This is a genomic window from Methylophilus sp. Q8, from assembly GCF_000800115.1.
Lineage (GTDB): Bacteria > Pseudomonadota > Gammaproteobacteria > Burkholderiales > Methylophilaceae > Methylophilus.
This window is the reverse complement of sequence record NZ_JUHE01000001.1, coordinates 2704751-2760864: the sequence shown is the minus strand read 5'-3', so window position 1 is coordinate 2760864 and position 56114 is coordinate 2704751. Positions and strand designations below refer to the sequence as shown.

Here is a 56114-nt window from a genome sequence, read left to right as displayed (position 1 = left end):
ATCTAAAAATACATGACTAGAAAAAGTAGTTTCAGCAAAGAGGATTTGTTGGCGTGCGGCCGCGGCGAAATGTTCGGCGAAGGTAACGCACAATTGCCATTACCACCAATGCTGATGTTTGACCGTATCGTAAAGATTTCTGACGAGGGTGGGAAATACGGCCAGGGCGAAATTATTGCAGAGCTCGATATTCGTCCTGATTTGTGGTTTTTTGAATGCCATTTTACCGGTGACCCGGTGATGCCTGGCTGTTTGGGCCTGGATGCCATGTGGCAACTGGTTGGCTTCTTCCTGGGCTGGAAAGGCGGTCCTGGCCGCGGCCGTGCCCTGGGTTCTGGTGAAGTGAAGTTTACCGGCCAGGTATTGCCATCAGCCAAGCTGGTACGCTACCACATTGATTTAAAACGTGTGATCATGCGCAAGCTGGTGATGGGTATTGCCGATGCACGTATGGAAGTGGATGGCCGCGAGATTTATAATGCCAGTGATTTGCGTGTCGGTTTGTTTACCAGCACGGACAATTTCTAGTCGTCTTTACAGTTTTTGAAGTGAATGGGAGGCGCAATGCGTCGCGTAGTGATTACAGGATTTGGTATCGTATCAAGTCTTGGTAATAACAAACAGGAAGTACTGGATAGCCTCAAAGCAGGCCGTTCCGGTATTACTTATCAACCTGAATATGCCGAGCGCGGTTTGCGTTCGCATGTGGCAGGCTCGATCAAAAATCTGGATGTTGAAGCCTTGATTGATCGCAAGCTATTGCGTTTTATGGCCAAGGGTCATGCTTACGCCTGGCTGGCGATGCAGGAAGCGATTGCTGATGCAAACCTGCCGGAAGAGCTGGTTTCAAATGTACGTACCGGTCTGATCGTCGGTGCAGGTGGTACGTCTACTGAAAGTATGCTGGACGGCACCAATACGCTGGCAGAAAAAGGCATTCGTCGTGTTGGCCCTTATATGGTGACTAAAACCATGAGCAGCGGAATTGCCGCTTGCCTGGCGACGGGCGCTAAAATCAAGGGTGTGAATTACGGTATCAGTTCTGCCTGTTCAACCAGTGCGCACTGTATTGGCGCGGGTGTTGAGCAAATTCAACTGGGCAAACAGGATATCGTGTTTGCTGGCGGTGGTGAAGAAGAACACTGGACCATGAGCTATCTGTTTGATGCCATGGGTGCATTGTCGAGTAAATATAACGAAACGCCTGAAAAAGCATCGCGTACCTACGATGCCGATCGTGATGGTTTTGTGATTTCTGGCGGCGGCGGTATCGTTATACTGGAAGAGTATGAGCACGCCAAAGCACGTGGCGCACAGATCTATGCCGAAGTGATTGGTTATGGTGCAACCTCAGACGGTTACGATATGGTGGCACCAAGTGGTGAAGGCGCTGTGCGCTGCATGCAACAGGCATTGCAGGGCATTAATCCTGAAGAGATTGATTACATCAATACGCATGGCACCAGCACGCCGGTGGGCGACACCAAGGAGCTGGAAGCGATTCGTGCGGTGTTTGGTGATAACAGCAAGACAGCAATTGCCTCAACAAAATCCTTATCCGGCCACGCTTTAGGCGCAGCTGGCGTGAATGAGGCCATTTATACCTTGCTGATGATGCAACACGGTTTTATTGCGGCGTCTGCCAATATTGAAACGCTGGATCCGGCAGCAGAAGGCTTGAATATCGTGCGTAGCCCGATTGCTTCGGCGCGGATTCAAACTGCATTGTCTAACAGTTTTGGTTTTGGCGGCACCAATGCCACACTGACTTTATCGACCAAAAATCTGTAAAGTCTCTGCAAGCATTGAACAGGCAGTGTGTTGATAAAACACGCTGCCTTTCTTTTTGTAGGCTTGGTTCGTTAACAGCCAGTGCTGTCTATGGAGACACTTAGACCGGCCGTGTTGGCTGACCCTGTGGAAATAATGTATTCCAGTTTGCAGTGATTGCTATCCCTGGCGCCTTGCAGGGTGTAGGTGGCGCGATTGGTATCAGACAGCGCTGCTTGCACCGAGAATTTGCCAGCATCCACCAGTTGAGACAAGCTGCCAACGCCATCTTCATTGCCCAGCCAGCCGACCGGGTAGCCGTGACTAAAATAGATCGTATTGCCTGCGATGACGGCCGATGGTGTAGTCTGGTTGCCGTCACATTGCGGGTCTGACATGCACACACCCTTGGCCATCGTCGCGACCGACAGCACAGTGGCTTTGAACGATTGCAAGGCTGCCAGCCTGGCTTGTGTATCAATCTGCGAGATGCGTGCATAGGCAGTCACCGCTAGCGCTGATAGAATCAGCATGACGACGATCATTTCGATCAGCGTAAAACCAGATTGGGTGTGTGAAATTTTTTTCATTGCACGCGATCTTATCGTATGCAGTCTGCATGATTGTCAATTTTTGTCGAATGTTGCAAGTGTTAAATAAGGCTTACAAATGCGTCTTTTAAAAGGCTTCTGTAGTGTAGTTTTGCTAGGATTATTGCTGACTCACTGTGTGAGTATGGGCGATCGTACAGTGAAAATGAACACCGCCCAGTTACAGCAAAAACTCAATCACAAGCTGGCAAAGCCGCTGACTGTGATGAAGGTGTTTCATGTCCAGCTGTCTAATGCGCTGGTTTCACTGGATCCGGCATCGGGCAGAATTCATACCTTGATGGATGCCAGTGTGCAAAGTGATTTGTTATCCAGCGCCACCACCGGCAAACTGGGTGTATCGGGTTTGGTCAAGTTTGACCAGGCACGCAATGCGGTTGTGCTTGACCAGCCTGCCGTGGATTCCTTCAAGCTGGATGGCGCCAATAGCGAGTGGAATGGCCTGGTGCAGCAATTGGCGCAAAGCCTGAGTGGAAAGTGGCTGAACCAGCTGGTGTTATATGAAGTCAAGCCTGAGGATTTAAGCTACGCGGGGCGTCAATATCAGCCAACGGATTTGCAAGTGACGGCTGATGGTTTACAGGTGACGCTCAAGCCGCAGTAGTCAGGCGTTTATACGGATTCTGCCAGGTGGGATTCCAGTAGCAGGGCCGCAACTACCTTGCGGCCTTCAGCGGTCAGGATGTTGAAGGTGCGGCAGGCCGCAGCCGTGGTCATGCATTCTACGGCGATGTGCGCTGACAGGAATGCCTGTGTATGCCGAGGATGAATAAAACGCTGTTTATCGCCCGTACCTAGCAATACCACCTCCGGACTAAAATCCAGTATCGCCGCTAATTGCTGTGCATCCAGTGATTCCCATGCCCCCTGAAACCAATCTGTACTTAAGGCCTGTTCGCTGACAATCACTGGCTGCGCATAGCGCTGGCGATTAATGATCACCGCGTCGCTATCGACGCCATTAATTTGATATTGCTGTTCGCTGGTATGTAGGTGTAGTTTCATAAGCTGTAATCGTGACGCGCCTGCAAATTGCCCGTGATGAAAATTCCGTTTAAATCTACCGATTCAGAGTCTGGCAAAGGCCTAAGGTTCATTGATGTAGCAAGGGTTTGCAGGTAGAATGAAAGTTTTACTTTAAGAGCTTAACACACGCCAGATGTGTTTGTTAACCAGCGATGAAGCCAGTCAATAAATCCAGCAAACTCAGTAATGTCTGTTACGACATCCGCGGCCCGGTATTGCAACGCGCGCGCCAGATGGAAGAAGACGGACAGCGCATTATCAAGCTGAACATCGGTAACCCGATGCCATTCGGCTTTAATGCGCCAGAAGAAATCGTTCAGGACGTGATCCACAATATGGATCACGCCTCAGGCTATACGGATTCCAAAGGTTTGTTCGCGGCGCGCAAAGCCATCATGCATTACACCCAGCAAAAGAATATTGCGGGCGTGACCATAGACGACATCATCATCGGTAACGGTGTATCCGAGCTGATTGTGATGGCCATGCAGGGCCTGCTCAATAATGGCGACCAGATTCTGGTGCCTATGCCGGATTACCCTTTATGGACGGCAGCGGTGAACCTGGCGGGCGGCACGGCGCGGCATTATGTCTGTGACGAGCAATCCGGCTGGTTGCCTGACTTGGCTGATATTGAAAACAAGATCACGGCCAATACCAAAGGCATCGTGATTATCAACCCGAATAACCCGACTGGTGCCTTATACCCCAAGGAAACACTGGAAGGCATTATCGAGATCGCGCGTCACCATGGCCTGGTGATTTTTGCTGACGAAATTTATGACAAAGTGCTGTACGACGGCAATACACATACCTCTATCGCCTCACTGGCCGATGATGTGCTGTTTGTGACTTTTAACGGCTTGTCTAAAAACTATCGCGCCTGTGGCTATCGCTCAGGCTGGATGATTATCTCCGGCGATAAAAAAGATGCCAAAGATTATATCGAAGGCTTAAACATGTTGGCCTCCATGCGCTTGTGTGCCAATGTGCCGGGGCAGTTGGCCATTCAAACTGCGCTTGGTGGTTACCAGAGTATTAACGACCTGGTGGCACCTAGCGGTCGCTTGTGCAAGCAGCGTGATTTGGCCTATGACATGTTGACCGCCATGCCGGGTGTGACCTGTGTCAAACCGGCGGCGGCCATGTATCTGTTCCCCAAGCTGGATCCGGAGATGTATCCGATTGAAGATGACCAGCAGTTTATTCTCGATCTGTTGCTGGAAGAGAAAGTGTTGCTGGTGCAGGGCACCGGCTTTAACTGGAAAACACCTGATCATTTCAGGGTGGTTTTCTTACCCAATGTAGACGACTTGACTGAAGCGATGACGCGCATAGGCCGCTATCTGGATAGCTATCGCAAGAAGCATGCAAAATAAAGAAACATTCAAAATATAGGTAAGCGTGCGCGCAAGCCATTAATGGTGAGTATGAGTATGAAAGAATTAAAAGTAGGGTTGTTGGGCATAGGCACAGTGGGTGGCGGTACCTATACCGTGATCACGCGTAACCAGGCAGATATCGTACGCCGTCTTGGTGGCAATATCCGTATTGTGCAAGTGGCTGACCGCAATCTTGAGCTGGCAAAGCAAGTGACTGGCGGCCAGGTGGCCGTGACTGACGATGCCTTCGCGGTGGTGAATAACCCGGAAATCGATGTCGTCGTCGAGTTGATTGGCGGCTACACCGTGGCTAAAGAGTTGGTGTTAACCGCGATTGCCAATGGCAAGCACGTGGTGACCGCTAACAAGGCCTTGCTGGCTGTGCATGGCAACGAGATTTTTAAAGCCGCGGCTGACAAAGGCGTGATCGTCGCCTTTGAAGCGGCGGTAGCCGGTGGTATTCCTATCATCAAGGCTTTGCGTGAGGGCTTAAGTGCCAACAAAATCGAATGGGTGGCGGGCATTATCAATGGCACGACCAACTTTATCCTGACTGAAATGCGTGACAAAGGCCTGGCTTTTGCCGATGTGCTGAAAGAAGCGCAACGTCTGGGCTATGCCGAGGCAGATCCGACCTTTGACGTGGAAGGGATCGATGCCGCGCATAAGCTGACGATTATGGCCAGCATTGCTTTTGGCATGCCGATGCAGTTTGAGCATGCGTATACCGAAGGTATTACCAAGCTCACCATTAAAGATATCCAGTATGCGCAGGAATTGGGTTACCGCGTGAAATTGCTGGGCATCAGTAAAAAAGCTGAAGCCGGTGTTGAATTGCGCGTGCATCCGACGCTGATTCCTGAAAAGCGCCTGATTGCTAACGTAGATGGCGCAATGAACGCTGTTGTGGTTAAAGGCGATGCAGTTGGCCCAACGTTGTATTACGGTGCCGGTGCCGGGGCTGAGCCGACCGCTAGTGCGGTAGTGGCTGACCTGGTGGATATTGCGCGTTTGCAAGGCACCAAGGCTGAGCAGCGTGTGGCTTATTTGGGCTATCAGTTAGACCAGCAGCAAGTGTTGCCGATTTTGCCGATTGCCGAAGTGCATTCAGCCTACTACCTGCGCTTGCGTGCTTCTGACAAACCAGGCGTGATGGCAGATATCACCAAGGTGCTGGCGGATCTGCAAATCTCGATTGATGCCATGCTGCAAAAAGAGCCTGCCGAGGGCGAGTCAGAAGCGGATATCGTGATTCTGACGCACACCACGCAAGAGAAAATCATGGATACAGCGATTGCCAATATTGAGGCGCTGCCTGCCATCGCAGCTGGTGTGACGAAAATCCGCATGGAAGCACTGTCACGCTAACTGACATTTTTGATGCCATGTTTTATGCCATAGGTTAAATGCAATGAAATATATCAGTACCCGCGGGCAATCGCCTGCTTTAACATTTAGTGAAATTTTGCTGGGCGGCCTGGCACCAGACGGTGGTTTGTACCTGCCCGAGCAATATCCGCAGTTCAGTGATGCTGATCTGAACGCCATGCGCGGTATGAATTACCGTGAACTGGCCTTTGCCATCCTGTCGCGCCTGGTGGACGACAGCGATATTCCGCATACAGACCTGAACGCGATCATTGATAAAACCTATCGTGCCGAAGTCTATCAATACGCACGTGCCGGCCAAAACGCTGCAGACATTACGCCTACGCTCAAGCTGGAAGATAATCTCTACCTGTTAAGCCTGTCCAACGGCCCAACATTGGCGTTTAAAGACATGGCCATGCAGTTGCTGGGTAACCTGTTTGAATACGTGTTGGCTAAAACCGGCCAGACCACCAATATCCTGGGCGCGACTTCAGGTGATACTGGTTCCGCCGCTGAATACGCCATGCGTGGCAAACAAGGCGTGCGCGTCTTTATGTTGTCGCCATACCAGAAAATGAGCCGTTTCCAGACCGCGCAGATGTTCAGCCTGCAAGACGACAATATTTTCAATATTGCTGTGAAGGGCGTGTTCGATGATGCGCAGGATATGGTGAAAGCTGTGTCCAATGACCACGCGTTCAAGGCGCAATATAAAATCGGTGCCGTGAACTCTATCAACTGGGGCCGTATTGCGGCGCAGATTGTGTACTACTTCAAAGGCTATCTGGCTGTGACTACTAATAACAGCCAAAAGGTCAGCTTTACCGTGCCTAGCGGCAACTTCGGTAATATTTGCGCCGGACATATTGCGCGCATGATGGGGTTGCCAATTGACCAGTTAGTGGTGGCCACCAACGAAAATGATGTATTGGACGAGTTCTTTAATACCGGCGTTTATGCACCGCGTGGCTCAGCCAATACTTACCATACTTCCAGCCCGTCCATGGATATCAGCAAAGCCTCTAACTTCGAGCGTTTTGTCTATGATTTGGTCGGCCAGGATGGTGATAAAGTGCGCGAGTTATGGTCTGCGGTGGATGCTGGCGGCAAGTTTGATTTAAATGCGCAAGGTTATTTTGCCAAGGTGGCTGGTTTTGGTTTTGTATCTGGCCATAGCAATCACGCCAGTCGCATGCAAACCATACGCGCGACCAAGGAAAAGTATGGCGTGACCATTGATACGCACACGGCAGATGGCCTGAAAGTAGCGCTGGAGCATCGCAAAACAGATGTGCCTATGCTGGTACTGGAAACCGCGTTGCCGGCCAAGTTTGAAGATGCCATTGTCGAGGCTTTGGGCGAAGTGCCTGAGCGTCCTGCCAGCCTGGCGGGCCTGGAAGACTTGCCACAAACCTCAACGGTAATGGATGTCAGTGTCGATGCCATTAAAGCCTTTATCATCGCCAATACTTAACGCTTAGCGGGAGCCGGTCTATGCAGCAGTATCATGATTTATTGAACCACGTACTTGCGCATGGTCATGTGAAAACGGATCGTACGGGCACTGGCACCACTTCGGTATTCGGCTACCAAATGCGCTTTAACCTGGCTGAAGGCTTCCCGCTGCTGACAACCAAAAAAGTCCATTTGAAATCGATTATCCACGAACTGTTATGGTTCTTGCAGGGCAGCACCAATATTGCTTACCTCAAAGAGCATGGCGTTAAAATCTGGGATGAATGGGCAGACGAACAAGGCAACTTGGGTCCGGTGTATGGCTATCAATGGCGCAACTGGCCCAAGCCGGACGGCACGCACATTGATCAGATCACACAAGTGGTTAACCAGATCAAGAACACGCCTGATTCGCGCCGTTTAATCGTTTCCGCCTGGAACGTGGCGGACGTCGAGCGCATGAAGTTGCCACCTTGCCATGCATTTTTCCAATTCTATGTGGCGGATGGCAAACTGAGCTGCCAGTTGTATCAGCGCAGCGCAGATATTTTCCTGGGCGTGCCATTCAATATCGCGTCTTATGCCTTGTTGACCATGATGGTGGCGCAGGTATGTGACTTGCAGCTAGGCGATTTTGTGCATACCCTGGGCGATGCGCATATTTACAGCAACCATATGGAGCAGGTTAAAGAGCAATTGTCGCGTACGCCGCGCGCCTTGCCTAACATGCGCATTAACCCTGAGGTGAAAGATCTTTTCGCCTTCAAGTTTGAAGATTTCAGCTTGGAAAATTACGACCCGTATCCGGCCATTAAGGCGCCAGTCGCGGTGTAGGCCAGTGGGCTGCTTGCTTATTAAACGGCTGTTTGTAGCCATTTTGTTAACAAGGTGTAATATTTTAAAAAGCTTACTGCGTTTTTGATATCCTTTTCGCGTTATGAATTCACGAAGCATGCGTCCCTAGCGCGTGTTTCGCGTTTTTCATTCATGACTTTAAACAAGGAGATCATTATGCAAATGAAAGCGTCATTACTAGCAGCCGCGTTATGCGGTGTGTTATCCGGTCAAGCATTCGCCGACCACGAAACCATTAAACCAAAAGCTTACGACAGCCTGGGCAAGTGCGTAAAAGCGGCATTGTCCAAGCACGACGGTAAAATCGTTAAGCTTGAAGCCAAATCTGAGCGCAAGCACTTGGTGTACGAGTTTGACGTGCAATCCAACGATGGTAAAGCTTGGGACATCGAGTGCGATGCGAAAACAGGCAAAATCACTGAAGTAGAAGAAGAAGTGACTGCAGATGACGAAAGATTCAAGGCTTTGGCCAAAGTTTCTGAAGCAGATGCCAAAGCGACGGCATTGGCTGCACATCCAGGCAAAGTGGTTGAAGTTGAGTATGAGTTAGAGCCAGACGGCAAAGCTTCTTACGAATTTGACATCCTGGAAGCTGACAACGAAGAAGTTAAAGTAGAAGTGGATGCAACCACCGGCAAAATCGTGGAAACCAGCTACGAAGTGTATCAAATCGGCCAAGAGTAATCTCTGATTCCTCTGTTTGTTGCCAATGAAAAGGCACCGCAATTGCGGTGCCTTTTTTGCATGAGATCAATATGCAAGTGAGGGAGTGTCTACCCCGATACCAGCTGATATGCAGTCTGCTGGTATCGGTCCTAGTGATAGCTCACTCCCATTCACTGTTTAGCATTTAACGTGCCACGCCGCGAACAAAATTTAACTGAATGATTAAAAAGCCTATTTTTGATGTACATAGGAGTTTTTCCTGAGTTTTAGGTGGTTGATATAAGCCAGATTGGTTGTTATGTGAATGCTGTGAGCCGGCAATCTTTTTGCCCTCAGCTTAAGTTTGCTGTAAAAAGCGATGAATGGTCGTCAGCAACTTTTTATATTCTCCGCGTTTAATGAGTTCGCTTTGCGCCAGCATATTGAGTAGGGATGATTGCTGTTGCTGCACATTGAGTTCGTTAATAAAATCGCTTGAAAAACCAAGGTTACTGGCCAGGTAGCATAAGTTAAACATGTCACAACACTCTCCATACAAGCTGCCAAGCAATATGCTTTTGGCGTATCTGCTGGATAGCGGTTGATGTTGTTGCACAAACGGCAGTTGTGAGCGCTGATCGTCAATCAGCAGCAAGCGATAATCGGCCAGTTTTTGTGCAACCAGTGCCTGTACACTTTCTATGGTCTGCGCCTCGAAAAATGTCGATGTGTCGCACCATAATGCGGACACTGGATAGTTGATGCAATATTTTTCAACTTGCTCTATAAAACCGTGTGCCTGGCCGTCTGCGATGTCAGGCAGGCGCAGTACCTGTATGCCATGTTTTACCAGGCTTCTTTCCAGCTCTATGCTTGCGCGATGGTCTAATAACAGGCATCCGTCTGTCAGGCTCAGGTGATGCATCAGTGCTGTCTGCAATACCGGCCAGGTGCCACAGGTGATATGGTCAGGTGAAACCAGGTAGCGTCTTTCGTGTGCGAGCAGGTTGGCCAGCATATGCTTGAGATTGAATAAGCCAGTCACGTCGTAGTCGTGCGGGCGTAATTTGTGCATGTGCAAGGCCACCCGGCGAATATGGTGCACCGTGGTTTTTTGGATTAATTGATAAATACTGCTGGAGGCACTGTCGAGTTCTGGTCGCGCATGTATTAATGTGCGCGGACGCGGTGGGCCAGGTGTTTCAGAACGTGGTGTCTGCGAGACAAAGGTACCACGCTTGGGCTGGGTATAAATCAGCCCTTGTGCAGAAAGCTCTTCATACACCCGCGAAACCGTTTTCCGGTTGATGCCCAAACGTTGCGCGATGTCGCGTGAGCTGGGCAGGGCGCTGCCGCCTAGCCAGGCACCGCCTTCTATCATGGCGCGGAAATGTTCTATGAGTTGCTGGTGGATGGAATGCGGGGAAGCTTTGTCCAATACCAGTGAGTAATGCCAGGGTCTCAGCACAGTCAGTGTCTACCTTCATAATCAAGTAAGCAGGCGCCGCCATTCACATTGGGCGACACCATTACCTGAAGGGCACACTAGGACATGGCCTTCGATAGCAAAATGATACAAAAAAAAAGCAATTCTATAAAGTTTTCGGAAAAATTCCTTATCTGGCCCATGAATAAAACCCAAAACTGGCTGGCTGTTTCGGGGGGCTATTTATATTACAGTTACAAGCGCTTAATCAAGTGACATCTATCCTTCACGGGATAAGTAACAGCTCTGGAAATCCTAGTGCCAGCGGCAACTTTAAGCACAGCGCAATTTTTAATTGCAATTTGTGATGGATCCTTTTGGGATTTTTCTTCCGGAGATATAACTATGATCAAAATGAAAACTGCTTTTGGTATTGCAGCCAGCGTCGCGCTTGCCTTGCCAGCAATGGCTTATGCTGCTGCTGACCAGGAAGCTGCAATGAAAGACTCAAACAACTGGGCACATCCACGTGGTCAGCACAATAACCAGGGTTATAGCGCACTGGCACAAATCAACAAAGGCAATATCAAAAACCTGAAAATGGCCTGGACATTCGCAACCGGTGTTAACCGTGGTCACGAAGGTTCTCCAATTGTGGTTGGCAACATGATGTACATCGTGACTGCTTTCCCTAACAACGTATACGCGCTGGATCTGAACGACAATCAAAAAATCGTTTGGTCCTATTTCCCGAAACAAGACCCAAGCGTGCAAGCAGTGCTGTGCTGTGACAACGTGACACGTGGCCTGGGTTTCGGCGATGGCAAAATCTATCTGCAACAGAACGATGGCTTGCTGGTTGCTTTGGATGCCAAAGATGGTAAAAAAGTATGGGAAGTGAAAAACACTGATCCTAAAGTGGGTGCAACTAACACTAACGCGCCACACGTGATCAAAGACAAAGTATTGACCGGCTGCTCAGGTGCTGAGTTCGGCGTACGTTGCTTTATCGCTGCATACAATGCAAAAGATGGTTCTTTGGCATGGAAGGCCTATTCAACTGGCCCGGATGCTGAAACATTGCATGATGCTAACACCAACAAAGACAATCCTTTGTACAACGCTTTGTCCGTTTACCAAGACGTGAACGGTGGTAACAAAGAGGGTGGTTCTTTCAAACGCCTGTCTGCTGACCAGATCAAAGGTGGCGAAAAAGAGCTGGGTACACGTACTTGGTTGAAACCACAAGCGATCAAAGACGGCTGGCAACATGGTGGCGGTTCCGTATGGGGCTGGTGGCCATATGATGCACGTACAAATCTGGTTTACTACGGTGCAGGTAACCCATCTGTTTGGAACCCAGACGTACGTCCAGGCGACAACAAATGGTCTATGACCGTGACTGCACGTGATCTGGACACTGGTGTCGCTAAATGGGCGATGCAAATGACGCCACACGATGAGTGGGACTATGATGGCGTAAACGAAGTGATCCTGTTCGATAAGGCTGGTAAAACTTACGCATGGCACCATGACCGTAACGGTTTTGCATACACATGGAACGCAAACACTGGTTCATTGATCGCTGCTGAAAAAGTACATCCATTTGTTAACTGGGCCAATAACGTTGACCTGAAAACAGGCGTGCCTGACAAACTGGCTGCAGCCTCTACGCACCAGGACTACAACGCTAAAGGCATTTGCCCAGCGGCTTTGGGTACTAAAGACCAACAGCCTGCTGCTTACTCTCCAAAAACAGGTTTGATGTATTCTCCACTGAACCACGTATGTATGACATACGAGCCAGTTGAGTCCAAATACGTTGCTGGTCAACCATGGGTTGGTGCGACATTGACCATGTTTGCCGGTCCAGACGGTGTGATGGGCGGTTTTGCTGCTTATGACCCAATGACCAACAAAAAAGTCTGGTACAACAAAGAGAAGTTCTCTGCCTGGAGTGGTGCGCTGACGACAGCTTCTAACATTGTGTTCTATGGTACCTTGGATCGCTGGTTCAAAGCGGTTGACGCACAAACAGGTAAAGAACTGTGGAAATTCCAGGTTGGTTCTGGTGCGATTGGTAACGCCTTCACCTATGGCAACAAAGGTAAGCAATACGTCGGTATCTTGTCTGGTATCGGTGGTTGGGCTGGCGTTGCGATGAATTTGGGTATGACCACTGACACCGATGCACTGGGTGCTGCTGGTGGTTACAAAGAGTTGACTAAGTACAACGCTGCGCCTGGCGGCGGTGCACTGAACGTTTTCTCACTGTAATGCGACAGTAAGCTCACACGTAGCAATACGTGTACTCAAAAAACACCCTGCTTCGGCAGGGTGTTTTTTTTGTGCGCAAGCTGATAAAAAATAGCAGTGTGGCGTTTAGCCGTAGATTTGTACGGTGTTTTCAGCGCGGATTTGCTGGAAAATCTGCAAGCGTTCAGGCGCGATGTTGCCCGATGCTAGTGCTTGCAAAATAACGCACTCCGGCTCATGGGTGTGCGTACAATTATTGAATTTACAATGGCCAATCAATGGCCGGAATTCGACAAATGCATACTCCAGGTCAGCTTCATCGATATGGTAGAGGCCAAACTCCTGTAATCCGGGTGAGTCAATAATGGCACTTTCACTATCCAGATGATACAAATGCGTCGCCGTGGTGGTATGTTTGCCGCTATCGAGGGTGGCACTGATTTCCTGCGTTTTACTACGTGCCTCAGGTAAGAGGCTGTTAATGATGGTCGACTTGCCCATGCCAGACTGGCCGACCAGTACACTGGTGTGACCACTCAGTAAAGGTTTTAAGCTGTCTACAGACTCTTTGGCATTGAGTTGCAGGGTGTGATAACCCAGCGCTGCATATTGCGCCAGCTTTTGCATGGCTTGCGGATTAGGTAAATCACATTTGTTGAGGATAATCACCGCGCGTATGCCTGCGGCCTCAGCCGCGACCAGGCAACGATTCAGCAGGTCCTCATAGAAGCTGGGCTGGGTGGCCAATACAATCAGGATTTGCGTGACGTTAGCCGCCAGAATTTTGCTTTTGAAGGCGTTGCTGCGGTAGAGCAGGGTATTGCGTTCTGCGGTTTTTTCGATCACGCCTTCCTTATCAGCCGTTAAGGTCACTGTGACCCTGTCGCCTGCCGCGTTATCGACTTTTTTGCCGCGGGTGACGCAACTGAGAATGCGGCCATCTGGCAATTCAACGTTATAGCGCTTGCCATAGGCAGCGACAATGAGACCTTCTTGAGACATGCTAGAAATGATAGTAGGAGTGATTTAAGTACTGTACCACTTGCTGCTCTTCATCATCAAACCATTTCAGGTTAAGCATGGTATTACAGTTGGTGACTTGGGCTTTTAGGCCATTCAGTGAGCGCACTTTACGGTAATCGCGTGTGTAAATACCACTGCCATCTCCGCCATAACTGCTGGCGTGGCAACTGATACAATGTGCGTCTACCAGTTTTTTACCTGCTTGCAGCGGGCTATCCGCAGCGCTTGCGTTGAAACTGGCAAGCGCCGGGAGCAGGCTGATCAGCAGGATGTGTTTCATGCGTAAGTTTGCAGTTTGGCAATGCGCAGGCTGGCAGGTGGATGCGAGTCGTAGAACGCTGAGTGTAATGGATCAGGTGTCAGCGTAGAAGCATTGTCGCGATACAGTTTGACCAGTGCATCAATCAAAAATTGTGGTCGGGATTGTTGTGCCGCATAGTGGTCAGCCTCAAATTCGTTGGTGCGCGAATAAGCGGCTAACACCGGGCGCAAAATGAACATAAACACAGGCGAAACCAGCACAAACAACAGCAATGCCATATGGTTACTGGCCTCTGCCACGCCCAGGCCGGTAAAGAACCACTCTTGCTGGATCAGGTAACCCAGCAGCGCCAGGCCTAGCAGACTCAGGCCAAACATCATGATGATGCGTTTAATCACATGCTGATGCTTGAAGTGGCCCAATTCATGTGCAAGTACGGCTTCGATTTCGTCGGCGCTGAGTTTTTCCAGCAGCGTATCAAAAAACACCACGCGCTTGTTTTTGCCAAAGCCAGTGAAGTAGGCATTGCCGTGACCTGAACGTGTTGAGCCATCCATCACAAACAAGCCCTGGCTGGCAAAACCACATTTTTGCAACAAGGCTTCAATGCGCGCCTTCAGGGATTGATCTTGCATGGGCGTAAACTTGTTAAACAAGGGCGCGATCCAGATCGGGTAAACTGCCAGCATAAACAGGTTAAATGCGCTCCAGATCAGCCACAGATAGAGCCACCACCAGTCGCCAGCCCCTTGCATGAGCCACAGCGCAATAAAGAGGATAGGGCCACCAAGCAGCAGGCCAACAATGGTATGTTTTACCAGGTCACCAAAAAACATGCCGCGTGACATTTTATTAAAGCCGAATTTTTCATCTACGTTAAAGGTCTGGATGTAGTCGAATGGCAGAGTAGCTGCGCCAGAAATTAACATGGCGGAGCAAATGACCAATGCGCCGCGAATGATCTCGTGCGCTGGTAACCATTGTTGCCAGGCCTGGTCGAGCATCTGCAATACGCCGCCCAGTGTCAGGGCCAGTAAAATAACAGATTCCACCACTGTTTCATTCAAACGTAATTTGACCTTGGCTGTGGTGTAATCAGCTGCGCGCTGATGGGCCTCCAGGCTGATGGTTTGATCGAATGCTGCGGGCACTTGTTGACGATGTTGCTGAATGTGGCGGATATGGCGCAGCCCCAGCCAGACACGGATAGCAAGGCTAACGACAATCACAGCGACAAAAATTTGAGTAAAGAGTGCGGACATGGCAATGGGTGATTTGTGAGTGGTGACGGTTAGCTATTTTGATGGATTTATATCCACCTTGTTCACTGAACTGAATATAATGTTTCATTTTAATGGAAATCATGACGAGAGGCACACAATTGGCAAGTAATCAGGACAATTTAATCTGGCTGGATATGGAAATGAGTGGTTTGCTGCCTGACACAGACCGCATTCTCGAACTGGCCGCCGTCGTCACCGATGCGCAACTGAATGTGATTGCAGAGTCTCCGGTGCTGGTCGTCCATCAATCGGATGCTGTACTGGATGGCATGGATGCCTGGAACAAAGGCACACACGGCCGCAGTGGCTTGATTGATAAAGTCAAGGCGTCCACTTTGGATGAAGAGGCCGCAACCGATGCCATGTTGGCATTTTTAAAAGAGCATGTGCCTGCAGGAAAATCGCCGATGTGTGGTAATTCTATCTGTCAGGACAGGCGTTTTATGGCGCGTTATATGCCGCGTCTGGAAGCATTTTTTCACTATCGCAATCTAGATGTGAGTGTTTTCAAAGAGTTATCCCGCCGCTGGCGCCCGGATATCTATGCCGGGTTTAAAAAGGCCAGCCGTCATGAAGCATTGGCTGATATTTATGAGTCGATTGATGAGCTGAAGTATTACCGTGAACACTTTTTGAATATGACACCGCCAGCCAAGGCTGAGTAACGATTCAAAAAATCTGCATTCAGCAAAAAACACAGCGAAAAAAAAGACGCCTATTTGGCGTCTTGAGGGAGGAGAAGTTAGCTTTGGAGAAGCTTGATTAGTAATTAGCAGCTTCTGTGCCAACTTTTCTTCACCTTTTCGTCAATATCTGTAAGTAATTGTTTTTAAATATCTAACAAGTCCTGGTATAGCTCAAAGTAGTGTTTTGCACTCGTTTCCCAGCTGACATCCTGTCGCATTGCCTGTTTTTGCAGCTGTTGCCACTGACCAGAATTGGCATAAATATGTACGGCTTGCCTTAATGTGACCAAAAGTGTCGATGGATTATTTTCCGGCATTACCAATCCTGTCATCGTTTCAGGTAATGTGCCATCAGCCATGACGGCGCCGCCGTGCACAGAATCTGCCAGGCCGCCAGTATTGGCGACCAGCGGAATCGTGCCGTAACGCAAACCATACATCTGGTTCAATCCACAAGGTTCAAAGCGCGAAGGCATGACAAAAATATCTGTCCCGGCCATGATGCGATGTGACAGCGGTTCGTTGTAGCCGATGGTGACGACCACTTGCCCGGGATATTGTCGCATCAATGCCAGATATTGCTGCTCCAGCGCGGGCTCGCCGCTACCAAGCACTGCTAGCTGACAGCCGCTGGCTAGCAGCTCGTGCGCGATGTCGGCCAGCATATCCAGACCCTTCTGGTGCGTGAGTCGGCTGACGACACCAAGCAATGGGCCAGTGGCGTCCTGATGCAATCCTAGCTCTGCTTGCAAGGCCTGTTTAACCAGTTTTTTATTGGCTAAGGCGCTGCTGGTGTAATGCGCCGGTAAATAAGGATCGCTTGCGGGATCCCACACTTGGGTATCTATCCCATTCAGTATGCCGGTTAAATCGTCGGTTCTGTGCTGTAACAAACCCTGAAAACCAAAGCCAAACTGCTCGGTTTGGATTTCTTTGGCGTAGGTTGGGCTCACGGTGGCAAGCGCATCTGCATAATATAGTCCGGCTTTCATAAATGACAGATGTCCATAAAACTCATAACCTGCGGGCTGAAAGTCTTGCTCGCTGAGCATGAGTCTATGCCGCCAGTCAGCATGAAAATTACCTTGAAACGCCAGATTATGAATGCTAAACAACGATTTGGCCGGGCTGGCCAGTTGCTGCAAGTAGTAGGGCGTCAGTCCGCTTTGCCAGTCGTTGCAATGCACCAGGTCTGGTAGCCATGGCTGTAGCATATTGGGGACGGACAGCATGGCGGCCACCTTTGATAGCAAACCAAAACGCAAGGGGTTGTCTTGCCACTCGCCATGTTGCGGGTGGTGGTAAGGGCCGCCTTCTCGGTCATACAGTGCCGGGTAGTCAATTAATAGCAGCGGGATGTCAGTACCGGGCAGGGTGGTTTGGTAGAGCTCGCAGCGTATATCGTGAAAGGCCTGTAGTGAACCAAGCAAGCGCGGCGCATCACACTGTGCCAGGATGCCGCGGTAGGCGGGCAGCAAAATTTGAACATCCAGGCCCGTAGTGGCCAAGGCTGCTGGGAGTGCACCACTGACATCTGCCAAACCGCCTGTTTTGATTAATGGGAAAATTTCTGAGGTAACAAATAGTAAACGCAAGGGAATCTCTTTAAATCAACAGGCGGTGGGAGCTGAATGCTTTAAAACTTATGATACATTGCCTGCTAACGTTTTAGAAGGGCAATAAAATGAAATCTTGGTTGATGGTCGGATTAGGTTCGGCATTGGGTGCATGGGCACGTTGGGGGCTCTCTATCTGGCTCAATTCGATAGGCATGATTCCCTTAGGTACCTTGATGGCAAATGCCATCGGTGGTTTTTTAATGGGCATTGCGTTAGCGCTTTTTCAGACCATGCCACAATTAAGCCATGAGTGGCGCTTGTTTATTGCAATGGGTTTTTTAGGTGGCTTAACTACTTTTTCTACATTCTCGGCACAAGCATTTGTGTTACTGCAAAAACAAGCTTATGTGTGGGTTGGGTTGCATATCTTCACGCATGTTGTGGTGTCTGTATTGCTGACGATTATCGGCTATTGGTGCGTCATGCGCTGGCAAGCAGCATAAGCCCATCGATGGTGTAAAAAAAGAGGGCCATCAGGCCCTCTTTTTTATGGCGACTAGTCCAGAGACTGGTTACTTCTGGGTTTCAACCATCACCAGGCTTGGTTCTTCGGACGCTTTTTCGTCTTTCTTCCACTTGGCAGCGTTACGTGGTTTTTTCGCTTTGGCTGCGGTTTCTGCTGAAGCTGCGACAGGCTCAGACTTGGTTTCTACCAATTGAATGCCTGCATCTGTGGCACCTTCATTGGTGCTTGCAGCAGTTGCCTTGGTGGTGGCTTTGCGTTTGCGCGCAGGTTTTTTCTGTGCAGTCTCTGCCGTTGCTTCAGTCTCTACAACGGCTGCTGCCGCAGTTTCAACCAGTTCGATCGCTGGCGCATCACTGCCTTCTGGCGCGCGTTTACCGCGTGCTTTGCTGGTTTTCCCACCACGTGAACGGCCGCGTGGTGTTTTTTCTGCGGCAGCTTCATCAGCTTGAGGCGCATCCGTTTTAGCCGTGTTTGGTGTATCAACAGCTTCAGTGCTGGCTGGTACAACCTCTGCTTTTACCACTGGTTCAGCGGCGGCCTGTTTGGCTTCTGTTTTAGCTACTGGCGCTGCAGTTTCCGCGACCACCACCGGGGCTGCATTGCTTGGTGCAACTGCCTCAGTGGCTGTGGTGTTGACTGCCGCTTCAGCATTTGCCTGGTTTGGCGCATCTTCACGTTGACGGCGATCACGGCGGCCATGACGGTTACGACGATTGCTGCGTTCACCACGCTCCTGTTTGTTTTCGCCAGTTGGTGAAGTTAATGCCGGTTGATTGGCATCTGCTTTCACTTCCTGTGACTGTTGCTGTTGACGGTCCTGTCTTTCTTTCTGCGCTGGTCTTTCCTGTTGCTGACGTTCCTGGCGAGGCTTGTTAGACGCGTTTTCCTGCTGTTCTTTAGGTTGACGCTCACCTGTTGGGCGATCGGTACGGTCTTGCTGGCGCTCGCGCTGGCGATCACGCTGGCGGTTGCGATTCTTGTTACGATCACGACCAGGCTCTTTGGTTTCGCGTGCTGGTTTTGCAACTTCTTGCACGGCTTCTTTTTCTTCCAGGCCCAACCAGGATTTAATCACGCCAAAGAATGACTTTTTCTGCTCGGTCACTGGGGCCGCAGCAGGTTTTTCTTCAACAATCGGTGCGGCAGTGGCGGGCGTAATACCTTTTACGACGGCCTCAGCCTTAGCTGGCGCAGCGGCTTGTTGCAGGCTGTGCTGGTAATCGGACTCGCTAGGCAGGTCTACCATTTTGTAGCTGGCCTGCATGGTGTCTTCATTCACATCGTCCAGGCGAATGCGCAAGATGTTGTAATTCGGGGTTTCCAGGTGAATGTTTGGAATCAGCACCACTTCAACGCCGGTACGTTGCTCGATTTTGTGGATGTCGGCACGTTTTTCATTCAGCAGGAAGGTCGCAGCTTCCACTGGCAACTGCACTTGAATAATGGCGCTGTTGTCTTTCATGGCTTCTTCTTGCGTGATGCGCAGAATATGCAATGCAGTAGATTCAATGCCACGGATATGGCCTGTGCCGTTACAACGTGGGCAGGTCATGTGGTTGGTTTCACCCAGGCTTGGGCGCAAGCGCTGGCGAGACATTTCGAGCAGGCCAAAGCGAGAGATTTTGCCCATTTGGACACGTGCACGGTCATGATGCAGGGCATCACGCAAGGCGTTCTCGACGTCACGCTGGTTGCGCTGGTTTTCCATATCAATAAAGTCGATGACTACCAGGCCACCCAGGTCGCGCAAGCGCATTTGACGCGCGACTTCTTCAGCAGCTTCCAGGTTGGTGTTGAACGCCGTTTGTTCAATATCAGCCCCTTTAATGGAGCGACCGGAGTTGACGTCGATAGACACCAGGGCTTCGGTATGGTCAATCACAATGGCGCCACCGGAAGGTAAACGTACTTCACGCGCAAATGCAGATTCGATTTGATGTTCGATCTGGAAGCGAGAGAACAGCGGAATTTCGTCCTGGTACAGTTTGACACGGGTGACGTTGCCCGGCATGACGTGATTCATAAACTGCAAGGCTTGCTCATGCACGTCAGCAGTGTCGATCAGGATCTCGCCAATATCCGCGCTGAAGTAATCGCGAATGGCACGAATCACCAGGCTGCTTTCCTGGTAAATCAGGTAGGCGCCAGGCTGGAAATTAGAAGCATCTTCAATCGCTTGCCATAATTGTGACAAGTAGTTCAAGTCCCATTGCAACTCTTCTGCGTTACGGCCAATGCCAGCGGTACGCGCAATAATGCTCATGCCGTTAGGCACGTCCAGTTGTGCCATGGTGTCGCGCAATTCGTTGCGCTCTTCGCCTTCCACGCGACGGGAAACACCGCCTCCGCGTGGATTGTTTGGCATCAGCACCAAGTAACGGCCAGCCAGTGAGATAAAGGTGGTCAGTGCCGCGCCTTTGCTGCCGCGTTCGTCTTTGTCTACCTGGACAATGACTTCCTGGCCTTCCTTGATCACATCCTGAATGCGGGCGCGACCTTCAGGCTTGTCCTGAAAGTAACTGCGGGCGATTTCCTTAAAAGGCAAAAAGCCGTGTCTGTCGGTACCATAGTCGACAAATGCGGCTTCCAGTGAGGGTTCGATGCGTGTGATCACGCCTTTGTAGATATTGCTTTTGCGCTGTTCTTTGCCAGCGTGTTCAATATCGAGGTCGATGAGTTTTTGTCCATCAACAATCGCAACGCGCAATTCTTCTGATTGCGTTGCGTTAAACAACATTCTTTTCATGTAAGGCTCCTAATCGAAGCTACAGAATAGACATGAGCGCAGGGCGGGCCGTGGTTATGAATTAACCACCAGAACTTAACGAGGAGGTGTGTGCAATGGCTTTTGCGATGCTAGTGTCTGGGTCTCAGCACAGCATGACAGGCATCAATATGCACACGTTTGAGTGTCAAAGCGCAGTGTGTGACTGCCCGCTGGATACTCGGTTTCTGCAAGGGTGCAGTGAGTGCGTGGCAGGTAGGTTGTCACCTGTATTATCCACCGCGATTGACTGCAAAAATAAAACCCTAAACAGAGGGTAATTTCGTTAAAATTCGGGTTTGGCAAACGCCGAGCTCATTTCTTTGTTTATTCTGCGTGAGCTTCGCGTTAAATCATTTCTAATTAATTATCGCTACTTGATGGCGAGCGGTATTCACCAAAATTTTTTTGATTCTGAATGCGCTGACTAGCCAGGAAAACCTGGCTTTTAAAATCTGGGCCCTGAAAACGCTGGGATTGGATGTCAGTGATGACGATAGCCTGCATGTATATATGACCGCTATCGCCTGAAAGAGCGATGATTCAGAATCTCGACAGTATATCTATAAGTCCTGATAAAGCAAAGCACGACCTGCAACTATGAGCTCACAATTTCGACCCTCGTCATTACCATCTGCGGAAACGGCTTCCAGCCTTGGTTCTGAGGCTGGACCCGCCAGTGATCGTGTCACTTACTTGCTGGTGGATGAAGCCTCGGAAACACAGCGCGTGGATAACTTTTTAGCCAAAGTGCTCAAAGGTGTGCCCAAGAGTCATATCTACCGTATTTTGCGTAGTGGTGAAGTGCGCGTGAATAAAAAGCGTGTCGACGCCGAACATCGTTTGCAACTGGGAGATGAAGTCAGGGTGCCGCCTATCCGCACGGCTGAAGCCGCTGCAAAACCGGATGCACCTGCGATTAAAGCTAAACTGGCTGAGCAAGTGATTTATGAAGATGACGCCATGCTGGCGTTGAATAAACCGTCTGGCATGGCCGTACATGGTGGTAGCGGCATCAGCCTGGGCGTGATTGAGCAATTGCGTTTGGAGCGGCCACAAGCCAAGTTCCTGGAACTGGTGCACAGGCTGGACCGTGAAACCTCAGGCGTATTGATGATTGCAAAAAAACGCTCGGCGTTGACTGCACTGCATGAAGCCATGCGTCATCACCACATGGATAAACGTTACCTGATATTGGTACAGGGGCAATGGCAAGAGGCCAAAAAGAAAGTCACGCTGGATTTGCAAAAATACGTGACGGAAAGTGGCGAGCGTCGCGTACAAGTGGTTGATGAGCCCTTGCTCAATGCAGAACCCGGCGGCAGAAAATCACTCAAAGCAAGTGGCCTGGTTGCCAAACGCCATGCTGCCAAAGGCAAGTTTGAGGTAGAAACGCAGACCTCTGAAACCTGGTTTTATTTGCAGGAGGTGCTGGGGCAATGCAGCTTTTTGCAAGCCAAGTTAATCACTGGCCGCACGCATCAGTTGCGCGTGCAATTATCGCATTTGGGATTCCCGATTTTGGGCGATGACAAATATGGTGATTTTGCCTTGAACAAGTTGTTAAGCAAGCAGGGCTTAAAAAGGATGTTTTTGCATTCCAGTGAAACACGTATTGCCCATCCGTTAACCGGAGAACCTTTGCACCTGGTCGCACCATTGCCAGCAGAACTGGAACATTTTCTGCAACAACAACGTCAACTTAAGTCAGTAAAGTAATCGTTCGCGATAGGCGACAAAGTGGCCAGTGTTGCCCGTAAAGTATATTAGGAAAATAACGCAGTGAAACAGTTTGATTTAGTGGTTTGGGATTGGGATGGCACCATTGCCGACTCGACTGGCATGATTACGCAGGCATTGATCAAAGCGGCTGATGAGGCCGGGTTGCCCGCACTGAGCGAAGAGCGCGCCCGTAGCATCATTGGCCTCGGTTTACGGGAGTCGATCGAGGTGCTGTATGGCGATATCCCCGAGTTCCAGGCGCAGGCGTTAGCAAACAACTACCAGCGTCTTTATTACGCCAACGAAAACAATATTTTATTGTTTGCTGGTATTGCAGACACGATTGCCACCTTAGACCGTAAAGGTTGCAAGCAAGCGGTGGCGACTGGCAAAGGGCGGCGTGGATTAAACACCGCGTTGCAGCAGTCAGGGCTGTCCAAATTTTTTAATGCAACGAAAACTGTCGATGAATGCTTTTCAAAGCCACATCCGCAAATGCTGGATGAACTCATGGACGATCTGGTGGTGATGCCTGAGCGTACGTTGATGATAGGCGACTCGCAATATGATATGCAAATGGGTAAAAATGCTGGCGTCATCACAGCTGCAGTCAGTTATGGCTCGCAAACAGCCAGCCATTTACAGCAGTATTCGCCAGATTACCTGTTTCACGATGTGGCAACATTAAGCGCCTGGTTGCTGGAACAAGCATGAGTGAGACCGCGTTAACGTTTAACAGCGATACCTTGCAGGAAAAAGGCGATGGCCTGCGGTTTGCCATGCCCATGTTAGGGCCGCATGCGACCGGTTTTCTGGTGCGTTTTGAAGGCAAGGCCTATGCCTATGTCAATCGCTGTGCCCATGTGCCGGTCGAACTGGACTGGGAACATGGCAAGTTTTTTAATATGACGCAGGAGTGGATTATTTGTGCCACGCATGGCGCGATGTATGCGCCACAAACCGGGCACTGTGTGGTCGGTCCTTGCCAGGGCAAGCGTTTATCTGCCATACCGGTGACAGAGGAAGCGGGTGTGATTAAGGTGCACCTGGATCAATTCTAGTGGGTTGTTTCGGGATTAAAAATAGAATCCTGGCAAACCGCTAAAAGTTGTTAGAATAGCTAAAATTTATTGACGAAAGTTGAGTTATGCAAGAAGAAAATCAGCAGTCATCTGACCCGAAACAAGCGAATCAATCGCCGGACTGGGCCATTCGTACGGTGGAGAAAATTGCGCTGGCCGGGCTGCAAGAGCAAAAGTCCGCCAGACGCTGGTCGGTATTGTTCAAGTCACTGACCTTTATCTACCTGTTTTTCCTGCTCATGACGTTTCTGGGCTGGGTGGGCCAAAACAAAAATGCCTCTACTGCGCATACGGCCTTGATTGACCTTTCCGGCGTGATCGAGGCAGGTGGCCAGGTCAATGCTGATGCGGTGATCAGCAGCCTGAATGATGCCTATGATAACAAAGGCACCAAAGGCATTATTTTGCGTATCAATAGCCCGGGTGGCAGTCCGGTTCAGGCCGGTATTATTAATGACGAAATTCACCGTCAACGTAAATTACACCCGGAAATTCCGGTGTATGCGGTGGTGGAAGACATTTGTGCATCTGGTGGTTACTACATCGCTGTCGCCGCTGATAAAATTTTTGTCGATAAAGCCAGTATCGTGGGATCTATCGGCGTGCTGATGGATGGGTATGGGTTTACCGAAGTCATGAAAAAAGTCGGCGTTGAGCGCCGCCTGATGACGGCTGGTGCTAATAAAGGCATGCTGGATCCGTTTTCCCCCGTGAATCCTAAGCAACAGGCTTTTGCACAAAGCATGCTGGATCAGATTCACCAACAGTTTATTACGGTGGTGCGTGAAGGTCGTGGCAGCCGCCTGAAAGAAAATGAAGAAACCTTTAGTGGTTTGTTCTGGAACGGCGAAGAAAGTATCAAATTGGGCCTGGCAGATGCACAGGGTAGCGCTGAATATGTCGCGCGTGAGGTCATTAAAGAGTCTGATATTGTAGATTTCACTTATCAGGAAACCGTGGTTGACCGTTTTGCCAAGAAGCTGGGTGCCAGCATGGCGCAGGAGCTGGGCGTGAGCGCCAAGAACCTGTTACCGACACTGCGATAACCTGAGCAATATATTTAAAAGGGACCTCGTGGTCCCTTTTTTATTGCTCATATCTTTAATTATTACCAGGCGAAAATAGAGATGCTTAAACAACCACTCGTGACAGTTAGACCAATCGCGTTAGAAGACTATGAAAGCTGGTGCCTGTTATATGCCGCTTATGCGGAGTTTTATGCCGTCAGGCAAACCTCCGCCATGCGCGACCAGGTTTGGCAATGGCTGCAACAATCTCCACCCGTGATTTATGCGCTGGTCGCGGAGAATGTTGAGGGGCAGGTATTAGGTTTTTTACATTACCGCGTATTTGTGCGGCCATTAGCGGCGTCACTGGGCGCTTATGTGGATGATTTGTTTGTCGTGCCGGAAGCCAGGGGGCAAGGTGTTGCGCAGCAATTGATTCAGGCAGTTGCCCAGATTGGACGGGAAAATAAATGGTCAGTGATTCGCTGGATGACTGCAGAAAATAACCTGCGTGCAAGAGCCTGTTATGACAAGCTGGCTGAACACACGCATTGGCAGACTTATGAAATTAAATTGCCGATATTAAATTGATACCAAGATGAGTGAGCAGGGCGACTGCTCACCACATCAGTATTATTTTTTAGTTTTATTTTGCTCGTTACGCTGTTTCAGCTTGGCGCGCATCTCGTTTTTGCGACGACGCATGGTCACCAGGCCTTCACCTTTTTTGCGCTCTTCTTCTTTGTCAAACGGGTTTTCACCCTGGTTGTATTGCACGCGTAAAGGCGTACCCACTAATTGGAAAGCCTTGCGGAAAATACCTTCAAGATAGCGCGTATAACTGGCTTTAATGCCATCAATATGGTTGCCATGTATCACCACGATAGGTGGGTTTGAGCCGCCCTGGTGCGCATAACGTAACTTGGGGCGAATGCCGCGGCTAATTGGTGGTTGATGTTGCGTTGTTGCTTCGCCTAATACACGCGTTAACTGCGGCGTGGCCAGATCGATCATGGCGGCCTTAAAGGCAACGTCTACTGAAGCCAGTAACTCATTGAGGCCTTTTTTGCGTAGCGCTGAAATATAGTGAAACTTGGCAAAGTCGAGGAACTGCAATTTACGGTCAATTTCGCGCTTGATCCACTCGCGCTCATCATCTTGCAGGCCATCCCATTTGTTAATGGCAACTACTAGTGCGCGTCCGGCATCAACAATATAAGCGGCCACATGCGCATCTTGTTCGGTAATGCCATCCTTGGCATCCACCACCAGAATAGCCACATTGGCGTCTTCAATTGCCTGCATGGTTTTAATGACAGAGAATTTTTCAACGGCCTCAAACACTTTGCCGCGTTTGCGTACACCGGCAGTATCAATAATGGTGTATTGCTTGCCATTCTTCTCGAGCGCGATTTCGATAGAGTCACGTGTGGTGCCCGGCTGGTCAAACGCAATCACGCGATCCTCACCTAACAGGGCATTGACCAGTGTGGATTTGCCGACGTTAGGGCGGCCAACAATCGCAATTCTTGGCGTGTCATGATTGACTGGCTCAGCGGCTTCGGGTTCTTTTTCGCTGATGGTTTCCAGGGCCAGTTCGATCAGGTCGCGCACACCTTCGCCGTGGGCAGATGAAATGGATAAAGGATCGCCCATGCCCAGTTCATGAAAGTCTGCACTGACGATGGCTTTGCGCATGCCTTCGGTTTTGTTGACGGCAAGTAGGATAGGGCGCTGCGCTTTGCGCAAGGTTTGCGCAATGGTGAATTCCTGTGGCGTCAGGCCAGCACGCGCATCAACCAAAAAGATAATGACATCGGCTTCGTCGATCGCCAGCAGAGTTTGCTTGGCCATTTCCTTCAGAATGCCAGTGTCTGCGGTTGGCTCAAAGCCGCCGGTATCAATCACCAGGTAAGGTTGGCTGGCACCCAGGCCGCGGCCATAGTGACGATCACGCGTCAGGCCAGGTAAATCGGCAACCAGTGCATCACGCGATCTGGTTAAACGATTAAATAAGGTGGATTTGCCGACGTTAGGCCGGCCAACAAGTACGATGGTAGGTAGCATTATTTGTATGTGACTGCGTAAAGGTGGCCGTCACGCGACTGCGCAAAGAACTGATTGGCATTGCTGCCTGCAATCAGCGACATCAGGGGTTTGGAACCCAATTGTAGTCGGCCAACAAAACTGCCATCATCCTGGCTGAGTAAGTGGATATAACCTTCGAGATCGCCGACAGCGACCACATTGCTCAAAGGCAGCGGCACTGTCAAATGGCGGTAGCCCAGGTTGCCCTGGCGCCAGAAGGTTTTACCATTGGTGCTGTCCAGTGAATAGACTGAACCCATGGTATGGCTTAGGTAGATTTTGTTATTTTCTGCGGTCAGGCCGACATAGCTGGAAATGTCACGGTTCCACACCACCTGGCCACGCTGGCGGTCAACGGCGGCCACTTTTCCTTGGTAGGCGACCACATAGACTAATGGTCCATCGACAAATGGCAGGCTGGTGATGTCGGCAATACGCTCGATTTCTGTCACGCCTTTAGGTTGGGCAACGGTTGCTTCCCATACCAGTTTGCCATTATCAGCACGAATCGCGACCAGTTTCCCGCCAGGGAAACCTGCATAGACTGCGCCGCTATCAACCACAATGCCCGCTTGTGTTTTGAGTGAGAGGGAAGGGGTGGCGCGCTCATAAGACCACTTGCGACGACCATCTGCGGCGTCAATGCCGTAAATATGGTGGTCGCTGGTGCGCACAATTACCGTACCATCGTAATAACGGGGTTGTCCTTGTACTTCGCTACTGAGTACGGCACTCCAAAGCTTTTTACCATTGACGTTTAAAGCAAATAAGTGTCCCTTGCTGGTGCCGACCAATACCAGCCCACCACCCAGCCCTGCGCCACTGCTAATGGGTTCGCCAAGTTCGGTTTCCCAGATTGTTTTGCCGGTTTCAGCCGACAATTGCATTACGCTGCCTTCAGCGTTGACGGTGTAAATCAGGTTGTCTGCCAGCACTGGCGTATAAGTGAAGCGCCCGGGTGAACCTACATCCACTGACCACTGAATGCGTGTTTCATAAGAGGACTTGATCTCTTCCAGCTCGACAGGCGGGTTGGCCGGTTCTGCGCCAAAAATGCTTTCACTGATATTGGTTTTAACATCATTGAATGCCGTGCATGCAGACAGCCCGCTACCGAGTAAAAACAAGGCGGCGAGCGTGGCATGTTTAAGTGAGTGCGGCTGGTTGCGCAGAGCAGGTAAGAGAGACCTCATTGGCAATTATCCCAAGGCATCCAGCTTTTGCTGGGTCAGGTAAAACAGTTTGCCTTCTGGGTCCAGGCCTTGCAGGGCTTTGTTGTAAGCGTCTTTGGCTTCTTTCTCTTGCTTGTTAGCAATGTAAATATCGCCAAGCAAGGCGTTTTTGATGCCATCAAAGCCTTTGTCGTCAATGGCGGACAAGGTTTTTTTGGCGTCATCCAACGCGTTACGTTCAATTTGCAAACCGGCAATTTCAACCGCGGCCATCTGTTTGATGGCTGGCTCTTTAGCTTCAGCCAAGGCCCAGCGCAGTTGCTTTTCTGCAGCGTCTGATTGCTTGGCTTCATGCAATGCACGGGCAGCAAACAGCGCAGCACGGCCAGCGTATGGCGTCATGCTGTAGTCTGCTTCAATGGCTTGCGCATCTTTACTGATTTGCTCGGCTTTTTTGCTGTCAACATCCAGCAGCGATGTGCTGACCAGGGTTTGGTAAGCGGTGGATGCAGCGGTAGCCTTGCTGTTCATCCAGGATTGGTAGCCTTGCCAGCCACCATATGCCACTGCGGCGGCAATCACCAGGCGAGTGGCCAGTTTTCCATGTTTGTTCCACCAGGCTCTAAACTCGTCCAGTTGTTCCTGTTCTTCCAAATCGTATGCCATTGCAATGTTCCTGCGTGTTCTTATTGAATGAAGGTGAGATTAAGCGGTTATTGCACGTAACCCATGGCCGGGAATCGCGCTAAGTAACTGTTGTGTATATTTTTGCTGGGGAGCATTATAAATGGTTTCTACGCTTCCTTGCTCAATTACTTTGCCTTTTTGCATCACCAGTACCTCGTCTGCAATATGCCTGACCACGCGTAAATCATGGGTGATAAACAAATAACTGAGCCCCATTTCCTGCTGTAATTGCTTGAGTAGCAGCAATATCTGCGCTTGTACCGACACATCCAGTGCGGATACTGGCTCGTCACAAATCAATAATTTTGGTTGTAGTATCAGGGCGCGGGCAATGCCGATACGCTGGCGTTGGCCGCCAGAGAACTGATGCGGATATTTGTGTGCATCCTCAGCTTGCAAACCGACTTTTTTCAGCATCTGCACGACGCTGTCATGCTGTTGCTGTGTATTGCCGATGCCATGGATGACCAGGCCTTCTGCAATAATTTCGCCGACCCGCATTCTGGGGTTGAGTGAAGCAAACGGGTCCTGAAACACCATTTGAATATGGCGGCGCGCTGTGCGTAATGCCGATTTATCCAGGGCCAGGAAGTCCTGGCCGTCGAAAATGACTTCACCGCTATCCAACGGTAATAAGCGCAAGATGCCGCGTGCCAGAGTAGATTTGCCACTGCCGGATTCACCAACCACTGCCAGGGTCGAGCCTTGTTTGAGTTGCAGGCTGACATCGTCTAGCGCGTGTATGGTATGCGCGTTAAGGCCCAAGGTGCCGGTGCGCTGGCGATAGGTTTTATGCAGATGGCGTACTTGCAGCAAAATATCAGTCATGGTGGTTCCATCAGGCTGGCGTCAGCCAGTCATAGGTCATGGGCTGCAACACTTTTTTGCCTTCGGCATCTGGTACGCAGGCAAGCAGGGCGCGTGTATAAGGGTGTTGTGGCGATTGCAGCACTTGCGTCACGCTGCCGGATTCGACAATTTCACCGCGGAACATGACGATGACTTCATCGGCAATATCGGCGACCACACCGAAATCATGTGTGATGAACAACATGGCCATCTGCAGGCGGTTTTTTAAATCGTCCAGCAAGCGTAATACTTGCGCCTGTACTGTGACATCCAGGGCCGTGGTGGGCTCATCCGCAATCAGTAAAACAGGTTCGCAGGCAATACTCATGGCAATCATCACGCGTTGGCGCTGGCCGCCAGAAAGCTCATCCGGATAACTGTCTGCCCGCGTGGGATCTATACCCACTTGCTCCAGCAATGCGGCTACTTTTTGTTTGAGCGCCTGACCTTTGAGGCCCAAGTGTGTTTGCAACGGTTCGCCGATTTGAAAGCCAATGGTCAGCACCGGATTCAGTGAAGTCATCGGCTCCTGGAAAATCATGCCCATTTGTCTGCCACGAAGGTGCTGCATGGCGGTTTCATTGAGCTGGCCGATATCCTGACCCTGAAAAAACACTTGTCCTTGCATGCGCAATTGCGGTGAAAGTAATTTCATTACACTCAGTGCAGTCAGACTTTTACCGCTACCAGATTCACCGACGATGCAGGTGGTTTTGCCACGTGCCAGGGTCAGTGATACCTGGTTGACCAGCTTGCGCTCAGGTGATTGCGCTGGGCTAATACTGAGTTGATGGATGCGCAGGATTTCTGTCATTCGATGTTATAGACCACAGTCACGACCACGCGCGCAATTTTATCTACAGTGGATTTATCGTAAATGCCACCATAGCTGTTGTCGCTGTCTTCACCGCCGGTGGCAGGCAAAATATAAAACGCGCCCTGGCTGGCAGACTTCATGACGCCTACCTTGACGCCATCCTGTTTAACAAACTCGGTCGCCCGCGTGCGTGCATTTTTAGTGGCATCGGCAATCAGTGACATTTTGACGGTTTCCAGATTGCTGACCAGGAATTCTGGCGGTTGTGAAGTGACAGGGTGATTGTCTGCACGCAAACTTAAAATAGCCTGGTTGGCGGCCGCGATTTTTTTGAGGTCTTTGGTACTGATATGCACACTTTGGTAGCCCTCAAAGCCACGTTGTACCTGGCGCGGGCTGTCATGTACATATTCTTCTTCGTAATGCGGCCCCAGCGTTTGTACATCCACGGTACGCATACTGGAATCCAGGCCTTGCAGGTCTAAAAAGTTTGCCAGTACGGCACGCTCACGATCAATCGCCTGCAGGGTTTCTGCCTGGGTAGGCGCTACCACGCCGATATTGATGGTCCATTGCGCGCGGTCAGCTTTGACTGGTTTTTCTGCCAGGCCTTTGACGGTGATGGATTGCTGGCTGGAGACGGCATGTTTTGCCTGCACGCCAAGAATAAATGCTGCGGACGCCATGCCCACTGCCAGAAGCAGGCCTAATGCCGTCATGGCATTAAAAAAGTGTTTTTGCTCTGACATCCGGCCTCCTATGGCATGAAACAATTAACTGGATTGTACGATGTTCAATACCTGATCAAGACTCACACGTGCTTGTTCGCCTTGTCCCAGCATGGGTTTCAGGCTGAGCTCATTGGCTGCCGCTTCGTCATCGCCTAAAATGGCCGCAAATCTGGCACCACTGCGATCCGCTTTTTTCATCTGCGATTTGAAGCTGCCACCACCGGCGTGCAGCACGACATTCAAGCCCATGCTACGCAGACTTTCGGCGACGGTAAAGGCTTTCTGCTCGGCCAGTGCGCCGACATTGACCAGATAGATATCTGCCTGGTTGCTTGCAGTGACGCCGTATTCTTGCATGAGCAGGAAAACACGCTCCAGGCCGATGCCAAAACCACAGGCAGGCGTTGCGCTACCGCCGATGCGTTCTACCAGGGTATCGTAGCGGCCTCCACCGGCAATCGTGCCCTGGGCGCCCAGTTTGGTGGTGACCCACTCGAACACGGTGCGGTTGTAGTAATCGAGCCCGCGCACCAGCCTATGATTAATGGTATAAGCAATGCCAGCTTGGTCGAGCAGGGCGCACAGACGTGCAAAGTGCAGTTTGGAGGTGTCGCCCAGGCAATCCATCAATTTAGGCGCTGCTTCGCACATGGCCTGCATGCGTGGATTCTTAGTATCCAGGATACGCAAAGGATTACTTTGCAGGCGGCGCTTGGCATCTTCATCCAGCAGGTCTGCGTGCTGCTCAAAATAAGCAATCAGTGTTTGGCGATATTGCGCGCGCTCATCTGCATCACCGATACTATTTAACTGTAATTCAACGTCGGCAATACCAAGCGCTTGCCATAGCCGTGCTAACAATACAATTTGCTCGGCATCGACATCCGGGCCTTCAAAGCCAAATGCTTCAACACCAATCTGGTGAAATTGGCGCTGGCGGCCTTTTTGCACGTTTTCATGGCGGAACATCGGGCCCATATACCACAGGCGCTGTGGGCCATTGTAGGTGAGGTTGTGTTCTACCACCGCGCGTACACAGCCAGCAGTGCCTTCCGGACGCAGGGTCAGTTTGTCGCCATTGAGCTTGTCTTCCCAGGCATACATTTCTTTTTCAACAATATCGGTGTGCTCACCAACGCTGCGCACAAACAACTCGGTGGGTTCGACCAGCGGCATGCGGATGTTGTTGTAACCATACTGGCCCAGGATACGGCGTGCGGTATCTTCCAGTTTGAACCAGAGCGGTGTGGCCTCCGGCAGAATGTCGTAAAAGCCTTTAATCGATTGAAATTTTTGTGTCATGAGATACTAAAGTGCGATTATTCTAGAGTGCGACGATGGGAATGATGCTGGATTTGGCAGCGCGCAGCTTGCCACCATCGGCGTAATGTGTGCGGACGTATTCGTCCACAATTTGTTGAAATTCTTCGGCGATATGGTCACCTTTGAGGGTGACGGTTTTTTCACCATCGACAAACACTGGCGCGACGGGGACTTCGCCCGTGCCAGGTAAGCTGATGCCGATATTGGCCAACTTGGATTCACCGGGGCCGTTGACGACGCAGCCCATGACGGCCACATTCAGGGTTTCCACCCCCGGGTATTGGGCGCGCCAGACTGGCATCTGATTACGTAACCAGGTCTGGATTTTCAATGCCAATTCCTGAAAGTAAGTGCTGGTGGTGCGGCCGCAGCCAGGGCAGGCCGTGACTAATGGTGTAAATGAGCGTATGCCCATGGTTTGCAGAATTTCCTGCGCAACCACCACCTCTTTGGTACGGGATTCGGTCGGTTCAGGCGTTAATGACACGCGTATGGTGTCGCCTATGCCTTGCTGTAACAAAATGGCTAACGCTGCGGTAGATGCAACAATGCCTTTAGAGCCCATGCCGGCTTCAGTCAGGCCTAAATGCAAAGGGTAATCACAACGTTTGCCCAACTCCTGATACACCAGCACCAAGTCTTGCACATTGCTCACTTTGCAAGAAATAATGATTTGATTCGGGCTTAAGCCTAAGTCAACTGCTTGTTGCGCGCTTTCCAGTGCAGATTGAATCAGTGCTTCACGCATGAGGGCATCGGCGGATAAGGGATTGGCGGCTTTGCCATTATCATCCATCATCTGTGCCATTTTGGCCTGGTCCAGACTGCCCCAGTTCACGCCAATACGCACTGCTTTTTTATAGTGGATGGCAGCTTCAATCATGGCGGCAAACTGTTCGTCGCGCTTGCTGCCTTTGCCGACATTACCTGGGTTGATGCGGTATTTTGCCAGTGCTTCTGCGCAGTCGGGATAGGCTTGCAACAGTTTGTGGCCGTTAAAGTGAAAGTCGCCTACCAGCGGCACATTGCAGCCAAGTGCATCCAGGCCCTTACGAATGGTTGCCACTTGTGCCGCCGCTTCGGCGCTGTTGACGGTAATACGGACTACTTCTGAGCCGGCTTGCCATAGTTCATAAACCTGGGCGATCGTGCCTGCGGCATCTGCCGTGTCAGTGTTGGTCATGCTTTGCACCACCACGGATGCGGTGGACGAGCCTTGCAGGCCACCGCCAACCGCAACGTGTCCAACCATGACCTGAAGGCTGTTTCTACGGGATATCATGGTTATTTCAATTGAATGCGTGCAACGCGGCCACGGGTAGCCTGCGTTAAATCATAAGGCTGGTTATCAATCGTCAGCTGGGTGCCACTGGCATGACCAACCGTGATATTGACCGGTTTTTCGGTTGTGACCTGACGCTCAGAACCCGCAGGCATTACTTCGCTAAATACTTTCTTGCCTTGCATATCCTCAATACGAACCCAGGAGTCTTCATTGACTTTAAACACCAGGCTGGCTTTTTGCGGCTCGCTGGCTTGCAGGGTGGTACTTTCTGCGGCCTGCGTGGTGGCTGGCGTAGGCGTGCTCACAATGGTGTTATTGGCAATGGCATTGTTCGCAGATAGTGTATTGGCTGCATTGCTTGTTGCGTCATTGCCAGTCACTGTTGCTGCCGGCACTGCATTGTCGACAGTCGTTGTCGTGCTGGCATCTACATTTTCTGTGACTGGAGCAACTGTTGTTGTGGCTGGCGCGGGCGCCGCTTCAGGTGCCGGGATGGCAATTTCCTGTCCGGTGGTTTCACCGATTTCATCCACATCAAGTGCCAAAGCCGCATCTTTCAAGGCTTGTGGCTTGATATGGTTGATATAAAAATAGGCCGCAATGCCTGCCAGAATCAGGAAGATCAGGAATGTTAACAGCCGTTGCGGGCGAAACACAGGTACCGGCTTATCGATCACTGATCGGCTGGCATTAGAGCGTACGCTCAGTGGCAACGGTGCTTTGTTGGGCACGATGCGCTGATAGGCTTCAAGAATCGGATTGACGTCGATATTGAGCAAGCGCGCATAATTGCGAATAAAGCCACGCACAATGCTTGGCTGTGGCAATTTCTCAAAGTCATCTTGTTCAATCGCCTGAATCTGTTTGATGCCCAGTCTCAGTTGGCTGCACACCTCATGTATGCTCAGGCCTTGTGCTTCACGCGCTGCTTTCAGCACGTTGCCGCAACCTGAACCATAGGCCAGGGGGGCATTGGCTTGTTGTGGGGCGCTCTCTAATGCCATCGCAGCACCATATTCTTCAGGGGCATCAGATGCCGTCGCGTGTTCGGCAGGCGTTGTCGCCTGGGTAAATTCATCACTGGCTTGTCCCTGCTGACTCTCCATGGCCACCTGGTAGGCCTGACCAGATAGCTGGTCGGTCTCTGCCTTGCGTTTACGACCGCGTTTAGGCTTATCTGTTGCCTCTGCCGGTACAGGATTGACGTTGGTTTTGTCTTCTGACGTCACGTGCATTTACTCCATTTTCAGCAATTGTTTGGTTTCGTTGGCATTGGGGAACAATTTATGCAATTGAACGCTGTAGTAGCTGGCATCATCCGGCATTTGCAATGCCCGGCAAATGCGTACTGCCAAAAATAATGACTCTGGTGTGGGGGCAACGTTCACACTATTTTGCAAGGTATTCAACGCCAGTGCTGGTTCGCCACGTGAAAATTGCAGATTGGCCAGTTGATAAGCACTGGCATGCGCCAATGGATCGACTTGCAAGGCGTGAAAGAAATAGTTCTCTGCCTGGGTTTTCTGTTGTGCACGCAAGGCACAGACGCCCGCATTGTAAAGCGCAATTTGTGGTGTTTTATACAGAGGGTTTTTCACCGCCTGCATAAATTCTTTTTGTGAGGCGTCATATTTGCCCTGGTCGCACAAAAAACGACCATAGTTATTATGCGATTCAGAGTTTGCCGGTTGTAGCTGGATAGCGCGTTTAAACGCTTCTTCAGCGCGGCCTTGTTCGCCAAGGGCGGCGTATACCAGGCCAAGGCCATTGTAAGCAAGTGCATAGTTGGGGCTACGCTCAACAGCCGTGTTGAATTCTTCCAGGGCTACTTCATAACGTCTGAGGCGAAAATATTCTGCGCCTAATTCTGTGTGCACGCGTGCAGATTCCACATCGCCGGTTTCGCGGCCTATGGGTTGCTGTTCATACGGTGAGTTATTGCTATTCGACGATGGGTTTTGTGCACAACCTGTCAGCCACAGCGCAGAGGCCAGGGTAAGCATGACCGCGGATGGCGTGAAGAAGGTTGTTTTCATGGCTTACTGTTCCGGATGAATCGCAATGGTTTTTTCTGTACGTCGGGTTTTGTCCAGCACCTTGCCAGCAAGTTGTCCGCAGGCAGCATCAATATCATCGCCGCGTGTTTTGCGCACAGTCACGACAAACCCTGCCTGCATTAACATATCACGAAACGCGCGCACCTGCATCGGTTTGGACGTGCCGTAACCGCTGTTAGGGAACGGGTTAAAAGGAATCAGGTTAAATTTGCACGGCACATTGCGCACAATATTAATCAATTGCTTGGCATGTTCCAGCGTGTCATTCACGCCATCCAGCATCACATATTCAAACGTCACAAAGTCACGTGGTGCTTTGACCAGGTAACGCTCACAGGCAGCCATCAGGTCTTTGATCGGGTATTTCTTATTGATGGGTACAATCTCGTCGCGCAAGGCGTCGTTAGGCGCATGCAGGGAAACAGCCAAAGCGACCGGGCAGTCTTCTTTCAAGCGATCCATCGCTGGCACCATGCCGCTGGTCGAGAGTGTCACGCGACGGCGGCTAAGGCCATAGGCGCTGTCATCCAGCATGATCTGCATGGCGGTGACCACGTTGTCATAGTTGGCCAACGGCTCACCCATGCCCATCATCACCACGTTGGAGATAATGCGCTCGCCGGGTGGCAATAAGTCGTAGCCTGGTGCCTGGCGCAAGGCATGGTTGGCAATCCACAACTGGCCGATGATTTCGGACACATTGAGGTTGCGGTTAAAGCCCTGACGACCGGTGCTGCAGAAGGTGCATTCCAATGCACAGCCCACCTGGCTGGAAATACACAGCGTGCCACGATCATCTTCTGGGATAAAAACGGTTTCCACACTATTGCTGGTGCCGTCTTTAAGGTTGTTGGTGCCGACCAGCCATTTGCGTGTGCCATCATCAGACACTTGCTCCAACTGAATGTCCGGCAACTTGAATTCGGTTTCCTGGCGCAGTTTTTCGCGCAGGGTTTTGGCAATATCGGTCATCTGTTCGAGATCAAGAATCCCGAAATGATGCATCCAGCGCATCAATTGCTTGGCGCGAAAAGGCTTCTCGCCGAGGCTTGCAAAGTACTCGGCGAGTTGCGGTTGGTTAAAGTTGAGTAAGTTAACCAAGTGTATTTCCTAGTTCGGTATTCATTTAAACGTCAATCACTGACGAAAATTGTGATTAGCCGAAGAAGTATTTGATTTCGATCGCTGCATTTTCCAATGAATCGGAACCGTGCACAGCGTTAGCATCAATGCTTTCAGCGAAGTCAGCACGGATAGTGCCTGGCGCTGCATCTTTAGGGTTAGTTGCACCCATCAGTTCGCGGTGTTTCAATACTGCGTTTTCGCCTTCCAGCGCTTGGATCATCACTGGACCGGAAATCATGAACTTCACCAGGTCGTTGAAGAAAGGACGCTCTTTGTGCACAGCGTAAAAGCCTTCAGCTTCTGCTTGTGTCAATTGTGCGAATTTAGCAGCCACGATTTTCAAACCGGCGTTTTCAAAACGGGTGTAGATTTGACCAATCACGTTTTTTGCAACTGCGTCTGGTTTGATAATGCTGAGTGTGCGCTCTAAAGCCATGAGAACTCCAAATAATTAATTAACAAGAAAAACAAACGACTATTCTACTATTTTTAACGTGATTGATAAACCGCATTCATGCACCTAAGTCGTATTCACACACCTAAGTGATGACTTGTATCCGTTTATTGCTTTAAATAGCAGGCATTCATTGCTTTATTTTTTTTATCTATCCCAGTGAGTTGTTTTATGATGTGCTAAGCGAGTTGTTTTATGATGTGATGGTTTCTAACGATCACGTGCATATTCGCCATTGAGATGGACGATCAAAACGAGAGACCTATAAGCCATGACAAATCAACAAGACATCATGCATGCATGCCCGGCCTGTGGCTTGCTATGTGACGATATTTCGGGGGATGCCATTGCCAGACAGCAGTTTTCGTGTGGTAAGGCAGCAAAATTCTATGCGCGGGTGAGCGCAGGTGCAGCGCCAGCGGTGGGTGGCCGTGCTGCGTCACTGACGGAAGCAGTGAAGTCGGCAGCGGCTTTGCTCAAGCAGGCAAGCGCACCACTGGTGGCGGGCAGCAGTACTGATGTCCATGGGGCACGCGCACTGGTCAGCCTGTCTCATGCGACCGGTGCGGCCATGACGCATATCAACGCCAGCAGCACTTTGCGCAATATGAAGGTGTTGCAACATCGCGGCTGGCAGACGACGACGCTGACAGAAGTACGCAACCGCGCTGATGTGATTCTGATGATAGGCACGGATGTCGTCAGCCATAACACCCGTTTCTTTGAACGTGTGGTGTGGGTGGATGAAGCCATGTTTACCGAACCAGCTGCGCGCAAGATTATTTACCTGGGCGGCGATAAGCTAAATACCAAGCCTGGCGTTGCGCCGGATGGTCGTGCCCCTGAGGTGATTGCCTGTGCTGCTGAGTCTTTGCCAGAAGTCGTCGCCACCTTGCGCGCGCTGGTGATGGGCAAGCCCGTGACGGCTGAAACCGTCGCCGGTGTGGCGGTGAGCAGTTTGAAATCACTGGCGGACACGTTGAAAACCGCCAAATATGCGACGCTGGTGTGGGTATCCAAAGACCTGCATTACGCGCACGCTGAACTCACGATTGAAAATATGACTGAAACTGTGGTTGCGCTAAACCAGAAGAGCCGCGCTATGGGCCTATCCATGGGAGGTAGTGATGGTGACACCAGTGTGAATTATGCGCATACCTGGCTCAACGGCGTCATTATTGATGCGCCGGAATGGGAAAGTCATGATGCAGTCGTGTGGGTGAATAGCTACAGCCCCAATGCCATGCCGCCTGCAGGCACAGCCCCAGTGATTGTACTGGGCGCGGCTGACAGCACATTTGACACGGCACCTGCCGTGTTTATCCCGGTGGCGACGCCAGGCCTGGATTGTAATGGCCAACAATTTCGTGTCGACGGTTCGGTGACTTTGCCACTGACTGCAGCCAAGCCTTCTGACTTGCCAACTTTGTCGCAAGTAGTGGCCCTGATAGAAGCCCAATTAAAAGGAGATTTGGCATGATTACGCTACTCAAAAATGCCAAAGTGATTGATCCTGCCCACCACAAAGATGGCGTGGTACAGGATATTTATATCCGCGATGGCCGTATTATCGCCAAACCGGCTGACAGTGAAAAGATCGGCCAGGTGCACGACCTCAATGGCAAGATTGTCATGGCCGGTGCCATTGATATGCATAGTCATATTGGCGGCGGTAAGGTCAATATCGCACGTATGCTGCTGCCGGAATATCAGGCCATGCGCAAACTGGACGAACCTGAAGCACATATTTGTGGTGCCAACTGTAGCCATCACGCGACGCCGAATACCACTGATACCGGCATGCGTTATATTGAGATGGGCTACACCGCGGCGTTTGAACCGGCAATTCTGGCGGTGAATGCACGTCAGGCGCATATGGAGATGGGTGATACGCCCATGATCGATAAAGGCGGTTACGCCATGCTGGGCAACGATGATTATTTGTTGCGCCTGCTGAGCCAGAACGCCGACCAGAAAACCATTAACGACTACGTGGCGTGGACCTTGCACGCGACGCAAACCATCGGTATTAAAGTGGTCAACCCGGGCGGTATTTCTGCTTTCAAGTTTAATGAGCGTCGCCAGGATTTAGACCAGCAACATAGCTATTACCACATTACGCCGCGCCGTATCTTGCAGGCCTTGAGCCGCGCCGTGAACGAGATTGGCATTGCCAAGCCCTTGCATGTGCACTGTAACAACCTGGGCGTGGCCGGTAACTTCCAGACTACGCTGGATACCATGGGGGCTAGCGATGGCTTGCCCATGCATTTGACGCATATCCAGTTTCACAGCTATGGTACAGAGGGTGACAAAAAGTTTTCTTCTGCTGCGGCCAATATTGCAGAGGCGATCAATAGCAACAAACACATTACCGCCGATGTCGGCCAGATCCTGTTTGGGCAAACGGTCACCGCGTCTGGTGACAATATGATGCAGCATTTAAACGCCAAAGTTGCCAATCCGAAAAAGTCGGTGATTATGGACATTGAGTGCGATGCTGGCTGTGGTGTCGTGCCATTTAAATACCGCGATGAAAACTACGTCAATGCCTTGCAATGGGCAATTGGCCTCGAAGTGTTCTTGAGTGTCGATGATCCTTGGCGCGTGTTCCTGACTACCGATCACCCGAATGGCGCACCGTTTACCAGCTATCCACACCTGATCCGCTTGCTGATGGATAAAACCTTCCGTAATGATGCTTTTGATAAGCTCAACCTGGATGCGCAAGCCATGAGCAACCTAAAGTCATTGGATCGTGAGTACAGTTTGTATGAAATCGCCACCATGACACGTTCAGCACCAGCCAAATTGATTGGCCTGCAAGACCGCGGTCATCTGGGCATAGGCGCAGCGGCAGATATTACGGTGTATACCGATCAGGCCGATAAAGAAGCCATGTTTGCCAAACCTGACCTGGTGTTTAAAGACGGCGAACTGGTGGTAAAAGAGGGCAAAGTGGTGAAAGTAGTATGGGGCGCAACGCATACCGCCAAGCCTTCGTTTGATGTGGGCGTTGAAAAAGACATCAAGCAGTATTTTGACCGCTACCACACCATGCAAATGAATAATTTTAAAATTTCCAATGACCAGATTGCGGAAGATGGCCGCAACCATGTCATTAACCATACGCAGGGGTCATGATGGTTATTAACGGAGTAGAGATTGACGATACCTTTGCCGAAGCATTCAATATGCGCGGTACGCGTATCCTGATTACCGCGCAAAATCTGCGCTGGGCGTATAACGCCGCCAATGCCATGACTGGTTTTGCCACCAGTGTGATTGGCTGCGGCGTAGAGGCGGGCATCGAGCGTGAATTGACTGCAGACGAAACGCCGGATGGCCGTCCAGGCCTTAGCGTGCTGATGTTCGCCATGGGCAGCAAGGTGCTGATGCAGCAACTGGAAACGCGCATGGGACAATGTATTTTGACTTGCCCGACAGCGGCTGCGTTTGCTGGCATTGAGTCTGAAGACATGATCAGCCTGGGCAAGCATTTACGCTTTTTTGGCGATGGCCACCAGGTGTCCAAACAAATCCCGGATGCCTCGGGCAAACTCAAGCGCTACTGGCGTATCCCGGTCATGGATGGTGAGTTTTTAACCGAAGAAACCACCGGTATGGTACGTGCCATTGGCGGCGGCAACTTCCTGGTGTTGGGCGCCAGCCAGGCACAAGTGCTCACTGCCTGTGAGGCAGCGATCGATGCCATGCGTAAACTGCCTAACGTGATTATGCCGTTCCCAGGCGGCGTGGTGCGCTCTGGTTCCAAGGTAGGTAGTAAATACCCGAAAATGTTCGCCAGTACCAATGATGCATTCTGCCCGACGCTCAAAGGCGTCGTGAAAAGCGAGCTCGATCCGCGCGTCGAAAGCGTGATGGAAATTGTGGTCAACGGCCTGACGTTTGAAGATATTGCGCTTTCCATGAAAGCAGGTATTGAAGCGGCCTGTCGCTTGGGCAAGGAGAACGGCATTTTTCGTGTTTCTGCCGGTAATTACGGCGGCAAGTTAGGTCAACATCACTTTAAACTGCGGCCAATTTTAAGCGGGGAGGTCACCGCATGAGTCACATCACTTTAACGGCGAAAGCTGTCTCTCGCAGTGTCGATTGCCGCACTTTGTTGCCACAAGCCTTACAAGGTAAAACCGTGGCTGAGATTACAGCCATGAAACTGGCTGCAAACTTAAGCGTGGCGGATGTGTTTGAAGTCAATGTCGACACGGCTTCAGAAGCCCCGGCCGTGACATTTAAAAACACCACTTCTGCCCATCAATATATCGGCTTTGGCATGACCAGCGGACAAATTAACGTGACAGGGGATGCCGGAGATTTTTTAGGTGCGCAACTGCAAAACGGTGTGTTGATTTGCAAAGGTAACGCCGGCGCCCGCGCAGGCGACCGTATGCGTCGTGGCATGTTGCTGATTGAAGGCAACGCCGGTGATTATTGTGCTTCTGACATGATGGCTGGCACGCTGGGTGTACTGGGTACAACGGGCGCATACCTGGGCTATGGCATGAAGCGTGGTACCTTGTTATTGGCGAACACACCAGCCGCGCAAGCGACCTGGATAGACTGCGGTTTTCACATACTGCCTTTCCTCAATATCTTGTATAAGTCTTTCAAGCGGTTGGATAGCCGCTTTGCACAGGTCAGCAGCCAACGCGTGCAGCGCTGGATGGGCGATATGGGTGGCCTTGGCAAAGCTGAAATCCTGGTGATCCAGCCCTGATAAGCTGTTTTTGCGATGTTTGATGAACGGGCCTTGCGCCCGTTTTTCTTTTTGCATCATAGAGTTACAGTGGTAAAATCGCGTTTTTGCAATGAACCACATTCTCACATGAGCCAATTTCTCACTGCCGCCCTCTACAAATTCGTCACCCTGAATGATTACAAAGACCTGCAACAACCGATTTTAGAGGCTTGCCAAAAGCTGCATATCAAAGGCACCTTACTGCTGGCAAATGAAGGCATTAACGGCACTATTGCCGGTGCGCCTGAGGATATCCGTGCCATTCTGGCGCATTTACGCCAGGATCCACGGTTGGTGGATTTGGAGCATAAAGAGTCATGGGCGGATAGTCATCCGTTTTACCGCATGAAGGTCAAGCTGAAAAAAGAAATTGTCACCATGGGCGTGCAGGGCGTAGATCCGAATGACGTGGTGGGCACGTATGTGAAGCCTGAAGACTGGAACGCCATTATTTCCGACCCGGACGTGATTGTGCTGGATACGCGCAATGATTACGAAGTGCATATCGGTACCTTCAAGGGCGCCATCGATCCGAAAACAACGACTTTCCGTGAGTTTCCACAATATGTGGCCGACAACCTGGATAAAAACAAACACAAAAAAGTGGCTATGTTCTGCACTGGCGGCATCCGCTGTGAAAAAGCGTCTTCTTTTATGAAACAGCAGGGGTTTGAAGAGGTGTATCACCTGCAAGGTGGCATCCTCAAATACCTGGAAACCATTCCTCAAGAGCAAAGCCTGTGGGAAGGGGATTGTTTTGTGTTTGACCAGCGCGTGGCCGTCAAACATGGCCTGGAAGTGGGCGACCATGACCAATGCTATGCCTGCCGCATGCCATTGACCCAGGAAGAAATGCAAAGCGAACAATATGAAGCAGGTATCTCTTGCCCTTATTGTTTCGATAAGTTATCGGCAGACAAAAAAGAGTCGCTGCGTGAACGCCAGAAGCAAGTCAAACTGGCCAGATTACGCGGCCAGAGCCACATTGGGGATGTGCAAAAGCATCACGACTAACATCACGCTGAGGCATCCGCTGCGGCTTTTTTTGTAGGGCATCATTTAAAATAATTATATTTATGCTAAATTAAACCGCCAAGACATCAGTCAAAAGCTCTCAAATAAGGAGATTGTGATGAAGTGCCCTGTAATACTGGCCAATGAGCAATCAAGGTTGCAAGCCTTGTATGACCATGGTTTGAATAATGAAGGTTTAGTGAAAAGCCTGGACCCCGTGGTTCAAATTGCTGCCCGTATGTTTGACATGCCAGTGGCTGCTGTCAATATGATAGGCAGTGACCATGTCTTTTTTGCCGCGGTCACCGGCGTCGGTGAAGTCGATATGCGTCGCGACGTGTCTTTTTGCGCGCATGCTATCAATCAGATGGAAGTAATGGTGGTGCCCGATGCCACGCAGGATGAGCGCTTCCATGATAATCCGCTAGTCACTGGCGAGGCGCAATTGCGGTTTTATGCCGGTGTCCGCTTGCTTTCACCCGATGGCCTGGCATTGGGGGCCTTATGTGTGGTGGATAACCAGCCACATTTCGATTTTTCTCCTGATGATCAACGCCGCTTACAGGAACTGGCACAGATGGTTTCTGACCGGCTGGAGCTTAAGCGCATCGAAACCCATACCAATCGCTCCCGACCCGACTTTGCCTCTTATGCGGGGCATTCTTCTACACCCGTGGTCTGGTTTAATGACCACGGCCAAATCACCGCCTGGAACACGGCTGCCGCGCAATCTCATGGCTACAGTCTGGCAGAAGGTATCGGCCAGCCGGTTGAAATGCTGCTGGTCGAGCGTGACCGCGCGACTTTCCGCGACATGGTTTCTCGCGCCGTGGCTGCCGGATCCCTTGATGACCTTGATATGTCTTTTGAAGCGCGCGGTTTACGTAAAGGCGGCAGCGAGTTTCAACTCGGCTTCTCGCTGTTCGGCTGGAAAGCCGAAGGTGAAATGCGTTTTGAAGTCATCCTGAAAGACATTACGGCCCAGCGACTGACAGCGCCTGTGACTGACCAGCAAAATACGCTGGATCCGCTCACTGGTTTGGCTAACCGCGCCAGATATTACCGAGTCGTCGAAGACGCGATTATTGCCAATATCCCGATTGCGGTACTCATGATTGATTTTGATAGCTTTAAAGATATCAATGACACTCTGGGGCACGCCTGTGGGGATAGTATTCTTAAGGAAATGGCTCATCGCCTGAGCCAGATGGTGGGTGCAGCAGGCGTGGTGGCACGTATAGGTGGCGACGAGTTTGCGATTGTGCTGCTTGATGTAGCCAGCCCGGAGTACGCGTTGGCGCTTGCGGAGCAGGCCATTAATTTAATTGCCCAGCCGATGGTGATACGTGAAGATGAAGTGCGTGTAATTGCAAGCTGCGGTGTGGCGCTGGCGCCTATTCATGCCCACGAAACGCTGGAACTGGTCAGCGATGCTGATTTGGCCCTGTTTAAAGCCAAAGCCATGGGGCGTGGGCGCGCCTGCGTGTTCAGCCCGGTATTGCGCCTGGAGGCTGTCGCCAGGCGCCTGTATGCCATGGAGTTGTACCGCGCAGTCAATGAAGGCGAGTTTTTGCTCTATTACCAGCCACAGGTTAACCTGACCACCGGCACCGTGACCGGGGCGGAGGCGTTGATACGCTGGCGCCATCCCAAACGCGGCATTCTGGCACCGATTTCATTTTTACCTGCCCTCGAAAATGGCACGCTGGCTGCCACCGTCGGTGCCTGGGTGCTGGATGAGGCCTGTGCGCAAGTGTCTTATTGGCGCAGGCATACAGGCGCTGATTTGCGTATCGGCGTCAACCTGTTTGGCGCGCAGTTCCAGGCGGGGGATTTATATGCAGAGGTGGTCTCCACGCTGGCGAGGCATGGTCTGCCGCCTTCTGCCCTGGAGCTGGAAGTCACAGAAAATATTGCGCTCGATGGCGATGAAGTGGTGCTGAATATTTTGCACAGGCTGAAAGCCTATGGCGTTGGTATTGCGTTTGATGATTTTGGCACCGGATACGCATCGCTCAGTCAGCTCAAAACCTATCCACTCACGCGTATTAAAATTGACCGTAGCTTTGTGCAAGGCATGCTGGAGCAGAAGAAGGATGATTCTGTAGTCAGTGCGACGCTGGATATCGCGCATGCTTTCGATTTGCAAGCCATTGCAGAAGGCATAGAGACCCAGCAGCAATACGAGTATCTACGTGCCAAACGCTGTGAAGAGGGGCAGGGCGAGTTGTTTGGCAAGCCTATGCCTGCAAGTCAGTTTGCGCAACTGATCGGACTCAATCAATATTCATCGGCGGCTTAACCTAAGCCTTGCCGGGCAGGCTCTCTTTCTGGCAACATTGCGGACGAATGGTCGACTACAATATCTCAGGGAGAGAGAAATGAAATTGTTAGATAAACTTGCCGGTGAGCACGCGGCATTGCCACCAAAGTTCACTGGCAAAGCCATCCTCATGGCTGGGTTGGGCGGCATGATTGCCATCAGTATTGCCGCGCTGATGAGTGCACGGCTAGATCAGTTGCTGGTGCTGGGGTCATTTGGCGCGTCATGTGTCATTTTGTTTGCTTACCCGGATGCACCGTTTGCCCAGCCACGCAATGTGATTGGTGGCCATTTTTTAAGTTCGTTGATCGGTCTGCTGGTGGTGTCGCAACTGGGGGTTGGTTGGTGGGCGCTAGGGATTGCGGTAGGCCTTGCGATTGCGGCCATGATGTTCACACGGACCGTGCATCCTCCCGCAGGCTCCAATCCAGTCATCGTCTGGTTGATCGCCAGCCAGGGTGCCCTGAGCTGGCAGTTTTTGTGGTTTCCCACCCTGTTTGGCGCCATTGTCATCACCGTTGTCGCGCTGGTATATAACAACCTCACGCGTGAGGGGAGCTACCCCAAATACTGGTTTTAAATCACATCTAGCGGGCTACTCACGGCCCGCCCGCCCTTGTTAAGTACATGCGTGTAAATCATGGTAGTTGAGACATCTGCATGTCCAAGTAGCGCTTGCACTGTGCGAATATCATAGCCGCCCTCCAGCAGATGCGTCGCAAAACTATGGCGCAAGGTGTTGGGCGACACCTCCTTCTTAATGCCAGCCTGCGTAGCCGCTTTTTTCACCGCACGCTGTATCGGCTTTTCATCGGCGTGATGGCGATATACCACGCCGGACTGTTGCTCGACCGACAACCTGCTTGATGGAAACACATACTGCCACGTCCAGTCTTTGCTTGCATCCGGATATTTTTTTGCCAGGCTGGTGGGCAGCCATACTTCACCAAAGCCTTTGGCGACATCGGCTATATGCAACGCCTCGACAGACTGTAGATGCGCTTTTAAAGGATTCACCAAACTAGCGGGCAAGAGCGTGATACGGTTTTTGTGGCCTTGTGCATCGCGTACAAAAAATTCCTGTTTGGCAAAATCAATATCCGCGACCCGTAAGCGCAAACACTCCATCACCCGCAAACCGCTGCCATACAGCAAACTTACCAATAACCACATATTGCCATCCAGCCGTGAAAGTATCGCCTGTACTTCTTGTGTGCTTAGCGCCACCGGCAATTGCTTTTTTGCCACCACTTTGGTGACATTTTCAAGCGTTGGCAATGTTTGCCCCAGCACCTCGTCATACAAAAACAACAGGGCGCTTTTCGCCTGGCTTTGCGTGCTGGCTGCCACCTGTTTATCGGTCGCCAAATGGCTTAAAAATGCGGCTACTTCAATCGCACCCATGTCACGTGGGTGCCGCTTGTCATGGAACAGGATATAGCGTTTAATCCACGCTATATAAGACGCCTCAGTGCGCTTGCTGTAATGCTCCACCCGCAAGCGCTCAATGATTAAAGGAAATAACTTAAGCGCCGGTTTTACCTCAGGTGTGTTATCCATAGCGTCACCTCTAAGTTTAGGTGTAATATAAATATTCTAAATGTTGATTTAATTATGACAAGTCATTTTATAAATTTTATAGCCCCTGGATTAAATAAAAAATTAAGTTCGTTTTTTGGGTCTAATTAACGTTAGGTCTTCAGAAACATGTCAAATGTACAACTAGATTTTAAACTTGAAGATGACATATGGTGGGTTGCCAATGCATTATTCCCCTCATGGAAAGGCTTCCAGAATAGAAGCGGGGCTTATGGTGCACAAAGTTCTGCCATTCCTTCTGATGGGCACGTTAAGGTTGTATTTGCCCCTGAGGGCCGAGGAAACGAACCATTAAATGATATTGAATTATCAGCGATTGGTTGGGTAATTGAACATGAAGCAGAATTAACAACAGTAGTACTTGCATCAATTCTAGAAAGCTATCCATCACTCCAAGAACAATACGGCTATTCTGGGAATGAGAAAATAAAATACATGCCCGATATTCAATCTGTAGATGACTTACGAGGTTTAATCGGGCTACATACTATAAACATTCACCCGATACTAAAGCATGGAGTTCCATACATTGGTTTTGAACTAGGCTGTACTTGGGATGATGAGCACGGCCTTGGCGTTCTGATGCATGGCACTCGTACCGTCGAAATTGGCGGTGCAGATACAGCTATATTGTTGTGGATTGCGGAAAACGATGCAGTGTAGACCTAACCCCTCCATCAAGCGGGACTGGCTAAAGCTAGCCCCTTAATTCAAAACGTTAGGTGTGAAAGTGAAAGATGCATATGAAAGGTAGTTGTCTTTGCGGTGGCGTTATATATGAAGTGTCACAGCTTGACACTCCAATCAGTCATTGCTCTTGTCAAACGTGCAGAAAAGCTCATGCCGCAGCTTTTAATACTGCCGCGGGTGTTAAACACTCAAACTTTCGCTGGGTGCGTGGTCAGGAATTATTAAAGTCATTTGAGTCGTCGAAGGGCAAACTCCGTTTCTTTTGTTCAAATTGTGGTACTCATTTAATTGCCCAACGCGCAGAGCAAGAGCATGTAGTTTTACGTGTAGCAACATTGGATGAGTCTCCTCAACAAACCCCCGAATTTCATATTTTCAAGTCTCACGAAGTTTCATGGCTTAAGTATGATGGAGAAATTCCTGCTTATTCAGAATGGCAGCCAGGTCGTGCTTAATAGACCTAACCCCTCTATCAAACGGGGCGCTGCGTGGAAGTACATCTACCATTATGTCAAAGGTTAAGCTTCACGAGTTTTGATAAGTTCGGAGTGATCGTATGCCAGTTGAAGAAAGCGTCATTTTTACTTCCAGGGTTTTGCCATTCTCCCCAGCAGCTATTTACGCTGCTTTTTCATCTCCAGAGTTGCTTGCTGAATGGTGGGGACCGGAAGGGTTCATTAATATATTTGAGGTGTTCGAGTTTAAGGCAGGCGGGCAATGGAAGTTTGTGATGCATGGCCCGGATGGTAAGCGTTATCCGAATGAAAGTGTGTTTGCTGCGCTTGAGCCGAATAGCAAGATCGTGATTGAGCATGTTTGTGCGCCATTATTTACACTGAACGTGAAGCTGACTGCCGTAGCCAATGGCACTGAGGTGAATTGGGCGCAAGCGTTTGCGGATGTTGAGACTGCTGAAGCTGTAAGGCATATTGTCGTGCCAGCCAATGAACAAAATCTGGATAGATTGACGCGCGCGCTGAGCAAGCTAGCATAAGCGCACTTCGCCTATGCAGTTTGAGGTGATATTCTTTGCATGGCGTGGGGACGACCTCACTGCTTTCTTCAATTGGGGACGGCCCTATGTCATTGTGAGGTATGTATGAACTGGGTCATTCTTGTGGTTGCAGGATTGTTTGAAATTGGCTGGGCAGTGGGGCTGAAGTACACCGAAGGGTTTACGCGTGTATGGCCGACGGTGGGCACGGTGCTTTCTATGGTGATTAGCCTTGGTTTGCTGGGGGTGGCGATGAAGTCGCTACCCATGGGCACGGCTTATGCAATTTGGGTAGGAGTAGGCGCGGTTGGCACAGTGATCCTTGGCATTGTGCTGCTAGGTGAGTCGGCACATCCTTTACGGCTGATCAGCCTGGCGTTGATTGTGGCCGGCATTATCGGCTTGAAGTTTGCAACGCCTGTGTAAGCTTTATTGAAGGGGGCGAGATACGCTCCCTGTGATTCAAAAATAACCAGCGCACATGCGCTGGTGTCATTTGGGAGAGCCACTTGCAGTTTGTTGCTTGCAATCATGAGGCGCATGCGCAGCAAATCCTTGATATTTTCAATGACGCGATTCTGCATTCGACGGCGCTGTATGATTACAAAACTCGTGTGTTTGATGCCATGCTGCCGTGGTTTGAGGCTAAAGCCTTAAATGGTTTTCCGGTGATTGGCGCGGTGAATCATGAGGGTGTGCTGCTAGGGTTTGCCAGCTATGGCACCTTCCGTGTCTGGCCTGCGTATAAATATACGGTAGAACATTCAGTCTATGTACATCCGGCGCATCGCGGCAAAGGAGTGGGGCTGGCCCTGATGCAGCAGTTGATGGCAGCGGCCTCAGATCAACAGGTACATGTGATGGTGGGTGGCATAGATGTAGAAAATGCAGGTAGTATTGCGCTCCACAAGCGGCTTGGTTTCACCCATGCCGGTACCATCAGGCAAGCGGGGTTCAAATTTGGGCGCTGGCTGGACTTGGGCTTTTATCAATATATTCTGGATACACCGGAGCATCCTGTTGATGGCTAATACTTTAAGCATTTATTCACTTGTATTGCTGTGTTTCTGCGGCGCAGCAAGTGCAGGCAATGCATTACCCAAAGACGTCACGCTGTTTGTTGAACAACGCGAGGCTTGTGACCATTGGCGCGGAGAATATGGCTACGATGAAGAACGGCAAGCCGATATTGATCATGCGGTGTGCCAGTCTTGTGTAGGGACGGACGACAAGCTCGCCAAACTCAGGCGTAAATATCAGGGCAGAAAAGAGATTCTGAATAAATTGGATGCGTTTGAAGCGGATATCGAGCCTGAAGATACTTCGAAAACCGCTGCGTTTTGCCAACAGGTGAGCCGCCAGTATGAGCGCAAGCACTAGGCCATGGCAATGAGGCCGCATATTAGCGTGATTACGCTGGGCGTAGAGGATCTTGAGCGGTCATTACGGTTTTATCGAGAGGGACTGGGCTTTAAAACCGAAGGCATTATTGGTCAGGAGTATGAATATGGTGCCGTGGTGTTTATTCAGCTTGCTTCTGGTTTAAAACTGGCGCTGTGGCCACGCAAGAGCATTAGCCATGATACCGGACTGGCTTTGACGCCTGCCAGCGCGACTGCGTTTACGCTGGGGCATAATGTGGCTTCGGCACAAGAGGTAGATCATGTCATGGTGCAAGCGTTAACGGCTGGTGCCAGAGTGATCAAACCAGCACACGAGACGTTCTGGGGCGGATATGCGGGTTACTTTCAGGATCCGGACGGGCATGTCTGGGAAGTGGTCTGGAACCCGGCCTGGGTTGTTGAGGTGGCATAATTTTTTTAAAATAGAATTCGTTCAAACGCGCGGGCTAATAATCAAAAAACTGGGAAATCTAATCATGTCTAATCTCACCGTCACAGAAATCAAAGCCTTCGTTCCTTCCAAAAATTTCGAGCTTTCCAAGCAGTTTTATAAAGACATGGGTTTTACCATGGCGTCAGAAGGCGGCGGCGTGGCTTATTTTCATTATGCGCATGTGAGCTTTCTGTTGCAGGATTTTTGTGCGGATAACCTGGCCGAGAATTTCATGATGCATTTGCTCGTGCATGATGTCGACGCCTGGTGGGACAAAATACAAGAGAGCGGCATTATTCAGACCTACGGTGTCAAAGTATGGCCGATTCAGCTGCAAAGCTGGGGCATGCGCGATTTTTGTATTGCCGACCCATCCGGCGTGCTGTGGCGCATTGGGCAAAATGTGGATTGATCATTAACCATATGAGGGTTAAGGGGATTTTGAAGGGTCGGCAGTTGCCGGCCTTTTTTATTTTGAGCGTGTGAGATGCCTGGCATGTGATATTAGGATAGTGCTATTTAATATTTTTTAACAGATCGCATCTGCAGGGGCGATAGTTTGCTATATTGAGCGCACAACGTGCTGTGAGTGGGTACCAGGTGTCGAGTCAACACACGGGCATGTTGAGTAAACCATCGGCTATTTAAAAAAGGAGAGGGCGCAATGAAAAAATATGTCGCGGAGTTTTTTGGCACATTCTGGTTGGTGATAGGGGGCTGTGGTAGTGCCGTATTGGCAGCGGCTTTTCCTGATGTAGGGATCGGCTTGCTGGGGGTATCTCTGGCGTTTGGTTTGACTGTGCTGACCATGGCTTTTGCCATTGGTCATATTTCTGGCTGTCACTTGAATCCGGCCGTGTCTATCGGGTTGTGGGCGGGTGGCCGTTTTCAGGCCAAAGAATTGCTGCCGTATATTGTTTCGCAGGTATTGGGCGCGATTGTGGCCGGTGGCGTATTGTATGTGATCGCCAGCGGCAAGGCGGGCTTCGATGTGACCGCAGGCTTTGCCTCTAATGGCTATGATGCGCATTCGCCTGGCGGCTACAGCCTGCTGGCGGCGTTTGTCACTGAGGTGGTCATGACCATGATGTTTCTGGTGGTGATTATGGGTGCCACCGACAAGCGCGCGCCACAAGGCTTCGCACCGATTGCGATTGGCTTGTGCTTAACCTTGATACATTTGATCTCTATCCCGGTTACCAATACTTCGGTGAACCCTGCGCGCAGCACTGGCGTGGCCGTGTTTGTTGATGGCTGGGCGATTTCACAGCTCTGGTTATTCTGGCTGGCGCCGATTGTAGGTGCAGTGTTAGGGGCGGTCATTTACCGTTTTATCGGTAGCGAGAAAGCCTAATCTCATTTTAGTTAAAAAGACTGGCTACGGCCGGTCTTTTTTATTTCTATGCAAACGTCATCTCTTTAACAGCCATGAGCGCACTTGATATACTGGTCTCTTACAAAACTCGGGAGTTGCATTTATGGTGAGTCAATGGTTGTTCTGGGCGCTGCTGTCGGCCTGCTTTGCTGCACTGACGGCCATTTTTGCCAAAATCGGTATTCAAGGCATAGACTCTGATTTTGCCACCTTGATTCGTACGGTGCTGATTACGCTGGTGCTGGCCCCGTTCGTCTGGCTGGCGGGTAAATGGAGTAATCCATTCACGCTACCCGGCCGTTCACTGGTTTTTCTCAGCTTATCCGCTTTGGCCACTGGAGGCTCGTGGATTTGCTATTTTCGTGCGCTGCAACTGGGCGAAGCCTCCAAGGTCGCGCCGGTGGATAAGTTGAGCCTGGTGCTGGTCGCGGTGTTTGCCTGCCTGTTTTTGGGCGAGCGCTTAAATGCACGTGAGTGGCTGGGCTTAGCGCTGGTGGCGGTCGGTGTGCTGGTGCTGGCAATCAAACGTTAGCGACACATTCACACAGGCATAGCTCAAACTGGCTATTGCAAAGCTGGGAGATTCATTTATAAACAGGGTTGGCTATTGCAAACCATGTGGCCCCGCCAGGGGCTTTTTTTATGATATCAATCACTTTGAATGAGTGATCTGTTTTCGCAGACCAGAAAGAGTAAGAATGACGAATCAGCGTCAATTAATGGCTTATCTACTTGTTGCCTGCCTGCCACTGCTGGTAGCTAGTTGTTGCAGCACAGTGCCTAGCACGATCACCCAGGCGCCTGTTGTGAAGCCCAAATCCGCCTCACAAGCGGCTTTGCATGTGGTAGGCGTTTACCAGGGGCAGCTGCCGGAAACCGCGGATAAGCGACCATGGTGGGCACAGTGCCAGGCGATGAACGAGGCCGCAGGTAAATCAGAACCTTCCGCTGTGAATACGTGCCAGGCATTGTTGAATCCTGGACGAGATCAGCGCACGATTACCGTGAATGTCAGTGATGAGACGACGCCGATTATTTTGGGCCTGATGGCTTATGAAGGCGTGACCTGGCAGGTTAACACCACGCCTGGCGTGGTGATAGAAAAAGTGATTCTTGCCGGGTATCACCAACAGCGCATTCAAGGGGTCGGCGATGCACAGGTTGACGTGTATAGTTACGACAATAGCCCTTGTGATCGTTGCGTGCAAAAAGGGCGCTATTTTTATTCTTATGAGCGCGTGCCGTTCGAAATGGAAGTGGCTGCGGGCGTCAGGGCCAGTTCATTTCAAGGTAATTACACGGGTGGCACTTACCAGATATTTAAAGGCATGCAGTAAGTCACTGTTGCCCAGAGGCATATTGTCTTAAGGATAAAGCGTTTTAAATTTTTGTGCTTGGAGTCTGAGTTGTTACGTGGTTTGATTTATGGTTTAAGTATTTTGCATCTGGGGCCTGGCTTCGCTTTTGCAGTGGTGGCCTTTGGCTGTGAGGATACATTTTCTTTCTTGCAAGCAGTTTGTCAGCAGGATGCCTTTGCAGCGTTTATCAAGTTGACATTAGCCGCCTGGGGCGTGATGATTTCTGCTTTGTTATTAAAAATTTTAGTGACAAATTACATTAATAAAAATAAATAACGTATTGATTTTAATTGTTTTAAATTCACATTTTTAAGGCTGTATAAACTTTTTTGGGATGGGGGACTCGAAAAGAAGCTAGCTAACGGAGAGTCTTGTTTTGCATTATTCTAATCAGCGATGTTCAATCGCGACCTCTGCCCTTGGGGCATTCAGTGTCATTGTTGCTCTGTGTTTAAGTTGTGTATTGCCAGTCACTACGTTGGCCGGTGAAGATGTGGTACCCAGGTTGTTGCTATCTGGAAGCGAGGCGGCTGAGGCTGACAAAGAAGCCAACAAAGCCCCCGAGCCACCCAGGATCAGTTCAGTGTTTGGCACGCAAACCCTCAAGGAATACAAACTACCCTTTGAAGATCAGTATCCGTCCGGTCCTTTTGAGCGGCTGGATAAAAAACTATTCCTGTTTATCAGCAAGTGTGGCGAAGTGTTTTTCGTGCGCCAGAACGACAGCATGGAGTTGGTGAAGCCAGGCAAAGCCTTGGCTAAGTTTATCCCTGGCGGCGAAACCTCGGCTGACGAAAGCAGCAGCAAACAACTGGTGTATTGCCGGGAATTGTCTGGCGTGAAAGACTCTTTGCTGGTGGGGAAAACCCTCTATGTGGCTTATACCGCCTGGGATGAGGCAAGTAATGGTGTGCGGCTGGCCGTGAGTGAATTTGAGGTCGATGTCGAGAATAGTGAGGTCAGTTTTGACCGTGAGATTTATATCAGCCGCCCAGCCATTAAAGAGCCAATTTTAGGCCATCAAGTAGGCGGCAAGTTGGCGCTGGGTGAGAATGAGCGTACTTTATACCTTAGCCTCGGCGATTTTTCCAAGCCAGACCGTGTGCAGGACAAAACGACCTCCTTGGGCAAAGTGGTGCGTATTGATTTGCAGCGCCTGAATGCTGAAGTCTATGCTTCCGGTTTCCGCTCGCCTTCAGGCGGTTTGTATTTTGACCGTGAAAGCAATGAGCTATGGCTCACTGATCATGGGCCACGTGGCGGCGATGAAATTAACCTGATTAAACGTGGCAAAAACTATGGCTGGCCGATTGTCAGTTATGGCACCATCTACGAGCGCGATGGCATGAGCGGCTATTATGGTAACAAGTTTAATAGCCATGAAGGCTACGAAAAACCAGCAATGACGTTTGTGCCTTCGATCGGTATTGGTCCCTTGGTGAAATATCCATCCACCGGCCGCAATGACTTCTGGGATAACGATTTATTTGTTGCAGGCATGGGCAATACCACTTTGTACCGTGTGCGCAAAGAGGGGACTTCGCTGGTCTATGCCGAGCCGGTATTGAGCGGCTATCGTATACGTGCGATCCAGATTGACCAGAACGGCACGTTTTACCTCAAGACTGACCATAATCAACTGCTGATTTCAGAGCAGGAGTAATTCGGCTTGCGCCGCTGCTTGCAAAACTGTCCCTTGCCCGTGCATGAAATCTGTCATACATTGTGAGGCAGTTAAGTTCACACGTCTTTTGCGACAAAGGGGAGGGTGGTATGGCAAAGTTTATCCCAGGGCAGGAAATCAGAACCAACACGGCCAGCATTGAAGTCACGGTAGATGCGACGAACCCTCTGCCACCGGGGCGGCATCGCTTCCGCCTGGTGGTTGAAGACGACGCAGGTAACCAGTCCGAGCCGAGTGAGGTGGAGGTGCTCGTGGTGGATAAAACCCGGCCAACCGCCGTGCTGGATGCGCCTGTTTCTGTTTCTTTTGGCGCCTCATTTACCCTGTCCGGTGCGCGCTCATTTGATTTGCCTCCAGGCAAAATCAGCAACTACCGATGGCTGCAAATTTCTTGAACGTGAGATGAAACCTACGCAAAAACTATCGCTGGTGGCCTTGTCTGGCGCCATATTGGCGGTTTGCTTTGAGATTATTGCCGCCAGCAGTTTACGTTTTTTAAGCCAGCGCGCAGGGTTACTCATCACTTTGTGGACTGTGATGCCTTATGTCATTCTGTTTGCTGGCAGGTATTTCTTTCACCGCTGTGATATCCAGAAACAATGGTTAAGGTTTGCCGTGTTCGAAGTGCTGGTCGTTGCATGGGTATATGGCCAGACCTTGCTCATGTATCCCGATGCGCAGGAAGGGCTGATTTTTCTGTTTTTGCCCTTATTGCAGGCGGTGTTTAATCTTGCGGCTGGCGTATTACTTTATTGGCTGCAATACAGGCGCTTTGCAAAGGGCATACCCGATGCGGCAGGGTGTGCATAAAGGCCGCGTGGTCATTTAGCTGCTCCATTCATCTTCTGGAAAAGAATTCTTTTGCTGAAAACACTATTTCTATTTGCACTGACCGCTGTGGCTGAAATTGTTGGCTGTTATTTGCCTTATTTGTGGTTAAGGGCTGGTAAAAGTGCCTGGCTATTAGTACCCGCTGCACTCAGCCTGGCATTGTTCGCCTGGTTGCTGACGCTGCACCCAACGGCGGCTGGCCGTGTCTATGCCGCTTACGGCGGTGTCTATATCGGCGTGGCGATTATCTGGTTGTGGCTGGTGGATGGTATCAAACCTTCCGGCTGGGATATGCTGGGGGTGGCAGTCGCCATGTTGGGTATGGCTATTATCATGTTTGCGCCGAGGCCAG

General features: G+C 50.5%; 60 protein-coding genes (1 of these 60 cut by a window edge). 39 read left to right on the top strand and 21 right to left on the bottom strand.

Annotated elements, in window-relative coordinates; genetic code table 11:
- Positions 1-12: 12 nt before the first annotated feature.
- Both fabA and fabB read left to right on the top strand, forming a co-directional pair.
- The gene (gene fabA, locus GQ52_RS13035) at positions 13-528 is read left to right on the top strand and encodes a 3-hydroxyacyl-[acyl-carrier-protein] dehydratase FabA (protein WP_024929930.1); all 516 of its coding nucleotides are present in this window, start codon (positions 13-15) and stop codon (positions 526-528) included.
- A 36-nt stretch (positions 529-564) separates the two neighbouring features.
- Positions 565-1791 carry a beta-ketoacyl-ACP synthase I gene (gene fabB / locus GQ52_RS13030; RefSeq protein WP_047518270.1) on the top strand — a complete coding sequence of 409 codons (1227 nt, stop codon included), beginning with the start codon at positions 565-567 and terminating at the stop codon, positions 1789-1791.
- A gap of 71 nt (positions 1792-1862) precedes the next feature.
- Here the strand turns inward: fabB and GQ52_RS13025 are convergent, their stop codons facing one another.
- The gene (locus GQ52_RS13025) at positions 1863-2360 is read right to left on the bottom strand and encodes a type II secretion system protein (protein WP_047518269.1); all 498 of its coding nucleotides are present in this window, start codon (positions 2358-2360) and stop codon (positions 1863-1865) included.
- Positions 2361-2439: 79 nt separating this feature from the next.
- Here GQ52_RS13025 and GQ52_RS13020 point away from each other — a divergent pair, with 79 nt between their 5' ends.
- Entirely contained in the window at positions 2440-2985 is a 546-nt protein-coding gene (locus GQ52_RS13020) for a DUF1439 domain-containing protein (protein WP_235273359.1), read from the top strand.
- A gap of 8 nt (positions 2986-2993) precedes the next feature.
- Here GQ52_RS13020 and GQ52_RS13015 read toward each other — a convergent pair whose 3' ends face one another.
- Entirely contained in the window at positions 2994-3386 is a 393-nt protein-coding gene (locus tag GQ52_RS13015; RefSeq protein WP_047518265.1) for an Mth938-like domain-containing protein, read from the bottom strand.
- Between the two features lie 173 nt (positions 3387-3559).
- Here GQ52_RS13015 and GQ52_RS13010 point away from each other — a divergent pair, with 173 nt between their 5' ends.
- The 5 genes from GQ52_RS13010 (at position 3560) to GQ52_RS12990 (ending at position 9154) form a co-directional block, all read left to right on the top strand.
- Positions 3560-4786: a pyridoxal phosphate-dependent aminotransferase gene (locus tag GQ52_RS13010; protein WP_024929935.1), complete on the top strand. Its 1227-nt coding sequence runs from the start codon at positions 3560-3562 to the stop codon at positions 4784-4786.
- 57 nt (positions 4787-4843) lie between these two features.
- Positions 4844-6157 carry a homoserine dehydrogenase gene (locus GQ52_RS13005; protein WP_047518264.1) on the top strand — a complete coding sequence of 438 codons (1314 nt, stop codon included), beginning with the start codon at positions 4844-4846 and terminating at the stop codon, positions 6155-6157.
- A gap of 43 nt (positions 6158-6200) precedes the next feature.
- Complete coding sequence (gene thrC / locus GQ52_RS13000; RefSeq protein ID WP_047518262.1) at positions 6201-7634, top strand: threonine synthase; 1434 nt, start codon at positions 6201-6203, stop codon at positions 7632-7634.
- A 20-nt stretch (positions 7635-7654) separates the two neighbouring features.
- A complete protein-coding gene (locus tag GQ52_RS12995; RefSeq protein WP_047518260.1) occupies positions 7655-8449 on the top strand; it encodes a thymidylate synthase in 795 nt (264 codons plus the stop codon).
- Between the two features lie 177 nt (positions 8450-8626).
- The gene (locus GQ52_RS12990; protein WP_019882068.1) at positions 8627-9154 is read left to right on the top strand and encodes a PepSY domain-containing protein; all 528 of its coding nucleotides are present in this window, start codon (positions 8627-8629) and stop codon (positions 9152-9154) included.
- Positions 9155-9473: 319 nt separating this feature from the next.
- Here the strand turns inward: GQ52_RS12990 and GQ52_RS12985 are convergent, their stop codons facing one another.
- On the bottom strand, positions 9474-10583 hold the full coding sequence (locus GQ52_RS12985) for a GntR family transcriptional regulator (protein ID WP_235273357.1): 1110 nt from the start codon (positions 10581-10583) through the stop codon (positions 9474-9476).
- 363 nt (positions 10584-10946) lie between these two features.
- Here GQ52_RS12985 and GQ52_RS12980 point away from each other — a divergent pair, with 363 nt between their 5' ends.
- Positions 10947-12818, top strand: a complete 1872-nt coding sequence (locus GQ52_RS12980; protein ID WP_047518257.1) for a PQQ-binding-like beta-propeller repeat protein — start codon at positions 10947-10949, stop codon at positions 12816-12818.
- Between the two features lie 105 nt (positions 12819-12923).
- On the opposite strand, the gene rsgA is transcribed toward GQ52_RS12980, so the two are convergent.
- From rsgA to GQ52_RS12965, 3 genes are read right to left on the bottom strand one after another with little or no spacing between them, the layout of a single operon-like run.
- A complete protein-coding gene (gene rsgA, locus GQ52_RS12975) occupies positions 12924-13799 on the bottom strand; it encodes a ribosome small subunit-dependent GTPase A (RefSeq protein WP_019882072.1) in 876 nt (291 codons plus the stop codon).
- A gap of 1 nt (position 13800) precedes the next feature.
- Positions 13801-14100 (bottom strand): cytochrome c, encoded by a 300-nt coding sequence (locus tag GQ52_RS12970; protein WP_019882073.1) that lies wholly within the window; start codon positions 14098-14100, stop codon positions 13801-13803.
- Positions 14097-15344: a M48 family metallopeptidase gene (locus GQ52_RS12965; protein ID WP_047518255.1), complete on the bottom strand. Its 1248-nt coding sequence runs from the start codon at positions 15342-15344 to the stop codon at positions 14097-14099. Before GQ52_RS12965 ends, GQ52_RS12970 begins: the two co-directional genes overlap by 4 nt.
- A gap of 101 nt (positions 15345-15445) precedes the next feature.
- Here GQ52_RS12965 and orn point away from each other — a divergent pair, with 101 nt between their 5' ends.
- A complete protein-coding gene (orn, locus tag GQ52_RS12960) occupies positions 15446-16030 on the top strand; it encodes an oligoribonuclease (RefSeq protein WP_019882075.1) in 585 nt (194 codons plus the stop codon).
- A gap of 164 nt (positions 16031-16194) precedes the next feature.
- On the opposite strand, the gene glgA is transcribed toward orn, so the two are convergent.
- Positions 16195-17646 (bottom strand): glycogen synthase GlgA, encoded by a 1452-nt coding sequence (glgA, locus tag GQ52_RS12955; RefSeq protein ID WP_047518253.1) that lies wholly within the window; start codon positions 17644-17646, stop codon positions 16195-16197.
- 89 nt (positions 17647-17735) lie between these two features.
- Here glgA and crcB point away from each other — a divergent pair, with 89 nt between their 5' ends.
- Positions 17736-18113: a fluoride efflux transporter CrcB gene (crcB, locus tag GQ52_RS12950; protein WP_024929945.1), complete on the top strand. Its 378-nt coding sequence runs from the start codon at positions 17736-17738 to the stop codon at positions 18111-18113.
- Between the two features lie 69 nt (positions 18114-18182).
- Here the strand turns inward: crcB and GQ52_RS12945 are convergent, their stop codons facing one another.
- A complete protein-coding gene (locus tag GQ52_RS12945) occupies positions 18183-20882 on the bottom strand; it encodes an Rne/Rng family ribonuclease (protein ID WP_047518251.1) in 2700 nt (899 codons plus the stop codon).
- Positions 20883-21500: 618 nt separating this feature from the next.
- Here GQ52_RS12945 and GQ52_RS12940 point away from each other — a divergent pair.
- The 5 genes from GQ52_RS12940 to GQ52_RS12920 all read left to right on the top strand — a co-directional run bounded on the left by GQ52_RS12940 (position 21501) and on the right by GQ52_RS12920 (position 25302).
- Entirely contained in the window at positions 21501-22619 is a 1119-nt protein-coding gene (locus GQ52_RS12940; RefSeq protein ID WP_019882081.1) for a pseudouridine synthase, read from the top strand.
- A gap of 63 nt (positions 22620-22682) precedes the next feature.
- Positions 22683-23336: an HAD family hydrolase gene (locus GQ52_RS12935; protein WP_024929948.1), complete on the top strand. Its 654-nt coding sequence runs from the start codon at positions 22683-22685 to the stop codon at positions 23334-23336.
- On the top strand, positions 23333-23683 hold the full coding sequence (locus tag GQ52_RS12930; RefSeq protein ID WP_047518250.1) for a Rieske 2Fe-2S domain-containing protein: 351 nt from the start codon (positions 23333-23335) through the stop codon (positions 23681-23683). The genes GQ52_RS12935 and GQ52_RS12930 overlap by 4 nt, the downstream gene beginning before the upstream one ends.
- An 86-nt stretch (positions 23684-23769) precedes the next feature.
- Positions 23770-24750 carry a S49 family peptidase gene (locus GQ52_RS12925; RefSeq protein ID WP_019882085.1) on the top strand — a complete coding sequence of 327 codons (981 nt, stop codon included), beginning with the start codon at positions 23770-23772 and terminating at the stop codon, positions 24748-24750.
- A 99-nt stretch (positions 24751-24849) separates the two neighbouring features.
- Positions 24850-25302 (top strand): GNAT family N-acetyltransferase, encoded by a 453-nt coding sequence (locus GQ52_RS12920; RefSeq protein WP_235273349.1) that lies wholly within the window; start codon positions 24850-24852, stop codon positions 25300-25302.
- A gap of 42 nt (positions 25303-25344) precedes the next feature.
- Here GQ52_RS12920 and der read toward each other — a convergent pair whose 3' ends face one another.
- Genes der through ndk form a run of 12 tightly spaced genes read right to left on the bottom strand, consistent with a single transcriptional unit; the run spans position 25345 to position 37281 of the window.
- Positions 25345-26778, bottom strand: coding sequence for a ribosome biogenesis GTPase Der (gene der, locus GQ52_RS12915; protein WP_019882087.1), 1434 nt, complete (start codon positions 26776-26778; stop codon positions 25345-25347).
- Positions 26778-27992, bottom strand: a complete 1215-nt coding sequence (gene bamB, locus GQ52_RS12910; RefSeq protein ID WP_047518248.1) for an outer membrane protein assembly factor BamB — start codon at positions 27990-27992, stop codon at positions 26778-26780. The genes der and bamB overlap by 1 nt, the downstream gene beginning before the upstream one ends.
- A gap of 6 nt (positions 27993-27998) precedes the next feature.
- Positions 27999-28637: a tetratricopeptide repeat protein gene (locus tag GQ52_RS12905; RefSeq protein ID WP_047518246.1), complete on the bottom strand. Its 639-nt coding sequence runs from the start codon at positions 28635-28637 to the stop codon at positions 27999-28001.
- 39 nt (positions 28638-28676) lie between these two features.
- Entirely contained in the window at positions 28677-29486 is an 810-nt protein-coding gene (locus GQ52_RS14040) for an ATP-binding cassette domain-containing protein (protein ID WP_081979361.1), read from the bottom strand.
- A 10-nt stretch (positions 29487-29496) separates the two neighbouring features.
- Positions 29497-30321 (bottom strand): ABC transporter ATP-binding protein, encoded by an 825-nt coding sequence (locus tag GQ52_RS14035; protein WP_047518754.1) that lies wholly within the window; start codon positions 30319-30321, stop codon positions 29497-29499.
- Positions 30318-31073, bottom strand: coding sequence for an SIMPL domain-containing protein (locus tag GQ52_RS12890; protein ID WP_024929955.1), 756 nt, complete (start codon positions 31071-31073; stop codon positions 30318-30320). The genes GQ52_RS14035 and GQ52_RS12890 overlap by 4 nt, the downstream gene beginning before the upstream one ends.
- Before the next feature lie 24 nt (positions 31074-31097).
- Complete coding sequence (hisS, locus tag GQ52_RS12885; RefSeq protein ID WP_047518245.1) at positions 31098-32357, bottom strand: histidine--tRNA ligase; 1260 nt, start codon at positions 32355-32357, stop codon at positions 31098-31100.
- A 22-nt stretch (positions 32358-32379) separates the two neighbouring features.
- Complete coding sequence (gene ispG, locus GQ52_RS12880; RefSeq protein ID WP_081979360.1) at positions 32380-33660, bottom strand: flavodoxin-dependent (E)-4-hydroxy-3-methylbut-2-enyl-diphosphate synthase; 1281 nt, start codon at positions 33658-33660, stop codon at positions 32380-32382.
- A gap of 2 nt (positions 33661-33662) precedes the next feature.
- A complete protein-coding gene (locus GQ52_RS12875) occupies positions 33663-34898 on the bottom strand; it encodes a RodZ domain-containing protein (RefSeq protein WP_047518240.1) in 1236 nt (411 codons plus the stop codon).
- On the bottom strand, positions 34899-35699 hold the full coding sequence (pilW, locus tag GQ52_RS12870) for a type IV pilus biogenesis/stability protein PilW (protein ID WP_024929959.1): 801 nt from the start codon (positions 35697-35699) through the stop codon (positions 34899-34901).
- Positions 35700-35702: 3 nt separating this feature from the next.
- Entirely contained in the window at positions 35703-36821 is a 1119-nt protein-coding gene (gene rlmN, locus GQ52_RS12865) for a 23S rRNA (adenine(2503)-C(2))-methyltransferase RlmN (RefSeq protein ID WP_019882098.1), read from the bottom strand.
- Between the two features lie 55 nt (positions 36822-36876).
- Positions 36877-37281 (bottom strand): nucleoside-diphosphate kinase, encoded by a 405-nt coding sequence (gene ndk / locus GQ52_RS12860; RefSeq protein WP_019882099.1) that lies wholly within the window; start codon positions 37279-37281, stop codon positions 36877-36879.
- Between the two features lie 289 nt (positions 37282-37570).
- On the opposite strand from ndk, the gene GQ52_RS12855 reads away from it, so the two are divergent.
- The 7 genes from GQ52_RS12855 (at position 37571) to GQ52_RS12825 (ending at position 45975) form a co-directional block, all read left to right on the top strand.
- Positions 37571-38779, top strand: coding sequence for a formylmethanofuran dehydrogenase (locus GQ52_RS12855; protein ID WP_047518237.1), 1209 nt, complete (start codon positions 37571-37573; stop codon positions 38777-38779).
- Positions 38776-40443 (top strand): formylmethanofuran dehydrogenase subunit A, encoded by a 1668-nt coding sequence (locus tag GQ52_RS12850; protein ID WP_019882101.1) that lies wholly within the window; start codon positions 38776-38778, stop codon positions 40441-40443. The genes GQ52_RS12855 and GQ52_RS12850 overlap by 4 nt, the downstream gene beginning before the upstream one ends.
- The gene (fhcD, locus tag GQ52_RS12845) at positions 40443-41369 is read left to right on the top strand and encodes a formylmethanofuran--tetrahydromethanopterin N-formyltransferase (protein WP_024929962.1); all 927 of its coding nucleotides are present in this window, start codon (positions 40443-40445) and stop codon (positions 41367-41369) included. Before GQ52_RS12850 ends, fhcD begins: the two co-directional genes overlap by 1 nt.
- Positions 41366-42037, top strand: a complete 672-nt coding sequence (locus GQ52_RS12840; RefSeq protein ID WP_047518235.1) for a formylmethanofuran dehydrogenase — start codon at positions 41366-41368, stop codon at positions 42035-42037. The genes fhcD and GQ52_RS12840 overlap by 4 nt, the downstream gene beginning before the upstream one ends.
- Positions 42038-42145: 108 nt before the next feature.
- Entirely contained in the window at positions 42146-43072 is a 927-nt protein-coding gene (locus GQ52_RS12835) for a rhodanese-related sulfurtransferase (RefSeq protein WP_047518234.1), read from the top strand.
- Between the two features lie 118 nt (positions 43073-43190).
- A complete protein-coding gene (locus tag GQ52_RS12830) occupies positions 43191-45374 on the top strand; it encodes a bifunctional diguanylate cyclase/phosphodiesterase (protein WP_047518233.1) in 2184 nt (727 codons plus the stop codon).
- Positions 45375-45453: 79 nt separating this feature from the next.
- Positions 45454-45975: an HPP family protein gene (locus GQ52_RS12825; RefSeq protein ID WP_047518231.1), complete on the top strand. Its 522-nt coding sequence runs from the start codon at positions 45454-45456 to the stop codon at positions 45973-45975.
- Here the strand turns inward: GQ52_RS12825 and GQ52_RS12820 are convergent.
- The gene (locus tag GQ52_RS12820) at positions 45972-46955 is read right to left on the bottom strand and encodes an integron integrase (protein WP_047518229.1); all 984 of its coding nucleotides are present in this window, start codon (positions 46953-46955) and stop codon (positions 45972-45974) included. The genes GQ52_RS12825 and GQ52_RS12820 overlap by 4 nt on opposite strands.
- Before the next feature lie 147 nt (positions 46956-47102).
- Between GQ52_RS12820 and GQ52_RS13775 the strand changes: the two genes are divergently transcribed.
- The 16 genes from GQ52_RS13775 to GQ52_RS12740 all read left to right on the top strand — a co-directional run.
- Positions 47103-47657 carry a hypothetical protein gene (locus GQ52_RS13775; protein ID WP_052179124.1) on the top strand — a complete coding sequence of 185 codons (555 nt, stop codon included), beginning with the start codon at positions 47103-47105 and terminating at the stop codon, positions 47655-47657.
- Between the two features lie 74 nt (positions 47658-47731).
- Positions 47732-48139: a GFA family protein gene (locus tag GQ52_RS14030; RefSeq protein WP_200884060.1), complete on the top strand. Its 408-nt coding sequence runs from the start codon at positions 47732-47734 to the stop codon at positions 48137-48139.
- 101 nt (positions 48140-48240) lie between these two features.
- Positions 48241-48678, top strand: coding sequence for an SRPBCC domain-containing protein (locus GQ52_RS14025; RefSeq protein ID WP_081979358.1), 438 nt, complete (start codon positions 48241-48243; stop codon positions 48676-48678).
- A gap of 105 nt (positions 48679-48783) precedes the next feature.
- Positions 48784-49104, top strand: coding sequence for a quaternary ammonium compound efflux SMR transporter SugE (gene sugE / locus GQ52_RS12800; RefSeq protein WP_047518225.1), 321 nt, complete (start codon positions 48784-48786; stop codon positions 49102-49104).
- 83 nt (positions 49105-49187) lie between these two features.
- On the top strand, positions 49188-49709 hold the full coding sequence (locus tag GQ52_RS12795; RefSeq protein WP_047518222.1) for a GNAT family N-acetyltransferase: 522 nt from the start codon (positions 49188-49190) through the stop codon (positions 49707-49709).
- Positions 49702-50058, top strand: a complete 357-nt coding sequence (locus GQ52_RS12790; protein WP_047518220.1) for a hypothetical protein — start codon at positions 49702-49704, stop codon at positions 50056-50058. Before GQ52_RS12795 ends, GQ52_RS12790 begins: the two co-directional genes overlap by 8 nt.
- Positions 50059-50061: 3 nt before the next feature.
- Entirely contained in the window at positions 50062-50493 is a 432-nt protein-coding gene (locus GQ52_RS12785; RefSeq protein ID WP_081979357.1) for a VOC family protein, read from the top strand.
- Between the two features lie 64 nt (positions 50494-50557).
- Positions 50558-50926 carry a VOC family protein gene (locus GQ52_RS12780; RefSeq protein ID WP_019882121.1) on the top strand — a complete coding sequence of 123 codons (369 nt, stop codon included), beginning with the start codon at positions 50558-50560 and terminating at the stop codon, positions 50924-50926.
- 252 nt (positions 50927-51178) lie between these two features.
- Complete coding sequence (gene aqpZ, locus GQ52_RS12775) at positions 51179-51868, top strand: aquaporin Z (protein ID WP_024929986.1); 690 nt, start codon at positions 51179-51181, stop codon at positions 51866-51868.
- A gap of 124 nt (positions 51869-51992) precedes the next feature.
- The gene (locus GQ52_RS12770; RefSeq protein ID WP_019882123.1) at positions 51993-52421 is read left to right on the top strand and encodes an EamA family transporter; all 429 of its coding nucleotides are present in this window, start codon (positions 51993-51995) and stop codon (positions 52419-52421) included.
- Between the two features lie 166 nt (positions 52422-52587).
- Entirely contained in the window at positions 52588-53226 is a 639-nt protein-coding gene (locus GQ52_RS12765; RefSeq protein WP_235273341.1) for a hypothetical protein, read from the top strand.
- A 69-nt stretch (positions 53227-53295) separates the two neighbouring features.
- Positions 53296-53523, top strand: coding sequence for a hypothetical protein (locus GQ52_RS12760; RefSeq protein WP_235273339.1), 228 nt, complete (start codon positions 53296-53298; stop codon positions 53521-53523).
- Positions 53524-53710: 187 nt separating this feature from the next.
- Complete coding sequence (locus GQ52_RS12755; RefSeq protein ID WP_047518216.1) at positions 53711-54910, top strand: PQQ-dependent sugar dehydrogenase; 1200 nt, start codon at positions 53711-53713, stop codon at positions 54908-54910.
- Between the two features lie 110 nt (positions 54911-55020).
- Positions 55021-55326: a hypothetical protein gene (locus GQ52_RS12750; RefSeq protein WP_047518214.1), complete on the top strand. Its 306-nt coding sequence runs from the start codon at positions 55021-55023 to the stop codon at positions 55324-55326.
- 7 nt (positions 55327-55333) lie between these two features.
- Positions 55334-55741, top strand: a complete 408-nt coding sequence (locus tag GQ52_RS12745; protein WP_047518212.1) for a hypothetical protein — start codon at positions 55334-55336, stop codon at positions 55739-55741.
- Between the two features lie 45 nt (positions 55742-55786).
- Positions 55787-56114, top strand: partial view of a YnfA family protein gene (locus GQ52_RS12740; RefSeq protein ID WP_198289784.1) — the 5' portion only. It continues 5 nt past the right edge of the window; only the first 328 of its 333 coding nucleotides appear in the window; its start codon is at positions 55787-55789; the stop codon falls past the right edge of the window.

What these genes read in the sequence shown, in the direction of transcription:
- GQ52_RS12770 (WP_019882123.1), top strand. Translation starts at nt 51,993, where the DNA reads ATGGTGAGTCAATGGTTGTTCTGGGCGCTGCTGTCGGCCTGCTTTGCT.
- fhcD (WP_024929962.1), top strand. Translation starts at nt 40,443, where the DNA reads ATGGTTATTAACGGAGTAGAGATTGACGATACCTTTGCCGAAGCATTC.
- GQ52_RS12780 (WP_019882121.1), top strand. Translation starts at nt 50,558, where the DNA reads ATGTCTAATCTCACCGTCACAGAAATCAAAGCCTTCGTTCCTTCCAAA.
- GQ52_RS12980 (WP_047518257.1), top strand. Translation starts at nt 10,947, where the DNA reads ATGATCAAAATGAAAACTGCTTTTGGTATTGCAGCCAGCGTCGCGCTT.
- aqpZ (WP_024929986.1), top strand. Translation starts at nt 51,179, where the DNA reads ATGAAAAAATATGTCGCGGAGTTTTTTGGCACATTCTGGTTGGTGATA.
- GQ52_RS13025 (WP_047518269.1), bottom strand. Translation starts at nt 2,360, where the DNA reads ATGAAAAAAATTTCACACACCCAATCTGGTTTTACGCTGATCGAAATG.
- GQ52_RS12765 (WP_235273341.1), top strand. Translation starts at nt 52,588, where the DNA reads ATGACGAATCAGCGTCAATTAATGGCTTATCTACTTGTTGCCTGCCTG.
- GQ52_RS12925 (WP_019882085.1), top strand. Translation starts at nt 23,770, where the DNA reads ATGCAAGAAGAAAATCAGCAGTCATCTGACCCGAAACAAGCGAATCAA.
- GQ52_RS12945 (WP_047518251.1), bottom strand. Translation starts at nt 20,882, where the DNA reads ATGAAAAGAATGTTGTTTAACGCAACGCAATCAGAAGAATTGCGCGTT.
- thrC (WP_047518262.1), top strand. Translation starts at nt 6,201, where the DNA reads ATGAAATATATCAGTACCCGCGGGCAATCGCCTGCTTTAACATTTAGT.
- fabA (WP_024929930.1), top strand. Translation starts at nt 13, where the DNA reads ATGACTAGAAAAAGTAGTTTCAGCAAAGAGGATTTGTTGGCGTGCGGC.
- GQ52_RS12970 (WP_019882073.1), bottom strand. Translation starts at nt 14,100, where the DNA reads ATGAAACACATCCTGCTGATCAGCCTGCTCCCGGCGCTTGCCAGTTTC.
- ndk (WP_019882099.1), bottom strand. Translation starts at nt 37,281, where the DNA reads ATGGCTTTAGAGCGCACACTCAGCATTATCAAACCAGACGCAGTTGCA.
- GQ52_RS13020 (WP_235273359.1), top strand. Translation starts at nt 2,440, where the DNA reads ATGCGTCTTTTAAAAGGCTTCTGTAGTGTAGTTTTGCTAGGATTATTG.
- GQ52_RS14040 (WP_081979361.1), bottom strand. Translation starts at nt 29,486, where the DNA reads ATGACTGATATTTTGCTGCAAGTACGCCATCTGCATAAAACCTATCGC.
- GQ52_RS12875 (WP_047518240.1), bottom strand. Translation starts at nt 34,898, where the DNA reads ATGCACGTGACGTCAGAAGACAAAACCAACGTCAATCCTGTACCGGCA.
- GQ52_RS12825 (WP_047518231.1), top strand. Translation starts at nt 45,454, where the DNA reads ATGAAATTGTTAGATAAACTTGCCGGTGAGCACGCGGCATTGCCACCA.
- GQ52_RS12830 (WP_047518233.1), top strand. Translation starts at nt 43,191, where the DNA reads ATGAAGTGCCCTGTAATACTGGCCAATGAGCAATCAAGGTTGCAAGCC.
- GQ52_RS12750 (WP_047518214.1), top strand. Translation starts at nt 55,021, where the DNA reads ATGGCAAAGTTTATCCCAGGGCAGGAAATCAGAACCAACACGGCCAGC.
- orn (WP_019882075.1), top strand. Translation starts at nt 15,446, where the DNA reads ATGACGAGAGGCACACAATTGGCAAGTAATCAGGACAATTTAATCTGG.
- GQ52_RS14035 (WP_047518754.1), bottom strand. Translation starts at nt 30,321, where the DNA reads ATGACAGAAATCCTGCGCATCCATCAACTCAGTATTAGCCCAGCGCAA.
- sugE (WP_047518225.1), top strand. Translation starts at nt 48,784, where the DNA reads ATGAACTGGGTCATTCTTGTGGTTGCAGGATTGTTTGAAATTGGCTGG.
- GQ52_RS12855 (WP_047518237.1), top strand. Translation starts at nt 37,571, where the DNA reads ATGACAAATCAACAAGACATCATGCATGCATGCCCGGCCTGTGGCTTG.
- GQ52_RS12930 (WP_047518250.1), top strand. Translation starts at nt 23,333, where the DNA reads ATGAGTGAGACCGCGTTAACGTTTAACAGCGATACCTTGCAGGAAAAA.
- pilW (WP_024929959.1), bottom strand. Translation starts at nt 35,699, where the DNA reads ATGAAAACAACCTTCTTCACGCCATCCGCGGTCATGCTTACCCTGGCC.
- GQ52_RS12965 (WP_047518255.1), bottom strand. Translation starts at nt 15,344, where the DNA reads ATGTCCGCACTCTTTACTCAAATTTTTGTCGCTGTGATTGTCGTTAGC.
- GQ52_RS12940 (WP_019882081.1), top strand. Translation starts at nt 21,501, where the DNA reads ATGAGCTCACAATTTCGACCCTCGTCATTACCATCTGCGGAAACGGCT.
- fabB (WP_047518270.1), top strand. Translation starts at nt 565, where the DNA reads ATGCGTCGCGTAGTGATTACAGGATTTGGTATCGTATCAAGTCTTGGT.
- bamB (WP_047518248.1), bottom strand. Translation starts at nt 27,992, where the DNA reads ATGAGGTCTCTCTTACCTGCTCTGCGCAACCAGCCGCACTCACTTAAA.
- GQ52_RS12835 (WP_047518234.1), top strand. Translation starts at nt 42,146, where the DNA reads ATGAGCCAATTTCTCACTGCCGCCCTCTACAAATTCGTCACCCTGAAT.
- GQ52_RS12905 (WP_047518246.1), bottom strand. Translation starts at nt 28,637, where the DNA reads ATGGCATACGATTTGGAAGAACAGGAACAACTGGACGAGTTTAGAGCC.
- GQ52_RS12820 (WP_047518229.1), bottom strand. Translation starts at nt 46,955, where the DNA reads ATGGATAACACACCTGAGGTAAAACCGGCGCTTAAGTTATTTCCTTTA.
- GQ52_RS12790 (WP_047518220.1), top strand. Translation starts at nt 49,702, where the DNA reads ATGGCTAATACTTTAAGCATTTATTCACTTGTATTGCTGTGTTTCTGC.
- GQ52_RS13010 (WP_024929935.1), top strand. Translation starts at nt 3,560, where the DNA reads ATGAAGCCAGTCAATAAATCCAGCAAACTCAGTAATGTCTGTTACGAC.
- GQ52_RS13015 (WP_047518265.1), bottom strand. Translation starts at nt 3,386, where the DNA reads ATGAAACTACACCTACATACCAGCGAACAGCAATATCAAATTAATGGC.
- hisS (WP_047518245.1), bottom strand. Translation starts at nt 32,357, where the DNA reads ATGACACAAAAATTTCAATCGATTAAAGGCTTTTACGACATTCTGCCG.
- GQ52_RS12890 (WP_024929955.1), bottom strand. Translation starts at nt 31,073, where the DNA reads ATGTCAGAGCAAAAACACTTTTTTAATGCCATGACGGCATTAGGCCTG.
- GQ52_RS12850 (WP_019882101.1), top strand. Translation starts at nt 38,776, where the DNA reads ATGATTACGCTACTCAAAAATGCCAAAGTGATTGATCCTGCCCACCAC.
- crcB (WP_024929945.1), top strand. Translation starts at nt 17,736, where the DNA reads ATGAAATCTTGGTTGATGGTCGGATTAGGTTCGGCATTGGGTGCATGG.
- GQ52_RS14025 (WP_081979358.1), top strand. Translation starts at nt 48,241, where the DNA reads ATGCCAGTTGAAGAAAGCGTCATTTTTACTTCCAGGGTTTTGCCATTC.
- GQ52_RS13775 (WP_052179124.1), top strand. Translation starts at nt 47,103, where the DNA reads ATGTCAAATGTACAACTAGATTTTAAACTTGAAGATGACATATGGTGG.
- GQ52_RS12745 (WP_047518212.1), top strand. Translation starts at nt 55,334, where the DNA reads ATGAAACCTACGCAAAAACTATCGCTGGTGGCCTTGTCTGGCGCCATA.
- GQ52_RS12785 (WP_081979357.1), top strand. Translation starts at nt 50,062, where the DNA reads ATGGCAATGAGGCCGCATATTAGCGTGATTACGCTGGGCGTAGAGGAT.
- GQ52_RS14030 (WP_200884060.1), top strand. Translation starts at nt 47,732, where the DNA reads ATGCATATGAAAGGTAGTTGTCTTTGCGGTGGCGTTATATATGAAGTG.
- ispG (WP_081979360.1), bottom strand. Translation starts at nt 33,660, where the DNA reads ATGATATCCCGTAGAAACAGCCTTCAGGTCATGGTTGGACACGTTGCG.
- GQ52_RS12990 (WP_019882068.1), top strand. Translation starts at nt 8,627, where the DNA reads ATGCAAATGAAAGCGTCATTACTAGCAGCCGCGTTATGCGGTGTGTTA.
- GQ52_RS12840 (WP_047518235.1), top strand. Translation starts at nt 41,366, where the DNA reads ATGAGTCACATCACTTTAACGGCGAAAGCTGTCTCTCGCAGTGTCGAT.
- GQ52_RS13005 (WP_047518264.1), top strand. Translation starts at nt 4,844, where the DNA reads ATGAAAGAATTAAAAGTAGGGTTGTTGGGCATAGGCACAGTGGGTGGC.
- rsgA (WP_019882072.1), bottom strand. Translation starts at nt 13,799, where the DNA reads ATGTCTCAAGAAGGTCTCATTGTCGCTGCCTATGGCAAGCGCTATAAC.
- der (WP_019882087.1), bottom strand. Translation starts at nt 26,778, where the DNA reads ATGCTACCTACCATCGTACTTGTTGGCCGGCCTAACGTCGGCAAATCC.
- GQ52_RS12995 (WP_047518260.1), top strand. Translation starts at nt 7,655, where the DNA reads ATGCAGCAGTATCATGATTTATTGAACCACGTACTTGCGCATGGTCAT.